At 41.6% G+C, this 57,671-nt stretch carries 54 protein-coding genes and 1 pseudogene (1 of these 55 only partly in view); 43 read left to right on the top strand and 12 right to left on the bottom strand.

Features of this window, described 5'->3' with window-relative positions; genetic code table 11:
* Positions 1-2 precede the first annotated feature (2 nt).
* The 3 genes from MKY77_RS08870 to MKY77_RS08880 all read left to right on the top strand — a co-directional run bounded on the left by MKY77_RS08870 (position 3) and on the right by MKY77_RS08880 (position 1,016).
* Positions 3-194 (top strand): hypothetical protein, encoded by a 192-nt coding sequence (locus MKY77_RS08870; protein WP_342515700.1) that lies wholly within the window; start codon positions 3-5, stop codon positions 192-194.
* A 304-nt stretch (positions 195-498) separates the two neighbouring features.
* Positions 499-834, top strand: coding sequence for a TIGR04104 family putative zinc finger protein (locus MKY77_RS08875; protein ID WP_339145486.1), 336 nt, complete (start codon positions 499-501; stop codon positions 832-834).
* A 23-nt stretch (positions 835-857) separates the two neighbouring features.
* The gene (locus MKY77_RS08880; RefSeq protein ID WP_237661711.1) at positions 858-1,016 is read left to right on the top strand and encodes a hypothetical protein; all 159 of its coding nucleotides are present in this window, start codon (positions 858-860) and stop codon (positions 1,014-1,016) included.
* Positions 1,017-1,087: 71 nt separating this feature from the next.
* Here MKY77_RS08880 and MKY77_RS08885 read toward each other — a convergent pair whose 3' ends face one another.
* The gene (locus tag MKY77_RS08885) at positions 1,088-1,243 is read right to left on the bottom strand and encodes a hypothetical protein (protein WP_339145487.1); all 156 of its coding nucleotides are present in this window, start codon (positions 1,241-1,243) and stop codon (positions 1,088-1,090) included.
* Between the two features lie 465 nt (positions 1,244-1,708).
* Here MKY77_RS08885 and MKY77_RS08890 point away from each other — a divergent pair, with 465 nt between their 5' ends.
* The 7 genes from MKY77_RS08890 to MKY77_RS08920 all read left to right on the top strand — a co-directional run bounded on the left by MKY77_RS08890 (position 1,709) and on the right by MKY77_RS08920 (position 6,772).
* Complete coding sequence (locus MKY77_RS08890) at positions 1,709-2,503, top strand: hypothetical protein (RefSeq protein WP_339145488.1); 795 nt, start codon at positions 1,709-1,711, stop codon at positions 2,501-2,503.
* A complete protein-coding gene (locus MKY77_RS08895; protein ID WP_339145489.1) occupies positions 2,500-2,880 on the top strand; it encodes a GntR family transcriptional regulator in 381 nt (126 codons plus the stop codon). Before MKY77_RS08890 ends, MKY77_RS08895 begins: the two co-directional genes overlap by 4 nt.
* Positions 2,873-3,565: an ABC transporter ATP-binding protein gene (locus MKY77_RS08900; RefSeq protein WP_339145490.1), complete on the top strand. Its 693-nt coding sequence runs from the start codon at positions 2,873-2,875 to the stop codon at positions 3,563-3,565. Before MKY77_RS08895 ends, MKY77_RS08900 begins: the two co-directional genes overlap by 8 nt.
* A 13-nt stretch (positions 3,566-3,578) precedes the next feature.
* Positions 3,579-4,352 carry a hypothetical protein gene (locus MKY77_RS08905; RefSeq protein ID WP_339145491.1) on the top strand — a complete coding sequence of 258 codons (774 nt, stop codon included), beginning with the start codon at positions 3,579-3,581 and terminating at the stop codon, positions 4,350-4,352.
* 19 nt (positions 4,353-4,371) lie between these two features.
* Positions 4,372-5,289, top strand: a complete 918-nt coding sequence (locus MKY77_RS08910; RefSeq protein ID WP_339145492.1) for an ABC transporter ATP-binding protein — start codon at positions 4,372-4,374, stop codon at positions 5,287-5,289.
* A 2-nt stretch (positions 5,290-5,291) separates the two neighbouring features.
* On the top strand, positions 5,292-6,248 hold the full coding sequence (locus MKY77_RS08915) for an ABC transporter permease subunit (RefSeq protein ID WP_339145493.1): 957 nt from the start codon (positions 5,292-5,294) through the stop codon (positions 6,246-6,248).
* Between the two features lie 269 nt (positions 6,249-6,517).
* Positions 6,518-6,772, top strand: coding sequence for a hypothetical protein (locus MKY77_RS08920; RefSeq protein ID WP_339145494.1), 255 nt, complete (start codon positions 6,518-6,520; stop codon positions 6,770-6,772).
* Positions 6,773-6,842: 70 nt separating this feature from the next.
* On the opposite strand, the gene MKY77_RS08925 is transcribed toward MKY77_RS08920, so the two are convergent.
* The 3 genes from MKY77_RS08925 to MKY77_RS08935 all read right to left on the bottom strand — a co-directional run bounded on the left by MKY77_RS08925 (position 6,843) and on the right by MKY77_RS08935 (position 10,109).
* Entirely contained in the window at positions 6,843-7,298 is a 456-nt protein-coding gene (locus tag MKY77_RS08925) for a DUF2269 family protein (RefSeq protein WP_339145495.1), read from the bottom strand.
* Positions 7,299-7,374: 76 nt separating this feature from the next.
* The gene (argS, locus tag MKY77_RS08930; protein ID WP_339149768.1) at positions 7,375-9,048 is read right to left on the bottom strand and encodes an arginine--tRNA ligase; all 1,674 of its coding nucleotides are present in this window, start codon (positions 9,046-9,048) and stop codon (positions 7,375-7,377) included.
* 872 nt (positions 9,049-9,920) lie between these two features.
* Entirely contained in the window at positions 9,921-10,109 is a 189-nt protein-coding gene (locus tag MKY77_RS08935; protein WP_339145496.1) for an aspartyl-phosphate phosphatase Spo0E family protein, read from the bottom strand.
* Positions 10,110-10,470: 361 nt separating this feature from the next.
* Between MKY77_RS08935 and MKY77_RS08940 the strand changes: the two genes are divergently transcribed.
* Positions 10,471-10,734, top strand: coding sequence for a hypothetical protein (locus tag MKY77_RS08940; RefSeq protein WP_339145497.1), 264 nt, complete (start codon positions 10,471-10,473; stop codon positions 10,732-10,734).
* Between the two features lie 297 nt (positions 10,735-11,031).
* On the opposite strand, the gene MKY77_RS08945 is transcribed toward MKY77_RS08940, so the two are convergent.
* The 3 genes from MKY77_RS08945 to MKY77_RS08955 all read right to left on the bottom strand — a co-directional run bounded on the left by MKY77_RS08945 (position 11,032) and on the right by MKY77_RS08955 (position 12,567).
* Complete coding sequence (locus MKY77_RS08945) at positions 11,032-11,805, bottom strand: alpha/beta hydrolase (protein ID WP_339145498.1); 774 nt, start codon at positions 11,803-11,805, stop codon at positions 11,032-11,034.
* Between the two features lie 6 nt (positions 11,806-11,811).
* Entirely contained in the window at positions 11,812-12,285 is a 474-nt protein-coding gene (locus MKY77_RS08950) for a hypothetical protein (RefSeq protein ID WP_339145499.1), read from the bottom strand.
* Positions 12,286-12,474: 189 nt separating this feature from the next.
* A complete protein-coding gene (locus MKY77_RS08955) occupies positions 12,475-12,567 on the bottom strand; it encodes a YjcZ family sporulation protein (RefSeq protein ID WP_339145500.1) in 93 nt (30 codons plus the stop codon).
* Between the two features lie 141 nt (positions 12,568-12,708).
* On the opposite strand from MKY77_RS08955, the pseudogene MKY77_RS08960 reads away from it, so the two are divergent.
* From MKY77_RS08960 to hutG, 12 genes and pseudogenes are all read left to right on the top strand, one after another.
* Positions 12,709-13,175, top strand: a pseudogene (locus tag MKY77_RS08960) (manganese catalase family protein); the annotation flags it as partial.
* Between the two features lie 152 nt (positions 13,176-13,327).
* On the top strand, positions 13,328-14,368 hold the full coding sequence (locus MKY77_RS08965; protein WP_339145501.1) for a LysM peptidoglycan-binding domain-containing protein: 1,041 nt from the start codon (positions 13,328-13,330) through the stop codon (positions 14,366-14,368).
* A gap of 666 nt (positions 14,369-15,034) precedes the next feature.
* Positions 15,035-17,182, top strand: a complete 2,148-nt coding sequence (locus tag MKY77_RS08970) for a sigma factor (RefSeq protein ID WP_339145502.1) — start codon at positions 15,035-15,037, stop codon at positions 17,180-17,182.
* Entirely contained in the window at positions 17,179-19,248 is a 2,070-nt protein-coding gene (locus MKY77_RS08975) for a hypothetical protein (RefSeq protein ID WP_339145503.1), read from the top strand. The genes MKY77_RS08970 and MKY77_RS08975 overlap by 4 nt, the downstream gene beginning before the upstream one ends.
* Before the next feature lie 94 nt (positions 19,249-19,342).
* Positions 19,343-19,645 carry a metalloregulator ArsR/SmtB family transcription factor gene (locus tag MKY77_RS08980; protein WP_339145504.1) on the top strand — a complete coding sequence of 101 codons (303 nt, stop codon included), beginning with the start codon at positions 19,343-19,345 and terminating at the stop codon, positions 19,643-19,645.
* A gap of 126 nt (positions 19,646-19,771) precedes the next feature.
* Positions 19,772-20,557, top strand: a complete 786-nt coding sequence (locus tag MKY77_RS08985; RefSeq protein ID WP_339145505.1) for an SDR family oxidoreductase — start codon at positions 19,772-19,774, stop codon at positions 20,555-20,557.
* Positions 20,558-20,607: 50 nt separating this feature from the next.
* Positions 20,608-21,222, top strand: a complete 615-nt coding sequence (locus MKY77_RS08990) for a hypothetical protein (RefSeq protein WP_339145506.1) — start codon at positions 20,608-20,610, stop codon at positions 21,220-21,222.
* A gap of 92 nt (positions 21,223-21,314) precedes the next feature.
* The gene (gene hutP / locus MKY77_RS08995; protein ID WP_339145507.1) at positions 21,315-21,755 is read left to right on the top strand and encodes a hut operon transcriptional regulator HutP; all 441 of its coding nucleotides are present in this window, start codon (positions 21,315-21,317) and stop codon (positions 21,753-21,755) included.
* A gap of 135 nt (positions 21,756-21,890) precedes the next feature.
* A complete protein-coding gene (gene hutH, locus MKY77_RS09000; protein WP_339149769.1) occupies positions 21,891-23,390 on the top strand; it encodes a histidine ammonia-lyase in 1,500 nt (499 codons plus the stop codon).
* A 132-nt stretch (positions 23,391-23,522) separates the two neighbouring features.
* Positions 23,523-25,193, top strand: a complete 1,671-nt coding sequence (gene hutU, locus MKY77_RS09005) for a urocanate hydratase (RefSeq protein ID WP_339145508.1) — start codon at positions 23,523-23,525, stop codon at positions 25,191-25,193.
* 3 nt (positions 25,194-25,196) lie between these two features.
* Positions 25,197-26,456, top strand: a complete 1,260-nt coding sequence (gene hutI / locus MKY77_RS09010; protein WP_339149770.1) for an imidazolonepropionase — start codon at positions 25,197-25,199, stop codon at positions 26,454-26,456.
* The gene (hutG, locus tag MKY77_RS09015) at positions 26,449-27,414 is read left to right on the top strand and encodes a formimidoylglutamase (RefSeq protein WP_339145509.1); all 966 of its coding nucleotides are present in this window, start codon (positions 26,449-26,451) and stop codon (positions 27,412-27,414) included. The genes hutI and hutG overlap by 8 nt, the downstream gene beginning before the upstream one ends.
* Positions 27,415-27,460: 46 nt before the next feature.
* Here the strand turns inward: hutG and MKY77_RS09020 are convergent, their stop codons facing one another.
* The gene (locus MKY77_RS09020) at positions 27,461-28,348 is read right to left on the bottom strand and encodes an NAD(P)-dependent oxidoreductase (RefSeq protein ID WP_339145510.1); all 888 of its coding nucleotides are present in this window, start codon (positions 28,346-28,348) and stop codon (positions 27,461-27,463) included.
* A 278-nt stretch (positions 28,349-28,626) separates the two neighbouring features.
* Between MKY77_RS09020 and MKY77_RS09025 the strand changes: the two genes are divergently transcribed.
* From MKY77_RS09025 to MKY77_RS09075, 11 genes are all read left to right on the top strand, one after another.
* On the top strand, positions 28,627-30,492 hold the full coding sequence (locus MKY77_RS09025) for a PAS domain S-box protein (protein WP_339145511.1): 1,866 nt from the start codon (positions 28,627-28,629) through the stop codon (positions 30,490-30,492).
* 222 nt (positions 30,493-30,714) lie between these two features.
* Positions 30,715-32,556: a GAF domain-containing sensor histidine kinase gene (locus MKY77_RS09030; RefSeq protein WP_339145512.1), complete on the top strand. Its 1,842-nt coding sequence runs from the start codon at positions 30,715-30,717 to the stop codon at positions 32,554-32,556.
* Positions 32,549-33,187 (top strand): response regulator transcription factor, encoded by a 639-nt coding sequence (locus MKY77_RS09035; protein ID WP_339145513.1) that lies wholly within the window; start codon positions 32,549-32,551, stop codon positions 33,185-33,187. The genes MKY77_RS09030 and MKY77_RS09035 overlap by 8 nt, the downstream gene beginning before the upstream one ends.
* A gap of 103 nt (positions 33,188-33,290) precedes the next feature.
* Positions 33,291-34,634 (top strand): sodium-dependent transporter, encoded by a 1,344-nt coding sequence (locus MKY77_RS09040; RefSeq protein ID WP_339145514.1) that lies wholly within the window; start codon positions 33,291-33,293, stop codon positions 34,632-34,634.
* Between the two features lie 246 nt (positions 34,635-34,880).
* Positions 34,881-36,272 (top strand): S8 family serine peptidase, encoded by a 1,392-nt coding sequence (locus MKY77_RS09045; protein WP_339145515.1) that lies wholly within the window; start codon positions 34,881-34,883, stop codon positions 36,270-36,272.
* A 27-nt stretch (positions 36,273-36,299) separates the two neighbouring features.
* Positions 36,300-38,756 carry a S8 family serine peptidase gene (locus tag MKY77_RS09050; protein WP_339145516.1) on the top strand — a complete coding sequence of 819 codons (2,457 nt, stop codon included), beginning with the start codon at positions 36,300-36,302 and terminating at the stop codon, positions 38,754-38,756.
* 300 nt (positions 38,757-39,056) lie between these two features.
* Positions 39,057-40,190, top strand: a complete 1,134-nt coding sequence (locus MKY77_RS09055) for a S8 family peptidase (RefSeq protein WP_339149771.1) — start codon at positions 39,057-39,059, stop codon at positions 40,188-40,190.
* Between the two features lie 314 nt (positions 40,191-40,504).
* Complete coding sequence (locus tag MKY77_RS09060) at positions 40,505-41,596, top strand: S8 family peptidase (RefSeq protein ID WP_339149772.1); 1,092 nt, start codon at positions 40,505-40,507, stop codon at positions 41,594-41,596.
* A 208-nt stretch (positions 41,597-41,804) separates the two neighbouring features.
* Positions 41,805-42,374 (top strand): sigma-70 family RNA polymerase sigma factor, encoded by a 570-nt coding sequence (locus MKY77_RS09065; protein WP_339145517.1) that lies wholly within the window; start codon positions 41,805-41,807, stop codon positions 42,372-42,374.
* Positions 42,346-42,684 carry a hypothetical protein gene (locus MKY77_RS09070; RefSeq protein WP_339145518.1) on the top strand — a complete coding sequence of 113 codons (339 nt, stop codon included), beginning with the start codon at positions 42,346-42,348 and terminating at the stop codon, positions 42,682-42,684. Before MKY77_RS09065 ends, MKY77_RS09070 begins: the two co-directional genes overlap by 29 nt.
* The gene (locus MKY77_RS09075) at positions 42,674-44,881 is read left to right on the top strand and encodes a hypothetical protein (protein WP_342515701.1); all 2,208 of its coding nucleotides are present in this window, start codon (positions 42,674-42,676) and stop codon (positions 44,879-44,881) included. Before MKY77_RS09070 ends, MKY77_RS09075 begins: the two co-directional genes overlap by 11 nt.
* Positions 44,882-44,937: 56 nt before the next feature.
* Here MKY77_RS09075 and MKY77_RS09080 read toward each other — a convergent pair whose 3' ends face one another.
* Positions 44,938-46,092, bottom strand: coding sequence for an aminotransferase A (locus tag MKY77_RS09080; protein ID WP_339145520.1), 1,155 nt, complete (start codon positions 46,090-46,092; stop codon positions 44,938-44,940).
* Between the two features lie 337 nt (positions 46,093-46,429).
* On the opposite strand from MKY77_RS09080, the gene MKY77_RS09085 reads away from it, so the two are divergent.
* Both MKY77_RS09085 and MKY77_RS09090 read left to right on the top strand, forming a co-directional pair.
* Positions 46,430-46,882: a DMT family transporter gene (locus MKY77_RS09085; RefSeq protein ID WP_339145521.1), complete on the top strand. Its 453-nt coding sequence runs from the start codon at positions 46,430-46,432 to the stop codon at positions 46,880-46,882.
* A gap of 301 nt (positions 46,883-47,183) precedes the next feature.
* On the top strand, positions 47,184-47,405 hold the full coding sequence (locus MKY77_RS09090) for a hypothetical protein (RefSeq protein WP_339145522.1): 222 nt from the start codon (positions 47,184-47,186) through the stop codon (positions 47,403-47,405).
* Between the two features lie 15 nt (positions 47,406-47,420).
* On the opposite strand, the gene MKY77_RS09095 is transcribed toward MKY77_RS09090, so the two are convergent.
* Positions 47,421-47,657, bottom strand: coding sequence for an IDEAL domain-containing protein (locus tag MKY77_RS09095; RefSeq protein ID WP_339145523.1), 237 nt, complete (start codon positions 47,655-47,657; stop codon positions 47,421-47,423).
* Between the two features lie 410 nt (positions 47,658-48,067).
* On the opposite strand from MKY77_RS09095, the gene MKY77_RS09100 reads away from it, so the two are divergent.
* A complete protein-coding gene (locus tag MKY77_RS09100) occupies positions 48,068-49,366 on the top strand; it encodes an NCS2 family permease (RefSeq protein ID WP_339145524.1) in 1,299 nt (432 codons plus the stop codon).
* 113 nt (positions 49,367-49,479) lie between these two features.
* Here the strand turns inward: MKY77_RS09100 and MKY77_RS09105 are convergent, their stop codons facing one another.
* Positions 49,480-50,055, bottom strand: a complete 576-nt coding sequence (locus MKY77_RS09105; RefSeq protein WP_339145525.1) for a PadR family transcriptional regulator — start codon at positions 50,053-50,055, stop codon at positions 49,480-49,482.
* 206 nt (positions 50,056-50,261) lie between these two features.
* On the opposite strand from MKY77_RS09105, the gene MKY77_RS09110 reads away from it, so the two are divergent.
* Together MKY77_RS09110 and MKY77_RS09115 are read left to right on the top strand one after the other, a co-directional pair.
* Positions 50,262-51,527, top strand: coding sequence for a sialidase (locus MKY77_RS09110; RefSeq protein WP_339145526.1), 1,266 nt, complete (start codon positions 50,262-50,264; stop codon positions 51,525-51,527).
* Positions 51,528-51,715: 188 nt separating this feature from the next.
* Positions 51,716-52,978, top strand: a complete 1,263-nt coding sequence (locus MKY77_RS09115) for an ATP-binding protein (RefSeq protein ID WP_339145527.1) — start codon at positions 51,716-51,718, stop codon at positions 52,976-52,978.
* Positions 52,979-53,072: 94 nt separating this feature from the next.
* On the opposite strand, the gene MKY77_RS09120 is transcribed toward MKY77_RS09115, so the two are convergent.
* Positions 53,073-53,486, bottom strand: coding sequence for a hypothetical protein (locus MKY77_RS09120; RefSeq protein ID WP_339145528.1), 414 nt, complete (start codon positions 53,484-53,486; stop codon positions 53,073-53,075).
* Between the two features lie 216 nt (positions 53,487-53,702).
* On the opposite strand from MKY77_RS09120, the gene MKY77_RS09125 reads away from it, so the two are divergent.
* From MKY77_RS09125 to MKY77_RS09140, 4 genes are all read left to right on the top strand, one after another.
* Positions 53,703-55,031 carry an MFS transporter gene (locus MKY77_RS09125; RefSeq protein WP_339145529.1) on the top strand — a complete coding sequence of 443 codons (1,329 nt, stop codon included), beginning with the start codon at positions 53,703-53,705 and terminating at the stop codon, positions 55,029-55,031.
* Between the two features lie 250 nt (positions 55,032-55,281).
* The gene (locus MKY77_RS09130; protein WP_339145530.1) at positions 55,282-55,728 is read left to right on the top strand and encodes a redoxin domain-containing protein; all 447 of its coding nucleotides are present in this window, start codon (positions 55,282-55,284) and stop codon (positions 55,726-55,728) included.
* Between the two features lie 467 nt (positions 55,729-56,195).
* Positions 56,196-57,401 (top strand): M20 family metallopeptidase, encoded by a 1,206-nt coding sequence (locus MKY77_RS09135; RefSeq protein ID WP_339145531.1) that lies wholly within the window; start codon positions 56,196-56,198, stop codon positions 57,399-57,401.
* 13 nt (positions 57,402-57,414) lie between these two features.
* Positions 57,415-57,671, top strand: the 5' end (the start) of a protein-coding gene (locus MKY77_RS09140; protein WP_339145532.1) for an amidohydrolase. Its footprint extends 1,084 nt past the window's final position; only the first 257 of its 1,341 coding nucleotides appear in the window; its start codon is at positions 57,415-57,417; the stop codon falls past the right edge of the window.

Raw genomic sequence — 57,671 nt, forward strand, 5'->3', positions numbered from 1 at the left:
TCATGATGGTACGTACTATGAAAGTGTATTCTCATGAAGAACCATTGATGATGGCAGGATTGGCTCTGGGGGTGTATGGTAATGATACGTTATTGGTACTCACCATAGTGGGAGCTAATCTAACCACACTGGGTGTTGTGCTTTTTGTTATCAATGTTTGGAAAAATGTAAAGGAGACACCACAAAGCGAATAGACCTGTTGGGACAAATGAATAAGCAATTCTACCCTGTTGACAGAAGTGCAAGGTGAGTGACTCCGGAGGGAGGTAGCGGTAGATTGACCCCTGAAACGTTGTGAGGAGGCTCAAGCATCGCCCTCTGGATAAGAGGACAACTGGAACGAAAGGAAAAGGTGAGTTTAAATGAATAATTCAGGCGCTCAATAAGAGCGGCCTGGATTTTTTTCTATTCCTTTAAGCTTCTATTTGATAGAATTAAATTATAGGAAAATTTGAAACAAAAAGTTTACTGTGGGAAGAGAAAAAAGGGGAATAGCACATGTCATTTCAGCAATGTCCAAACTGCAAAGAGGAAGTAAGATATAAAACAAGGTTGACCTCCGTATTTTTCGGCTATCGTCCCATCAAGTGTGAAGGGTGCAATACGATTTATGAAGTGGATGAAAAATTCCGCTTCATTCTGTCCCTTTACACAGTGCTGATACCAATACTTATCGCTTATATGCTAAGCGCCTTGTTAGGTATCCTCTATACAAGATGGAGCCAAGTACTCATTGTATTGATTTTCGGATCTATAGGAGTGTTCTATGCTGCAACAAAGGTCCGCTATAAAAAGGCAAAACAGCAACCGGTAGAAGAAGAGAAGAAAAAATGAGTTTATTAAAGTGAGGGATTAACATGACATCTTTCTTTTCGGCGGTAGGCTTTATCATCCTTATTTATATTCCAATTTTTTACCGTCTTCATGCAACCAACAGGAAATTGGAAGATCGTATCATAGAGTTGGAAGCAAAATGGGAAACTAGAAATGTGGTCCCCCTTCATAAAAAGAAATAAGTCTTACCACGATATGAAAAAACGAGAAGATCAGCTATGGATCTTCTCTTTTTTTTTGTTTCGGTTTATTTTTAGACTTGATTCAATACCCAGATTAAAAATGCACCAACTATTACTAGTGAAATTGCATGAAGAACAAAAGAACTGATGAAGTCCTTTAACACAATCAAAAAATGAAATTGACTTTTTTTGTTATTACGTACAATTCTTCTCGCTCTCGTATCCATCACTTCACTCCTACACACATGAAGAAATTTGTAAGTATATTATACAAAATATTCTAACAAATTTTAAGTAATTAAGTAGAAATTTGTAAAAAAAACTAAATTTATGTACAACAGTGTCATTTTTCTTTTTATAAGGCTGATTTCGTAAACTTTGTTGCTATTACGTATTTTTATACCATCCGTAATATTACTTACTGTCGTGCTCTTTTCGTTGGAACACTATTTATATTTCATGCATATCGAGAGTATCCAAGCAGTAAAAAGTCCAATTGCCGACTTTTTACTAGTGAATAGCAACAATCTTTGAGAAAAGAGCTTTTTTAAAAAGGCTTATTTGTTTTATCGGAATAATATTTGGAATGTTTAGCACTACCGACTATAAAATAATTGAATTTCCGTATTGACGCATTTGGTTGTCTTAGTGTACTATCTAACTAGAACACTAAGACGGAATGAGGAGTTATTATGGAAAAAAATGCTCTGAATGGTTTGATGAGAAAGGATTGGCTTTTATTAAAAAACAGTTTTATTTTTCTTCTATGTACTATGCTTTTTGTCTGGTTTGTAGGATTGGGTTGGACTGTATTCACCGGTAATGCCACAATACTCTTACTTATTACCATTATGATCATTGCCGCGCATATTCTTTATGTGACATGGATAGTGGGGGCAGGCCTGTACATGGAGGAGAAGTCGCAACTTTGGTTGCATAATCCCCATTCAACTTCCAAACTTTTAGGTAGCAAGCTAGTGACAGCGGTATACCTTCAAGCTGTGAGCATCGTATTTGCCCTTCTATTACTAACACTAACAGTGAATTTTGCGGCAGCAGAAATGATTGGAAAATTTGAATTGGAGTTTATAACCATCAGCTCGGTTGTGTCGATGGTGGTACAAGTAACGGTTAGCGGCTTGGAACTCGGAATGTACTACATGTTTTTTTGGACTATCTACCATGTTATGGGTCAATACCATTACGTATTGAAATTCAGAATGGTTCTGTTTATTTTATTGATTATGTTTTTCTTTATGGCTGCAAATTTTTTAGAAAGTCATGTATTGACGGTATTTGAAACAGTATTACCTGTACCGTTTGAAATGGCGAAATTCATGAATGTTTATATGGAAGAAGATGGGATAGGGTTCAGGTCGAGCGCAGAAACCATGACTCTGGCAGGGGTAATTATTACTTTGTTAAAAATAGTATGGCTGTTCTCGCTATCTAGCTGGCTCTTGAATAAGGTGGTGGAAGTAAGATGACGGCAAAATATGAATCAGATAAACCTATCTATCTGCAAATAATGGACCGAATCAGTAAAGAGATCGTGCGTGGAATCGTGAAACCGGGAAGTAAACTTCCATCGGTACGGGAGATGGCAATCCAATCAGGTGTAAATCCTAACACCATTCAAAGAACGTATAGTGAGATGGAGAGGATGGAAATCGTGGAATCAAGGAGAGGGCAGGGGACATTTGTTACGGAGAATGAGGGGATGCTTATGGATCTGAAAAGAGATCTCGAGAACAAAGTGGTGGAAGGGTTTGTACAGAGTATGAAGGAGATAGGGGCATCAGAGAAAGAAATAGTGGAGAGTGTAGAGAAATTTTTGGCAGGGGGGGGGAAAGAGCATGATTAAGTTTGAGCAGGTCAGTAAAAAATACGGCAGTGATATTGCGGTGAAAGATGCAAATTTAACTTTGGCCAAGGGGAAAATCATTGGACTCCTTGGACCAAATGGGAGCGGTAAATCGACTACGCTAAAAATGATAGCTGGGTTGGTCAGACCCAATCAAGGGAAAGTGACCCTGGACGGGGAATTGGCAACCAGGAAGATTGCGAATAAAGTCGCTTATTTAACGGAGCTTGATTTATTTTATGATACGTTATCCGTTGGAGACATGGTGAAGTTCTATGACTCCCAATTTAAAGATTTCAGCATGCAAAAGGCGGAAGAGCTTTTGCTGTTCATGAAACTCGAAAAGAAAAAAAAGATTAAAGCACTATCCAAAGGAAATCGAGGCAGGCTCAAGCTGGTAATGGCATTATCCAGGGAAGCAGATTATATCCTCTTGGATGAACCTTTTTCCGGACTGGATCCAATGGTGAGAGATTCCATTGTAAAGGGACTGCTGACTTTTCTCGATTTCGGAAAACAGACGTTGATCATTGCCACTCATGAAATTGATGAGATCGAATCTCTCCTGGATGAAGTGATTCTATTGAAAAATGGAAACTTTATCGCGCATCAGGACGTAGAACATCTTAGGGAGTCGGATGGTCTGTCCGTCAAAGACTGGATGATTGCGAATTTACAAGAATAGGAGGGATGAAGAAATGGGCTATTACACGGGGCTTATGGCCAAAGATTGGAAAGTTTCGATGAAGGGGCAACTGCAGAGTTATCTGTTTCTCCTGATTGTCTGGATGTTCGGCGTTGCTGTCTCCTTTCGGTTGAGTGAGCCGTTGGTTGCTACGTCTATCTCCTTAACACTTATAGTCCTTCACATTGCATACATTGCAACAGATATATTTATAAACTTTGGGAGAGAACAAAAACTAAAGCTGTGGTTGCATAACCCGAATCCTTCTTATGGCCTCCTATCTAGTAAACTGGTTATCTCCATTCTCAATTGTCTACTATCACTATCTTTTGCGATAGGCTTATATGCGATTGCCTGTATCCTCTTCGGGGAGTCTTTTTTACAAGGAAAGTCGTTATCGGAAGCACTAGCGTTGGTTTGGTCCGTATTAGGGGTCGGTTTGTATTTGGGAGTCTGGGCTATCTTTATTTGGTCCCAATATGCTGCAGCAAAGGGCAAGAGATTTGGATTATTGCGATTCGCCCCTATTGGATTTATCGCTTATTTTATCGTGGAGTTTCATAAAGGATTCATGATGAGCACATTGTATGAACGAATGAAAACAATCGGCAGTTTCCCAGCAGTATCTATAGGAACAAAAATAAAATACGAAACAGAGGAATACCAGGAATTTTCAATGGGGGTCTCCATAACTGAGTTTTCATTTGCATTGGTAATATTGTTTTTACTAGTTTCGCTACTTGTGTTTTTCCTATCTGCCCGTAATGTGAAAAAAATGGAGATCTAAAAAGGAGGAGTATGACAGAATGAATGAAGTTGCAGTACAGCTATCGAATGTTTGTAAGGACATTGGAAGTAAAGAAATTATCAAAAATGTGTCTTTTGAAGTGTATAAGGGGGAGGTATTCGGTTTCCTTGGCCCAAACGGAGCCGGGAAAACGACCACCATCCGAATGATGGTCGGCCTAATGAATATTACATCTGGAGATATCCATATTGACGGAGTAAGTATCAAGACTGACTTTGAAAAAGCGGTCCGTCAAGTTGGGGCAATTGTCGAGAATCCGGAAATGTATAAGTTCCTTACAGGCTATCAAAACCTGAAGCAGTATGCACGGATGGTGCCTGGGGTTACGGAAGAGCGCCTTGATGAAGTAATTGAGCTGGTCGGATTGACCGGACGTATCCGTGAAAAAGTGAAGACTTATTCCTTAGGAATGAGACAGCGCTTAGGCATTGCCCAGGCCTTGCTACATAAACCGAAAGTGCTTATTCTCGACGAACCAACAAACGGATTGGACCCAGCAGGTATCCGTGAAATACGTGACTATTTGCGAAGCCTGGCAAGGGAAGAAGAGATGGCGATTGTGGTCTCTAGTCATCTATTATCCGAAATGGAACTGATGTGTGATCGAGTGGGAATCATACAGAAGGGGGAACTGATAGATATCCAGAGTATCAGGGACTTTATACAGGATGGCGGGAAAACACTTTACCAATTGGATTGCGAGTCAGCGGAAGAAGCGATGAAATTGATGCGTGAAATGGAGATACCTCATACTAAGAATGGTGGCGTGTTGCAAGTAGAGATAGAACGGGAAAGTGTACCTCTTATTATTAAGAAATTGGTAGAACGAGATATTGGTGTTTTTGAAATAAAAGAAGTAATTAAGACGCTGGAAGATAAATTCCTGGAAAAAACATCACAGGAAAGAGGTGCCTGACAATGAAAAATCTGATTCAAAATGAACTGATTAAATGGTTTAGAAGGCCGAGTTTCTATGTGATGAGTGCGATTTTGGTGTTATTGTCCATAGTTGGAATTGTATTTACCATCATGATGGGTTCTATGCTTGATGAGGCAAGAAATCAAGGGGGAGCGCAACAATTGGGCTGGCGTGAAAGCCTGGAACAGGAGAACGAGTACCTTCAAATGACCATTCAGGAAGGATCCGGAGCAACAGAACATCTCGAGCGGCAGCTAGCTATTAATGAGCATCGCTTGGAAAATGATTTAGAGCCCTCAACAGGCAATTCAGTTTGGACATATATGGATGAAAATCTTGGTTTGACAAGTCTTATTACCCTTTTTGTTGTTATTATTGCTGGAGGGATGATTGCCAGCGAATTTACATGGGGAACCATCAAGCTTTTGATGATCCGCCCAATCAGCAGAAGTAAGATCCTAGTGGCAAAATACTTGAGTGTATTGGTGTTTATGGCTATTTTCATGGCGATTCTGTTTGTTACATCGTTTGTGACAGGTGCGATTGCGTTTGGGTTTGATTCCGATCCTTCTTTGCTGTATTTGGGAGGAAAGGTCTATGAGGTTCATCCGATACTTTATGTGTTTCTGAAGCTTTGTCTCCATGGATTGGGAATCATCATGTTTGCTACCATTGCTTTCATGATTTCAAGTGTCTTCCGGAATAACTCCTTGGCAATAGGAATTTCTTTGTTCTTGCTATTTACAGGAACACAAATCACAACGCTTGTGGGTATGAAATTCGAAGCTGCGAAATTTTCTCCGTTTGCCAATATCCACTTCCAGACGTTCCTTGATGGCATGCCTGTCGTCAGCGGGGTGACCTTTTGGTTTTCCGTTGGGATGTTCCTGGTGTATTTTGTATTGCTTCATGTGGTAAGCTTTTTGACGTTTGTGAAGCGTGATATAGCTGCTTAAGTATAGTAAGTGTTTTAAGATGCAGTCGGCTGCTCCAGTATGGGGTGGTCGTTTTTTTTTGCTTGAGTTATAGGACAGACATAAAGAGTGTGTGTCAAAGCCCGTAGCCTCATCGGAAAAGCATGAAAGGTAACAGAGAGGGAGTCTCAAAGCTAACGGCTATAACACCATTAAGAAATAGTGTAAGGAATAAGCATAGGTGGTATAAAAACTATAAGACACGCTTGTCCATAATTTTGACCTAGAATTAAATAAAGTAGGTGATCAGGATGGAGTTAGTGAATATCTCTTATAGAAAAAAAGGGCAGATACTCGGTTTTTTTGATAAGTTTCCTCATTCGAAGGTACTTTTTTCGCCAATAAAGAAGTACTACTTCATTTCCTATGTATATTGGGATGACCGGGATTCAGTCGTGTCACAAGAAGATTTAGAAAAGATGGAATTGCTTTTTAACAGTTATATGGGAAGAGAAGCGTTCTACCGGAAAAGAAGAAGTTCAGGGGGGATGGGTAACACGTCTTAATCAATATAGGCCAACACCTCCGCTTGCTTTTCGCTTCTTTCTTGATGGTGCAAAGGGGATGACCTATAGATCAAGATGGTTTGATGATCATTAAGATGAAAATGATAAAAGCTAATAGAATAGTCAGCCAATAAAGGTTGCTTACTTTGTGGAGTGCGCTTGTCTGTGTAGCTGGCAACTGGGTGGATGCTCGGTTGTCAGGATGTAAAAGCCAACGTTGAAGATCACAAAGGGCGGGTGAAATAAAGCCAATTACAATGACTTGGATACTAAGGTAAAGGACAAGGGAGCCGAATAGCCATAATTGGAGAATGGAGCCATAGTTGCCAAAGAGGACGAGAAGAATCCCGGTAATAACTGCAAGTGTTCCGCCAATTTTCGGGAAGTAGTCCAGCTTGTGTTGAAGGAGGACATTGTGACGGAGATCTGATATGGTTTGATGTTTCCTGAGCAGGATCGTTCCGAAAAAAGTGGGAGCAATCCCAATGATTGCAACCAAAACATGAATAAGCACAAGCCATTTCATAGGCATCCCCCCAATCATATTGTTACTTCAATATATGAGGGGGATGGAGGTTTCATGTTTTTATAGCAAATTTACTTTACATTTCTTGTGGAGCTTGAATACCAAGTAAACGAAGTGATTCCTTAATTGTGATGACTGTTGCGGCCACAAGTGCGAGTCTTGTGGTTTTTTCATCATCCTCTGTCAAGAACTTAACGTGCCCGTACCAGCTGTTGAAGCTTTGGCAGATATCCACGATATGCTTGGCAAGTACAGATGGATCAAAATTTGTGTTCGCCTTTTCAATCATAGCTGGGAATTCATGCAAAAGCTTGGTTAATTCCCATGAATAAGAGTCCTTTAATCCACTATTGACAGCCACTGGCGTCCAATTTCCTTTCTTAAGAATGGAATTGGCACGGGCATAGGTGTACTGGACGTATGGGCCGGTTTCTCCTTCGAACTTCAACATATCTTCCAGGGAAAACTCAACTGAATTCAAACGGTAATTTTTCAAATCATGAAATATAATTGCTCCCACTCCGACTAGTTTGGCAACTTCGCCTTTATTAGGAAGGTTTGGATTTTTGCTCTCAATGTTATCCAGAGCGAGCTGGATGGCTTCTGTGATGACTTCTTCGAGCAATACGACTTTACCTTTTCTTGTGGACATCTTTTTGCCCTCTTTCAATAGTAACCCAAAAGGTACATGGTGCATTTCTTCCGCCCAAGCAAAATCTGCTTTCTTCAATACAGCTTTCACTTGCTGAAAATGAACGGATTGCTCCTGCCCTACGATATATAGCGCTTTTGAGAAGTTATATACCTGCTTTCTATAAAGTGCTGCTGCAAGATCCCTTGTTGCGTATAGTGTGGCACCATCCGACTTTTTAATAAGACAAGGTGGGAGGGGAGTACTCTCCTCCAGCTCGACAACCTCTGCGCCTTCTGATTCTACGAGCAACCCTTTTTGCTCCAATAGTCTGACTACAGCTTCCATCTTATCGTTAAAAAAAGCCTCGCCATTATAAGAATTAAACGTCACGCCAAGAAGTTGATAGATTTTATTAAATTCCTTTAAAGATTCCTCTCTAAACCATCTCCATAGACTTAGTGCCTGTTCATTGCCATCCTCAAGCTGCTTGAACCAATAGCGTCCTTCGTCATTTAAAGTCGTGTTGTTCGAAGCCTCCTCATGAAATTTCACGTATAACTTTAATAATTCGGGAATGGGATTAGACTTTACCTTTACTTCCTCTCCCCATTTCAAATATGCCGCAATCAGTTTGCCAAATTGTGTCCCCCAATCTCCGAGATAATTGATTCGCACTGTCTGATAACCGCACTTTTCCAAAATGTTAGCAATGGAATTCCCTATTACAGTCGAGCGAAGATGTCCCATGGAGAAAGGTTTAGCGATGTTAGGAGACGAGAGGTCCAATACAATGTTTTCCCCATTGCCGATATCAAGTTTTCCATATTGATCTTTTAGCTCTAATATTGTTTGAACGACTTTTTGCTGAAAAATATCCTTTTTGAAAAAGAAGTTAATATAGGGTCCGACAGCCTCGGTTTTATCCAACCAAGGACTTTTCAATGTGTCAGTGAGTTCCAATGCAATGTGGGCTGGTGCTTTTCTTTTTTGTTTAGCAAGCTCAAAGCATGGAAAGGCAAGGTCTCCATGATGAGTATGTTTTGGTTTTTCCAATAAGCTTGTAATATGTGTTATTGTAAGTTCCGGAATCGCTTGATGAAGGGTTTCCGCTGCAATGCTGATCAGTTTCAAATGGAACATCTCCTTTTTTTTGAGGTGCTATTAATAACCGCTGTTGATTTCAGGACCGGGCTTGACTTATCCAAGTGGCGCATGCGGATCCTCCCGTAGGACCAGGAAAGCTGCGAAGCGATACGGAGCATTTTCGAGGAGTCTAGGTCCTTTGCTTCAATCAACAGCTAGAAGACACTATAAACTATGACGACTGACTTCTGCTTATTTCGGTTCCTGGTGGTTCCATAGGGCCTCTATGACGACTGACATACGCTTTTTTCTGGTACTGGTGGTTCCATAGGGCCTCTATGACGACTGACATACGCTTTTTTCTGGTACTGGTGGTTCCATAGGGCCTCTATGACGACTGACATACGCTTATTTCGGTTCCTGGTGGTTCCATAGGGCCTCTATGACGACTGACATACGCTTATTTCGGGTACAGGTGGTTCCATAGGGCCTCTATGACGACTGACATACGCTTTTTTCTGGTACTGGTGGTTCCATAGGGCCTCTATGACGACTGACTTACGCTTATTTCGGGTACAGGTGGTTCCATACAATACTTAATCTTCTTTAACAGGACGTATTTTTAAGAATATAAAAAAGCCCGTCTCTTCAATTGGATTGAAGAGACGAGCTTGCTTCTTGTGCCCGCGGTACCACTCTAATTGCCTTCTTATCAGGAAAGCCACTTTTCGTCCGTATGGGGGACTTACCCATTCATCTCTAAAGTGCGCTTCGTTTCATAGACTTTTCAGCAGGCTTTCACCATCCCTGCTTCGCTTCATTTGCCATCTATGAACTACTCTCTTTATCATTGATGATTTTATATATGTTTGAAAATATTATACATAAGATTTTGGGAGATGCAACTATTCTTTTTTCCTGGCTTTTGCCTGGTTTATTTTTTGTTCTTCTGGAGTTGGAGGAATAAAGATATTCAACATCTCATCGAGTTCTTGACTTAGCCTTACCGTTTCAACAGAGGTTAATCCGGTTTTAATTGCTGTCTTTACCATTTGATCACGCTTCTTTTCTACGGCAAGTTCTACGAGTTTCATCTTCATCACTCCCTCAGCACGATTTCCTATATTCACGATTTCCTATATTATAGATGATATAAACCTGTAAGAAAATAGGCTATGTGTAAAAAGAAGGCATTTTAGTAAAAAACATAGCATAGGAAAAATGAGTATTTTTAATACTGCTTTAAAGTATGTTTATATTGGCGTTTTATCCTGTTGCAGTTTGTTCTTTTTAGTCAAAAAATAGATGCGGACCTCTTGTTTTGTCGAAGGGGAGGAATCAGGCATTTATCATAGAATACTTTATACATAGTTAAAAAAGAAGGGCAATGAGTGGCATGTAGAGCTGGTGATGTTCATAAATTGAAGGAAAGGTATTATAGGAGGGGGTTATACGATGAAAGCTAAAGTGGAAACTGTGGAGAAAATGAATGTCTATGCAAATGAGCTAGTCAAGATGATCGTCAAGGATGGTCAATCCCTCCAGGAGGAGAAGCTAAGAATTGCTTTTGAAAATGTAGTACGGGCCATGGTAGATATGACCAATATTCAATTAGACCGTGAGAAAGACACAAACGACACACTTAAAACAACCCTAAGCAGGATGAAAATCGCCCACAACTGCATAAACCAAAACGCCTCATCCAGTAAACAACCATAAGATACCCCTTTTATTTTCAAGTAATTCCAACGGAAAGAGCCCTTGTCGATTCCAGGGCTCTCAGACTGTACACAACACCACTTATTTTTATATTTGTATGTAATTGGTTCCAGGCGCTTTGCTTATCCACAGGGCGGTCCGTAAGCCTCCTCACTCCGTTGTGGGGTCTTACCTGTCCCGAGGGAGTCTGGGCGCCTTCTTCCACTACGATCAACATGGGTAGTGCATATTCCTTTGAGATTATACTTTGTTTACACACTGAAACCCTGGCAGAGATCAGGGCTCTTTTCATATATACTACTTAAGAGTTCGTATGAATTCTCTGGTGATTGCATTCAGTTCGTTTGGGAATTTTGTAGGAATTTGGTGTTTGGCTCCCGAAACATAAACGACTTTGGTATCTGGGAGAGATGCAATGAACTCTTTTTGATAATGATGTACATAGTAGTCCATTTCTCCATATATGAGGAGTAGTGGAGCGGTGATATCCCGCAGTTTTGCTGAACAATCGTAGGTTAAACCTTCTTTGTAGTATTGATAAAGGGTGTTTGCATCTGTCTTTTTAAAATAAGTTGCCATTTCCTCAGCGAATTTTTTTGAATACGAATGTGCTGAAGCAATTGTCTTTGAAATAATACCCATCCCATTACATTGTGCGACCAGGATTCCAAGAAGGAACTCACTATAAAGGAGCATGCTATCAACTTTTGGAAAGGCACCAATCAATAAAAGGCCTTCAACAAGATTTGGATAGTTCAGACTGGTTTCAAGTGCGATGGAAGCACCATTAGAATACCCGCAAATGATTACTTTAGAAATTTTTAGCTGTTCACACACATCTGAAATATCTCTGGCCAGTAAGGAAAAGCGGATGGGATATTCACCATTTTCGCTTTTTCCATTACCGCGCAAGTCAATGTATAAAAGTCGAAAATGATTTGATAATGGTAATTGTTGCTTAAAGGTGATATGCCCCATTCCAGGGGGGTGAATAAAAAGAATGGTCTTTGGCCCTCTCCCTATTAAACGATAGAATATCTTCACATTGTCCCTTGTATGGACATACCCCATAAACAATCAATCCTCCTGTATCTTCCTATTCTCCACAAATAAGATAATTCCTCTAACTGTAAAGCCGATCAACAATCCAGGGATGACAAAAAGCATTGGCATGAATACGGGACCGAACAAAATACCAAAGAGTTTTATTTTTCCTGAGAGCATCAGTCCGACCGTCACCATGTAAGCGCAGCTGACAAATGGAAGATAGGAATATGGTGCTTTTCCTCCACCAGCATCTTTGAAGGCATCCCACATGGAAAAAAAGTATAAACATGGGTAAAACATCAGCCAAAGGTAATTTGCCTCAAGGAATGAACGTTCAATCTCCCCATTAAAACTGTACATGATAATTGAATTGAAATTTGCTAGAACATTAATAAGGAATTCCAAAAATATGAACACAAGCCCCTTGATATACTTCCTGTTGAGTAATTGGCCAAAGCCAGGTAAGGCGATACTCCATAATAGACGTTCAAGAGATTTATTCATAGGACGGCCCTGTATATGTATATAATCCGGTTATATTAATCCACTTATGCCACATGTAAACTCCTCCAGCCATTACTCTAACAATAGCTTGGCCTATTGCTCCTAAATTATGTTAATTTATTCTGAGAAAAGCATGAAAAAACGCAGGGTGCTCATGCTAGCCCTGCGATATCCTTTAAGCAAACTTTTTTAACACAAGTATGCGGCTCCAATTATGATAAGTAGAATGAATAAGATGACAAAGAGGGTAAAACCTGATCCACAGTCAGTACCTTTGCTCATTTACCTCTCCCCTTTCCAAAGTTGTTACTTTACTTTATGTAACAATCACCAAATGTGTATGGGCGGATGCCCGGTATGGAGATGAAAAGCCATATACCTGTCATAGGACAATTTCCTTTCCACATACAAGTTAATAGAGCTGTGCTTCAAAACTTTTTCCTGGAATGCGGGGCTAGAACCCATAAAATGAGGGTGTATCAAATGACCGACAACCCTGTGGCAAGGGAGATGATCGGATATCTTTTAGTACGGGGCGGCGTTCATGTCGTGGCGTATGCCAAGGCGCTGGAAATAGCGACAGGAGTTGACATTACCAAGCTTGTCCCAATACCTAGTTTGGAGAATAAAGCTTTTGAAACGACTCGGAAGTTTGAGGCAGAAGGAGTGCATAGGAAGCTGTACACCTTCAGTGCTACTGACTACAAGGATGTGGCCATGATCTGGAAAGGCAATCATCCAGGAGATGGGGGCAAACTAGAGGTGATTCAAGGAACACCACCTGGAGGTCCGATGCCAGATTTGGAAAATGTCCCAGAGGAATTCGCACCATCTCTCATGAGGATTTTATGGAAATTGCAAAGAGGCTGCAGCGTTCAGCAGGAATATAGACAATGGATAGCTTGTAGAACCTTTTTCTCTGCAAGCTTTTTGTCGTTTTAAAAGAGTCTATGAAGAAATTTATATTTTCTTGTTGGTAAATATATGCTAACATCAGTTTATACATAGAAAAAAGTAAAATTATGAGGAGAATGGAACAATCATGAAAAAGAAAGTAATTGCTGGTGCCCTTGTAACTTCCTTTATGTTTTCTGGACATGCTTATGCGTCTGATTATACAGTTAAATCAGGTGACTCCCTTTGGAAGATTGCCACCAACAATCAGGTGACAGTAAGCAATATCAAGACGTGGAACAACCTGAAAAGTGACCTTATTTTCCCCGGGCAAACATTATCATTGAAGGCGAATGGATCAGGCAACACGCAACCTGCCCCAACCCAACCTGCCCCTGCCCCAAGCCAACCGACGTCATCTACCTATACAATAAAAGCTGGAGACTCCCTGTCCGTGATTGCTAGAAATCATCAAACGACCCTAGCTAATCTGTTGAAATTAAATCCGTCCATCACAGACGTAAATAGAATTTTCATCGGGCAAAGAATTAATGTGGCTGCTGGTGCCCCATCCGCCCCAAGTCAGCCATCCCAACCAGCACCAAGCCCTAGCAAACCAGCGCAAGCTTCAGGGACCTACACCATTAAAAGCGGGGACAACCTCTCTTCTGTTGCAAGCAGACACGGTGTAACTTTGAGCGCATTATTAGCTGTTAATCCTGCTATCAAGGATGCCAATCGTATTTCAATTGGACAAGTAATAACAATTCCGGGGAATGCAACAAGCGCACCTGTGGGTGATCAGTCTTCCTGGCAAGCAAAGGCGGATGCCATCATCGAAACAGGTAAAAAGTACATGGGTGCCAAGTATCTGTATGGAGCATCCACAAACAGAACAGATGCGTTTGATTGTTCTTCCTATACAGTGAGAGTATTCGCTGAAAATGGTATCAGCCTTCCAAGAACCTCAGCACAGCAAGGAAATGTAGGAAAAGAAATTCCGCTAAGCGAAATCCGCAAAGGAGATCTTGTATTTTTCGATACAGAAGGGGATGGGGTAATCAATCATGTCTCCATCGTAATGGATTCCAACACACTTCTGCATGCTGCAACAAACACGGGTGTCGCATTCGCTTCTTATAATACATATTGGAAACCGAGAGCGGTCAAGGCGGTAAGGGTTTTATAGATTTACAAAACATTAATATTGGCCTCAAACAAGATTAATAAACGAGAACTAAAATCAATGTTGTAAGGTTGATACACATATCTTGGTCGTAACAAAGATGTTGCCGAGTCTAACATGTCATGAAATACTCCCCTTTTTCATAATGAATAGATGCAACCTCAAACCTTACCTGTTAAAATGGCTACTTCCTAAACTTAATGCCAGGAAAAAAAGAGATGAATCGGATGCATCTCTTTTTTTCGTGGGCTTTTTCATCTCCTCCTCAAGTCTTAGTATCTTTCGGTATAAAGCTGGAAATGACTGTAGGTAAAAGAATGAAAGAAAACCATTCTACAGGTTGTTATCCAAAACAACGTAAAAATCTATACTGATAGTGAGAACAAAACAAAGGAATGATGGAGGATGAAAAAAATGTTGACACTTTTATTAGGAAGTAAAAAGGACGCATTACAAAAAAAGTCTGGTGCATCGATTGATGAAAAGAGAATGGAAGTATTCTTGAAAAGTGACTTTGCAAGACGTTTCTAGAAGGAGCTACTGAAAATGGGTGGCTTCTTTTTTTTGTTTACAAAGGTCTTTTCTGGATTAATCATCCTATTCGAAAAATATAAACAATTATAAATTCAACTTCTATAAAATGGTATACTAAGGGCAAAGAGAGAAAAGATGTATAAAAAGGGTGAAAAGAATTTGAATGAAGAGAGTCTTATTATCAAAGAGATAGTAGCTGGTAAAAAGGAAAAATATGACCAAATCATAGAACACTATAAAGATCATATATATGCCATAGCCCTCTGGGTCACTGGCAATAAGGAAGATGCAGAAGGTCTGGTAAAAGAGGGGTTTTTGGAGGCATATAAAAAGTTAGATACATATGAAGAATCTTCTTTGTTCACAGAGTGGCTATATGAACACTTTTTACCACTTTTCAAAAAAATAGGGAAATCAAACAGCACCACTCCTGTTCAACTACCATTGCATAATCCCCATTATATTAAATTGGAAGAAGCGTTTCACACTCTTTCACATCAAGCCAAGTTGGAATTTCTGCTCAATCGAATACTCCATTTTTCCACAGCGAATCTTTCAAATCTAATGGAAGCGAGCAAAGAAGAAATCGAAGGCAGATATAAGAGCTCATTGATACATATCCGTGACTACACATTATTAGAAAGCTATCAAGAAAAAAGGGAATGCCATAGTCTCGAAGAATTGATTGCTTTCTATGACGATGAAGTCGAGGGGAAGGTGGAGGAGGAAATAAAAGACCATCTGGAATTTTGTCCAGATTGCCGGGAAGTGTTAGAAGGACTGAAAAAAGAAGAAGCCTCCCTGGATTTCGTCCTGGAGTTCCCTAAGTTAGAAGAATCTTTTAACAGGAAAGTACTCGATGAGCTTGTCCCTTATACCCCTAAAAAACCAAAGCATCGAACTTGGAAATATCAGCTGAGTGTCCTGGGCATCCTTGGTGCGATCTTTCTATTCAGTATATTTATCATACCCAACCTGAAGCCAGTGGCGGGGATGGTCACGACCTACATCAAGCATGGAACTATATATAATGTTTGGGTGGAAGGGACCTATGTGGCAACAGATAAAGATATTTCTTTTGAAGTAACGGAAGTGGAGATGGACTCCTTATATATGTACATCTATTATGATGTCAAAAAAGAAGGAGAAAAAGAATCAAGTACTCTAACCCATGAAGATATTGATTTTTATTCCTATAAACCCATAAGAATAGTGGATGAAACAGGTAAGGAGCACCCGGTACAAGTGACTGCACCGGAGTACCTTCGTAACGGTCGAAAGGTGTTAGAGAAAGAAGGGGAGTACCGGCCTTTCTTTTTAGTATATATGAAGGATAAGGAAAAACTGCCAGATGAGTTTGACATAAAAATAAACATAACTAATCTGCAATCTAAGTATGGAAGTTGGAAATTGGATATCCCAATCAGGTATGACAAGGTAGTGGATACTTCCGTGACTGTTGCCTTGAATGAAGAAATGAACATTGAAGATAAAATGATTTTGGAGTTTATGGATGTTACCTACAGTAAACACGGAAGCAGGTTTAGGTATAACATTAGACGTACGGATGAAGAACGGGATAAATTACTTGCAGAGCTTAAAAAGTATGATCAAGAATACAGATTGCAGGAATTTGAATTATGGCATCAGATCGGGTTGAATGGAATAACAAAAGAAGGAAACTATTTAGTTCCGATATATTTTCATGACATGTATATGTATGATTCAAATGAACCGATCGAAATGCACTTTTCCCATTATTATATGGATAACCAATATTATGAAGTGTCTGGAAAGCTTGAAGATCCCATGCAGGAGCTTTATGCACAAATAATGGGGGTTTATTACCAAGAACCTGCATTCTTTTCCTTGGAAATTCCACTTGAAGAAACAGAAAGAACACCGTTGGAAGGCGAAATCAACGGGTATGAGCTGTTAGATTACACTATTGTGGCAACAAAAGACCGGTTGGGTGATGTCAGCAAGTATGAACTAATTATCAATGGGAAAAGTGACAATCTTAGCGGAGAGATAGGGTGGACCCTCATGGATGGGGAAGGGGAATATGTCCAATCCGAGGGGTGGTACCATTACGATGAACGGGAGAAGAAAGGAACAAAGAAGCTGCTTCATGTGGACATTACCACAAGGTATGAACAAGCTGCCTTTCCTGAAAAATTGGTCATTAAAGCGGATAACATATTTACGCAGTTAAAGAGCTTCGAGGGAGAGAAGTTCCCATTATTTAAAGAAGAGGAAAAAGCAGAAGGCGGAACTGAATGATGGACGAGAAATATATAAGTTCTATTCTTGAAGGGAACACACTGGCTTTTGAACCGATCATCGATAAATATAAAAACAGGGTCTATTGCTTTGCCTTTTGGTTGCTAGGCGATTTTGTAGAAGCGGAGAAAGTGACGAAAGAATGCTTTATTGATATTTATGGGAAGTTAGAAACCTATCAGGATACCGAGTTTTTTTATGTATGGTTTTATCGGGAGATCTTAAAGCAATTAAAAGGAAATTCAGTTAAAGCTGATGAACATGCCTTCAGGGAGGAGGAACTGTTTAATCATCATCCACGTCACGAGAAGGTGAAGGAATCGCTTCTTTCTTTGCCTCTGAATACTATATTGCCACTGCTTATCAACTATTTATTTTTAGAGTTGGATGACAGACAGGCTGCAGATATTTTGGAAATGGGCATAGAAGATTATGAGGAATCCTTACTTTCTGCGAAAAAGACAGTGCGTTTGGGGGTTCTGGAGACCCCAGATTACAAACGGAAGCCAGATTGCCTGGAAGAAGAGATGCTGATTCACTATTATAACGGTGAATGGTATCAGCAAAGGGAAATAGTGGAGGACCACTTGGAATTCTGCCCGGCATGCAGGGCAGTCGTCGAAATTTTGGAGCGGGAAGAAAAAGTGTTAGAGCACGTCTTGCAAGTTCCAAAGCTTGATAGCGGGTTTAACGAACAAGTCGTGAAGCAATTATCTCCATATGCCAAACCAGCATCAAATCGACGTTCTTGGAAATATCAACTCGGAGTTGTCGGTGGTATGGTGGCTCTGCTCATGGCTGGATTTGTGGTCATTCCTACCATTGCTCCATGGACCAAGATGGTTTCCAATTATTTAAATCATGGCAGCTTTTATAATGTTTGGGCAGATGGTACTTATACGGCAACCAGCAAAGATATCAACGTAGAAATAACCTCTGTGGATGTTGACCCATTGCACATGTTGGTCCATTACGAAGTTTTCAGTGACGTGAAAGATATAGATTATCTAGGTGAGAATGATCTTTTTTCCGTTCATGCCATGGATGAGGAGGGAAATACGTATCCGATGGAATCCGGCAAGCCTGTCTTGATCGGTGAGATGTTGTCAAGTAGTAAAATCCCGGAGAGTTCAAATGATCGTTCTATATACGTAAAGGCTATAAATGAAGAAAGCCTACCAGATAAATTCAACTTGCATTTCCATTTCCAACGTATAAAAGGCTGGGGTGGAGACTGGAAAATAGTCGTACCAATCCATTATGAAAAAGTTGTGCAAGATGTAGAAGTGGTGGAGTTGAATGAGGTAACAGTCATTGATGAAAAAATAGAAGTGGAGATTTTACGTCTGGAAAAAGGGAAGTATGGTAGCAGGTTGATATATGATGTCAGATTGAAAGAAGAAGAAATCGAGCGTATTGAAACCAACTTTAAAAAGACGGATCCGAAAAATGACCGACAATTTCTCATGGGTCATCATGATGTATTTGCAGCAATCTTACTGGTAAATAATGAGGAAGAATACTTGGTTCCGATTGAATATCCTTCCATGAATAACAACATGCAAAAAGCGCCGTTTCAAATCGATTTTTCCAAGCTGTACGCAGATGAGAACTTTATGGATGTGAAAGGAAAAGAAACAGAAGGTGGTAAGTATTCGGCTGAAATAAGGACAGCTCATTATCTTGAACCCGGAGTCTATTCCATGACAGTGCCGATAGAAAAAACGACAGAAGAACCTTTAGACATCGACCTAGGTGGTTATACGATGAATAAGCTGTCGGTGACCAGGAAAGAAGGACTGCCCACGAAGGTCCTTCTCATAGGTGATAAAACACAAAACCACAAAGTGCGCACCTTTTATTGGGAGTTTGCAGATGGAAATGGGCAACGATTGGATATTCACAATGGTAGCGGATATGATTGGTATAACCAAGAAGAAGGCCGTGAGATAGAATTGATTAACGTAAATGTCACTTCTAATGTCACACATTTAAAGATACAGGCTACTCAAATCTCCAATGATTATTTTTTTAGGGAAAAAGAATTTAGGATTCCTCTAAATTAGAGATTTAGCCATAGAAGTTTATCTGTCCCCATTCAAATGATATCCTGCTATAATAGAAAAATAGTAGAAATGGACGATGAAGGAGTACTGGCACATGAATGAAGAAGCGATTCAAACCTTCCGGGACTGCATCCCACTATTCCAAGTGCTTGCGGATGAAGCAAGACAGGATATCATTCTCCTGCTGGCAGAAAAAGAAGCATTGACTGTTACAGAGATTGCAGATGCATCACGGCTTTCACGCCCTGCTATTTCCCATCATTTGAAGATACTTCGCGACAATAAATTGGTGAAGATAGAACAAAAAGGGACACAACGCATCTATTCCTTGAGTCTTGACACCTCTGTTGCCATGCTGAAGAACTTAATTGGGATTGTGGAAAAGGAATGTTTATAGTTTAGGAAGAAACAGCCATTGCATATGGCTGTTTTTTAATTCTTCTAGAAACCATCCTTCTTCCGTTACAAGTTAATTAGTAAGCGTTATAATAAAGGTATCAAGATGGAAAGGGCGTGTCTTTAAATGGATTTAAAATTAAGAGGAAAAACAGCACTTGTTCTAGCCTCAAGTCAAGGACTTGGAAAAGCTATTGCTGCATCTTTTGTACAAGAGGGAGTTAATGTTGTTCTTGCAAGCAGGAATGAAAAAAAACTACTGGAAGTGGAAAGTGAACTCAAGGATCTTGATTGCGGCCATGTTTCCTATATTCCAACAGACATAACAGATCCGAGCCAGATCAAGCAGGCCGTTCAACATGCTCTCGATACATATGGACAGCTGGATATTCTGGTGAATAACGCTGGTGGACCACCTGCTGGTTCATTTGAACAGATTACTGACGATCAGTGGCAGCAAGCATTTGAATTGAATCTATTAAGCTATATCAGAACCATCCGCGAGGCATTGCCACATCTGAAAAAAAACGGTGGAAAGATTATCAATATCGCCTCCTCCTCCATAAAGGAACCCATTCCGGGTCTTTTATTATCCAATACGTTCCGGACTGGAATAGTGGGGCTGACAAAGACACTTGCAAGCGAGCTTGCAAAGGATAATATTTTGATCAATACTGTGGCACCTGGAAGGATTGCAACAGATCGTGTTGCTTTCCTGGATGAAGTGAATGCGGAAAAGCAAGGCATCACCAAGACAGAAATGGAAGAAAAGGTAAAGGCGGGAATTCCGCTTGGACGTTATGGCGAACCGGAGGAGTTTGCGAAAGTGGTGACATTTTTAGTGTCGGATGCCAACAGTTATATGACGGGAAGCTCATTCCTTGTCGATGGAGGCATGGTCAAATCCATCTGATCTAAATTCGCTGGCAATCTGTTAGATAGATAGAAGGGAAGCTAGGCATTATGAAGAATTTGCTTTTATTAATAGTTGGGGGCTTTGCTATAGGTATCATCCTGGGAGTGTTGAATGTACAATTTGACTTCTGGGTCTTTGTCGTCCTCCTGATTTTAGCGTTCATTGCTTTATCCTATCGGGATGTGCGTTATATGTTTTTATCCAAAGACGTAGAAAAAATAGAGAAGTACCTGGAGAAAAAGCGCCATGAACCGTATTATGGATTCATCTTGGAGCTTGCAAATGGGAATCTTCTTGCTGCTAAAAAAGAGCTGGAGGAGCTTGAACGGAAATGGAAAGGCAAGAAGACAGCGGTCTTCTGGGCGCAATATTACCTTAGAGTCGGCAATTATACCCAAGCGAAAGAGAAAGTGGCGGGGATTGATCAGGCTGACATCAAGACCTATGTTCTTGCAGGAATTGCTGCTGGCGAAAAGGACTACAAAAAAGTCGAGGATTTAAAAGTCCAATTGAAAAAAAATTGGATGAAATATGCCATTGAAACGGAAGTGGCCTTGAATCAAAAAAATGATACAGTTGCGTACGAAAAGAAAGAACTGGCCCTTCAATCAACAAAAGGCATCCAGTATTTCATGATCTACAAGGAGTTTGAGGGGAAGTAGTGAAGAATCCCCTTGACAGGAATGCTCCAACAAATTTACACTAGATGTAGACATTAGTTATTAGAAAATTTTCAGTATTGAGGAAAATGCATATGGTACTAGCAATAGATCGACGAATTGGAAAATATGCGATACTTCTTGCGATGAACGGGGACCAGGAGGAACTACCTGTTGAAACTCCGCCACATTGGAAAAGTTGCATGGGGAAAGTGGGTTCCATGGATTCACAAAAAGTGGTGGCAGCGATAGAAACAGCCGCCAAAAGGGAAGGTATCATCAAAGCAGATGGATACCGGGAAACACATGCACTATATCATGCCATCATGGACGCTCTTAGCGGTGTAACGCGTGGCCAGGTCCAGCTAGGCTCTGTCATGCGGACGGTAGGATTACGCTTTGCGGTGGTGAGGGGAAATCCATATGAAGATGTAGAGGAAGGCGACTGGATTGCAGTTGCACTTTATGGGACCATCGGGGCTCCTGTCAGGGGATCGGAGCATGAAACGATCGGCCTGGGAATCAATCACATATAAATAGCACGCCCATAGTTGCTGATTAATAGGGGGCTGTACTTTGACACATGTTACATGGTTGAAGTATGGCCTCCTTTTGTGTGTAAAAAGGGGGATATGAAGTTGGAGAAACAGCGGGAGAAAGGGAGAGTTGCGATGATTACGTTGAACGGGGAATCGTTGACGCTTGAAAAATTGAACAGGATTCTTTTTGAAGGAGATCGGGTGGAAGCTTGCAAGGACGCGATGGTAAAAGTGGTCGCAAGTCGAGCAGCGGTAGAGAATATTGTGCTGGAGGGCAAGGTCGTTTACGGAATTACAACGGGATTCGGCAAGTTCAGTGATGTGTTGATTCCGTTTGAAGAAACAGCAGCGCTGCAACGGAATCTGATTCACTCTCATGCTTGCGGGGTAGGGGAGCCGTTTGCAGAGGTAATCGGGCGTGCGATGTTGGTACTGAGGGCAAATGCACTTCTAAAAGGCTTCTCAGGCGTCAGGCCAATTGTCATCGAAAGGCTTTTGGAATATGTGAATGAGGGAATTCACCCGGTAGTTCCGCAGCAAGGGTCACTTGGCGCAAGTGGAGACCTTGCACCACTGTCCCATTTAGTGCTGACTTTGCTTGGGGAAGGGGAGGTCTTTTATAAAGGTGAACGACGGGACACTGCCGGAGTACTAGCTGAAAAGGGAATCTCACCGATTGAGTTGAAAGCCAAAGAAGGGCTGGCATTGATCAACGGGACACAGGCGATGACGGCGGTTGGAGTGGTTGCTTATTTGGAGGCTGAGAAAATGGCGTATCAGGCGGAATCCATTGCGGCGATGACCTTTGAAGGACTCGAAGGAATTGTGGAAGCGTTGGACCATGATGTCCACCGGGTCCGGGGTTATCAGGAGCAAATGGATGTGGCAGAACGTTTCCGAACGCTTCTGGACGGAAGCAAGCTTGTGACAAGGCAAGGGGAGAAGCGTGTACAGGATGCTTACTCCTTGCGGTGCATTCCCCAGGTGCATGGCGCATCCTGGCAGGTGCTTGGTTATGTAAAGGAAAAGCTGGAGATCGAAATCAATGCGGCAACGGATAATCCACTAATCTTTGATGACGGTGGGAAGGTAATTTCAGGGGGAAATTTCCACGGTCAGCCGATTGCGTTTGCCATGGATTTTCTAAAGCTTGGTATGGCAGAGCTTGCTAATATTTCGGAGCGCAGGATTGAAAGGTTGGTAAATCCGCAATTGAATGACCTGCCACCTTTCCTGAGTCCGAAACCAGGGCTTCAATCAGGAGCAATGATTATGCAATATTGCGCTGCCTCGCTTGTGTCGGAGAATAAGACGTTGGCTCATCCCGCAAGTGTGGACTCGATACCTTCTTCTGCTAACCAAGAGGATCATGTCAGCATGGGGACCATCGGGGCGAGGCATGCCTATCAGATAGTCGCCAATGTGAGGAGAGTCCTTGCCATCGAGTGGATGTGTGCCATGCAAGCCCTGGAATTTAGAGGTGTCTTCCTCTCCGCCCCACTCATGCAAAAATGGTACCAAGAAGGGCGTGCCATCGTCCCAAGCATCACCGAAGACCGCATCTTCTCCAAAGACATCGAAGCACTGGCGGCGTGGATGAAGGATGAGGGAAGCGTACTGTGTAGAGCGTGAAATTCCTAGGGGGGTCTGACCCCCCTCAGAAATTTAATATCACTGCAACACTTCTGTAACAATGTAGAATTTGTAGTTGTTTCAAGTTTTAAATCTTATTACTATAAATCGATCAAAGGGGATGAATGAGGTATGAAAAAGGAAACGGTGAAGGTTATTCGTGCGCCAAGAGGTACCGAGTTAAATACGAAGGGATGGGTGCAGGAGGCTGCACTGCGTATGTTGATGAACAATCTTGATCCAGAAGTGGCGGAGATCCCGGAAGAACTTGTGGTGTATGGAGGGATCGGGAAAGCGGCGCGTAACTGGGAGAGCTTTGATGCCATTGTGGAATCCCTTAAAAACTTGGAGGAGGACGAAACACTTTTAGTCCAATCAGGGAAGCCAGTAGCTGTCTTCCGCAGCCATGCGGATGCACCGCGAGTACTCTTGGCCAATTCAAACCTTGTGCCAAAATGGGCAAATTGGGACCATTTCCATGAGCTCGATCAAAAGGGGCTTATGATGTATGGCCAAATGACAGCGGGTTCTTGGATTTATATCGGTACACAAGGAATTTTGCAAGGGACCTATGAAACGTTTGCGGAAGCTGCCAAGCAATCTTTTAATAATACGTTAAAAGGCACTATTACTGTAACAGCCGGACTTGGGGGCATGGGTGGGGCACAGCCGCTTGCCGTCACGATGAATGGTGGGGTGTGTATCGCCATCGAAGTGGATGAGCATCGAATCGACCGCCGCATAGAAACAAGATATTGCGATGTGAAAGTCAAAACAGTGGATGAAGCAATTCAGAAAGCCGAGGAATATAAGAAACTAGGAAAACCTTTATCTATCGGACTTCTTGGAAATGCAGCGGAAATCCTACCGCAGTTAGTAGAAAGAGGCTTCACACCAGAACTACTAACAGACCAAACCTCTGCCCATGATCCGTTAAACGGATATATTCCTATTGGTATGACACTCGAGGAAGCAGCAAGGTTAAGAAAGGCAGAACCGGCCCAATATGTGCAACTTGCAAAAGAAAGTATGGCTGAGCATGTGAAATCGATGCTTGATCTGCAACAAAAGGGTGCCATCACGTTTGACTATGGAAATAATATTCGCCAGGTCGCGTTCGATGAAGGTGTAAAGAACGCGTTTGACTTCCCGGGATTCGTGCCGGCATTTATACGTCCACAGTTCTGTGAAGGAAAAGGGCCGTTCCGTTGGGTAGCGCTATCCGGAGATCCGGAAGATATCTATAAAACAGATGAGGTCATTTTAAAAGAATTCTCCTACAATGAGCATTTATGCAATTGGATCAAGATGGCTCGTGAAAAAGTGGCATTTCAAGGTCTTCCGTCTAGAATCTGCTGGCTTGGATATGGGGAACGTGCTCGATTCGGAAAAATAATTAATGAGATGGTTGCAAACGGTGAACTTTCCGCCCCGATCGTCATTGGCCGAGACCATCTGGATTGTGGATCTGTGGCATCCCCGAACCGGGAAACAGAAGCGATGCTTGACGGCAGTGACGCAGTGGCAGATTGGCCGATATTGAATGCTCTCATCAATGGTGTCAATGGTGCAAGCTGGGTTTCCGTTCACCATGGTGGGGGAGTCGGAATGGGGTATTCCCTCCACGCAGGAATGGTGATTGTGGCCGATGGTACGGAAGCTGCAGGAAAAAGACTTGAACGTGTACTGACATCCGACCCTGGGATGGGTGTGATAAGGCATGCTGACGCAGGCTATGGCCTCGCTAAAAAAGTGGCAAAAGAAAAAGGCGTGCACATCCCTTTACTGAAGGAGAGTGAGTAATTGATGCAACTAGATACACTACTAATCAACTGTGGGCAACTCCTAACAATGGATCATGAAGTAGATTTTGTCAAAGGTGAACAGATGAATGTTCTCCCCCACATTGAAAACGGAGCTATCGGCTGGAAAGATGGCATGATCCAGTTTATCGGGACAACCGAAGAAGCTAGAGAATGGCAAAGTGATAGTGTCATAGATTGTCAAGGGAAGCTTGTAACTCCAGGTCTTGTGGATCCACATACCCATTTGGTGTTCGGAGGATCGAGGGAGCATGAGATTGCGCTTAAACAACAGGGCGTACCTTACTTAGAGATTTTAAAACAAGGCGGGGGAATCCATTCAACGGTCAAAGCGACTCAGGAGGCAAGTTTTGAAGAATTGGTGGAAAAGGCAGATTTCCACCTAAAACGTCTACTTAGCTATGGGATCACGACAGTTGAAGCGAAAAGCGGTTATGGCCTAGACAGAGAAACAGAACTGAAGCAACTAAAAGTAGTAAAAGAGCTTCAGCGGAAACATCCTATGACGATCGCTTCAACGTTTCTAGGAGCACATGCAATTCCTAAAACATTTAAAGATGACCCGGAAAGCTTTCTTGATGAAATGGCAAATTTATTTTCTATCATAAAAGAAGAGCAGCTAGCAGAGTTTGTGGACATCTTTTGCGAAGAGGGTGTTTTCACGATCGAACAATCAAAGCAGTACTTAACAAAAGCGAAAGAGGCTGGTTTCTCCGTCAAGATCCATGCCGATGAAATTGTTTCTTTAGGCGGAACAGAACTTGCGATCGAATTGGAGGCGGCTTCAGCAGATCATTTGATTGCAGCGTCGGACGAAGCGGTGGAGATGTTCGGTTCTTCGGATACGGTGGCGGTACTATTACCTGGAACGACTTTCTATCTTAATAAAGATTCGTTTGCCAAAGCACGGGGAATGATCAATGCGGGAGGAGCGGTTGCCCTTGCGACCGATTTTAATCCTGGAAGCTCGCCGACAGAGAATATCCAATTCATCATGAACCTTGCGATGCTGAAATTAAAGATGACATGTGAGGAAATATGGAATGCCGTAACGGTCAATGCTGCAAAAGCAATCCATAAGGATGATATTGCCGGGCGCCTTCAAGTTGGCCGTCGTGCCGATATTGTGATCTGGAATGCACCAAACTATCAGTATGTCCCTTACCATTATGGTGTGAACCATGTGCATAGCGTGTTTTTAAACGGAAAGGAAGTTGCTAAAGGGGGAGCGATCCTTGAGTAGACCGGCTTTTTTACAGGCGGCAGGAGCTCCGCCATTCGTCGATCGTCATTATCCGAAAGCGGCAGAACTACTACAAGCATGGGACGGAGAGGAGGAGGTCACAGGGACGACCCTTATAGGAGTCCCTCTCTCCAAGCCTTCCATCAGTCATTCGGGTGCAAGTTTTACACCAGTCGTGGTGAGAAAACTGCTTCAGTCCTATTCCACCTATGCAGTGGAGGGGGAGGTGGACCTTCGGGAATCATCGATGCTGACCGATGCAGGAGACATCCATATGCATGCTACAGACATAAAGGAATCCTATCGAAGAATTGAAGAGGCGGTGTCCTCCCTACTAGGGAAAAATAAAGATTGTATCCCATTATTCATTGGTGGCGATCATTCCATCACTTTTTCAACCATATCTGGAATGAGTGAAGTGAAAACAGGGAAAATCGGAGTCATTCAATTTGATGCCCATCACGATCTTAGAAACACGGAAGATGGTGGGCCGACAAACGGTACTCCATTCCGAAGACTGCTCGAAGCGGAGGTGTTGGAAGGCGACCATCTGGTACAGATTGGAATCAGGAATTATTCCAACAGCTCCTATTATCATCACTATGCGAAAGAAAATGGGATTAAGGTTTTCACGATGGGTGATGTGAAAAGGAAAGGGATTCCTGATGTAATAAGGGAATCAGTGGAGCACCTAAAGGGAAAAGTGGAGCATATCTACCTATCCATTGATATCGATGTGCTCGATCAGGCGTATGCGCCAGGCTGTCCTGCCATCGGTCCAGGTGGGATGACAAGTGATCAGCTTCTCGAAGCAATCTATTTATTGGGAACGGAAGAAACGGTGTGTGGACTTGACATTGTGGAAATCGATCCTACCATTGATTTTCGTGACATGACCAGCAGAGTGGCCGTTCATTGCCTGTTGGAATTTTTACGGGGGAGAGCTTCGAAAAGATAGAAATATAGAATGGGGACTGCTGGATGCTAGCAGTCCCCATATCTATTTAGTGTATCGTTGTATTTTTGAAAAGTTTGTAAAGCGCCTGTGTGCCGCTCTCCGCCTCGCCCTGGGAGGAAAGTTTTACATACATTTCCCGTGCAAGAGAAAGCCCGGGAACATCAAGTCCCATTCGGTCCGCTTCATCCAGTGCAATTTCCATGTCTTTAATGAAATGTTTGACGAAAAAGCCAGGTTCATAGTTTCCGGCTATAATACGAGGGGCAAGGTTTGATAAGGACCAGCTTCCTGCAGCCCCGCTAGAAATACTTTTAAGTACATTCTCGGGATCAAGTCCTGCACTATCAGCATAAGCCAATGCCTCACAAACGCCAATCATATTAGTGGCAATGGCAATCTGGTTGCACATTTTCGTATGCTGGCCTGCTCCTGCCTCTCCTTGGTGGATAATGTTCGCCCCGAAAGTTTGGAAGATCGGCAAACAGGCATTAAAAGCCATCTCGTCTCCTCCGACCATTATGGTAAGGCGGCCTTCCCGTGCGCCGATATCTCCCCCGGAAACGGGGGCATCCAGACTATGAAGCCCTCGGTCCTTAGCTTTCAGATAAATTTGCTTGGCTAATGTAGGAGTGGATGTGGTCATGTCAATCAGGTAGGCGCCATCTCGTGCATGAGCCAAGATGCCGTTCTCTCCCAAATAAACTTCCTCCACATCCTTTGGATAACCGACCATCGTAATCACCACATCGGCACCAGCTGCAGCCTCCCCCGCACTAGCCTTCCAAACCGCACCACGCTCAACCAACCCAAGAGCCTTCTCCCTCGAACGAGTAAACACACTCACCTCATACCCACGCTCAAGCAAATGTCCCGCCATACTACTTCCCATCACACCCGTACCAATAAATGCAACTTTATGTAATTCGTTATTCATATGCAAATACCTCCTGGGGTCTGACCCCTTTTTTTCTTTTTTTATCTTTTTTTTCATTTTTTCATTCTCCCATTATACATCGTTCGCTGGCAGTCGGGTAGATTGCTTGAAAAGATGCAGGAGAGAAATATTTGTTTAGTTGTGGTAAGAGTTATGTTGATTAGTTATAATATTTAGAAAAATAAAGAAATTTGTAGTATAATAGGGAATATTGGAAGTGAAGTTGGAGCGGATAAATGAAATGAATCGACGATAGATTAGGAAGGGAGGAAAGTATATTGAGTACCCCCGACTCTTTATTGAAAAAAGAGAAGAAGCAATCTGTTGAATCTATTACAAAAGTACAAATGATCATTGTGGTATCGGAAAACGGAAACGTTCAATATGTATCCTCCACTTGTGAAGCTTTATTAGGCTATACAAGGAAAGAGTTGATAGATACTGGACTAGAGAAATGGATCAATTCGGAAGACCTATATTTAATAGAAAGCTTGATCTATCAACCTTCCCATCAGACCCACTGCTATTTCCGGATGAAAAAGAAAGATGGTTCACTCTTATGGATGGAGGCGGTCCTATCAGAAGTGAACTCACCGATGGGAGAGGAAAAGGAAATAGTTTTGCAGCTCTCACGTACATCAGACCATGAGAATCTTACAAAACAAGAGATAGGAAGCTCTATCGCGATGCCGACTTCCCGAAGAAAGCTTGAACAACAGCAGACAGAAATAGAAACAGATATAGATGATGAAGATTATTCTGCCTACGACTTAATTGAACACCTGCCAAACGGGGTCTTTATCTTTGTGGATGGAATAATCAAGTATGTCAATGAAGCTGGCACATCAATGCTTGGAGCTTATAAGAAGGAACAAATATTGGATACCTCCGTGTATGAATACATAGAAGAAAATTATCATGAAATCGTGGAAAAACGGATTAAATCTGTTCAACAAGGCTTTCGGGTTGGCCAGATGGAACAAAGGTGGAAGCGATTTGATGGAAGGGCGATTGATGTTGAAATCACCTCAAACCACACTACGTTTAAGGGGGAGCCTGCATCTTTTGTCATGCTCGTTGATATTTCACATAGAAAGAATTTTCATAAAATCCTTCAAAATAGTAGAGAGCGTTTTCGGAAATTGGTACAAAACTCCATCGACACGATTGCAGTGATTTGTGATGAAAAATGGACGTTTATCAATGAATCCGGCTTAAAGATGTTTGAAGTGGACAACTATGGAGAGATTTTTGGTCAGAGTATCTATGAAAATATCTCAAAGGAAGATTTTCAAAGAATATGGAAGGAGGTACACCTGCAGCACAATGGAACAAAGCTTCCGACATTTGTACAAGAGTGGACGACATTGAAAGGCAACGGAATTTTTACGGAGTTTGTCGGTATACCTACTACTTACCTTGGAAAAGATGCACTTCAGGTCATCATCCGGGATATAACAGAGAGGAAACAGGCGGAAGCATTGATGTTGCAATCGGAGAAACTATCGGTTGCGGGGCAATTGGCTGCTGGTATTGCCCATGAAATCCGAAATCCGTTAACCGCCATCAAAGGATTTTTTAAACTGCTTGAGAGGGAGATGGAGGAGAAAAAGGAGTACTTCCATATCATTGAATCGGAGCTCAGCAGAATAGAGCTAATCTTAAGTGAACTTCTATTGCTCGCAAAGCCACATCAAGTGTACATTCACGAGGTATCTGTTCACACCCTACTAAAAGATGTCGCAACGTTGCTCGAAACACAGGCAATCATGAATAATGTATGGTTTGATTTAAAGTTGAATGCAGATTATCCAATGTTTAAATGTGATGAAAATCAGATGAAACAAGTTTTTATCAATCTGATCAAAAACGGTATCGAGGCGATGCCGAACGGCGGAACCATTTTCATTGATACAAAAGAAGAGGAAGAGGAAGTAGTCATCAGGCTAAGAGATGAGGGCACTGGAATTCCGGAAGACATCATAGCCAGATTGGGTGAACCGTTTTTTACCACCAAATCGACGGGCACGGGACTGGGTTTGATGATTACATTCAATATTATTAAAAATCACGATGGTAAGATTCATGTTACAAGTGAAGTGAATAAGGGGACCATAATAGAAGTGCGATTTCAGAAAGCATAAGTTACGAGAATAATACTTTAGTATTAGGCATTTATTTCTTTTATCCAATAGTAAGAAAGCAAAGTTTTGCCTATGATGGAGTTGTACTCCATAACGAGTACGAGGAACTCCAGTTGGGAAGTGTTATACATTATGCCAGCTGGAGTTTTTCTTGCTTTGTCTCTGTAAGTCAGGAAAAGCTTTCTTTTCCAACTTTAAATTTTATCAGGATGGTTGATGTCAATGGAATTGCAATGGAGGAATTATCACATCTCCCAATTATATATGGGCTTTATTTCTTTGGTAGGACTTATGATGTTTGCCTATCATCTAGTTATATTTGAAGCATTTAGTTGGTCTCTAACTTTGTTGCTTTTGGTAATATTCCTTTTAATCTGTGAGTATTACCCAATGCCTATGCCAAGAGGACAGACCACACTGACCTTCCCGATTATTTATATAATGTATGTCGTTTTTGGTATTGATTTCGTCGTAATCGTTTATGGGTTGACGGTATTAGTAATCAATTTGATTCACCGTAGACCTTTACGGATACTGTTTTTTAATCCAGCACAATTGGTTATCAGCTTTTATCTTGCACATCTCATTCACAGATTGACGATGGAAAAACTAGCAGTGTCGGAATTCTCCCCATTAGCGATAGAGATTTTCGGCTTTTTTGTTATCATTACCTTTTTTTATTTAATCAATAATTTCATCGTCGACATCGTCTTATGGTTACGCCCCGAGAAATACCCTTTCCGGTTCTGGCTAGGGAAAACCAATGGGGAGGCAATCAGCTATGCGATCGCCTTTATTTACGGATGTCTCATTCACTATTTGGGAAGTCAAAACCGAGGGGAAGTAGACAGTTTTTCATATTTTTTCTTTTTTTCCCCTTTAGTAGGACTGTCATTGCTCAGTTCCATCATTGCAAGGTTGAAGGTGGAAAAGAACCGTATTAAAGCATTGTTTGATTTTTCTTCAGAATTGAATAAATCACTCCCGTCCCAAAGCTGGAAGGAACTTATTAAAAAGCTGATGAGTGATATCATGATATATGAAGATTGTCTCCTTTTTTTGCGAAACGATCATGCGAAGTGGGAATTGACTGTCTTGAAGGGGAAGCTGAAATCCGATTCCATTGAAAATGAAGTATTCTTCCGTATGGAAGCTATGGGAAATATGATGGTGTTCGATAAACGCGATTTGAATAAAGGACCGCTGACATCTTACTTCCGTCCGCAATCTCGATCTGCGCTATATGCACCTTTGCTATTTGAAAATGAAGTGATTGGATGTTTTGTCGTGACCAAAGCCCGTACAAAAAGTTTCACATTGGAGGACATAAGGGCGGTGGCAACCATTTCTAATCAGTTGGCAGGCTTTTTCAAAACAAAGCAACTTGTAAAAGAACAGGAACGGAGGGTAATCCTCGAAGAACGTAATCGAATTGCACATGATATCCATGATGGGATCGCACAGTCACTTGCCGGGGCTGTCATGAAGCTGGATACGTCCTTAAAAAAGATGGACTCCAATCCTGTGGAAGCCAAACAACTGATAGCCGCTAGCAATAATAGGTTGAGGGAAAGTCTTAAGGATGTACGGGATTCCATCTATGCTTTGAAACCCTACCCGACCGAGCAACTAGGTTTTCATACTGCTCTTGAAAAGAAGATAGCCGAACTGAAAAAAGATAAAACCTTAGGGCTGAATATCGATTTAGAAATCAGAGGGGAAAAAGGACCAATCAGCCCCATGACGGAAAAAGTAATGTTCGATGTTTTCCAAGAAAGTGTGCAGAACAGCATCAAGCATTCGAAGGCGACTGATTTGCATGTTTTAATGAGCTATAAGCGGGATCATATTTTATTGAAAATGACGGATAATGGTGTTGGCTTTTCGTTGTATCACGCGATGATCAAAGCGATGAATGAACCTCATTATGGAATACTCCAAATGAATGAAGCAGCTGAAAAAATCGGAGCGGCATTACAGATTGAAAGTAAGCCAAATGAGGGGACAGAGATAATACTTACAGTACCAAAACTCGGATTGGAAGGGACGAATAAAGATGATTAATGTCATGCTAGTGGATGATCATGCTATCTTACGGGACGGCCTGAAAACCATCATTTCTTTGGAACGCGATATGAAAGTAATTGGAGAGGCAACAGGTGGGAAAGAAATGGTTGCCTTGCTGAAAAAAGAACGTCCTCATGTAATTGTCATGGATATCAATATGCCTGAGCAGGATGGTATTGAACTTACAAAAATAGTAAAAAGGGAATATCCGCAGGTAAAAGTGCTAATCCTTACAATGTATAAGCATGACGAATATTTCATGTCTGCTATAAAAGAGGGGGCTGATGGCTACCTTCTGAAAGATTCACCTTCCGATCAGGTGATTGATGCGATTCGTACTGTATTCAAGGGGGAATCGATTATTCACCCGGCGATGACCAAAAAGCTAATCAACTACCATCAACAGGGAATTCAGCAAGCGGAAGACACTACCCTCACAGAAAGAGAAAAGGAAGTGCTCTTGTGCCTTGTGGAAGGGTTGTCCAATAAAGAAATTGCTCAACGCCTATTCATCAGTGATAAGACAGTGAAAATTCATGTAAGTAAAATATTTAAAAAGTTAGAAGTGAAAAGCCGTTCTCAAGTTGTCATTTATGCGGTACAGCATAAGATGGTTCCACTTCCTTAGTGTATTTGGCAATACCTTCTGGGATTTTACAGAAAATTCCCTATACATTTTTTATAAAGGATAGTATCATAGTAGACTAATCTGTGAAATAGGAGTTTAGAACATGAAACAGCATGAACAATGGACATCAAAAATTGGTTTTATCTTGGCAGCAGCTGGGTCCGCAATCGGGCTCGGGGCCATATGGAAGTTTCCTTATATGGCTGGTACCAATGGCGGAGGGATATTCTTTCTATTATTTATCCTCTTTACACTCCTGATTGGAGCGCCAATGATTTTGGCAGAGTTTATTATTGGAAGGTCTACACAAAAGGATGCCATAACAGCATATAAGGTGTTGGCTCCGAAAAAGAAATGGTATTTTATCGGTGTTCTGGGAGTGGCGGCATCGTTTATCCTCTTGTCCTTTTATAGTGTGGTAGGTGGATGGATTGTCACCTATCTAGGAAAGAGTATCTCGGGTGGTTTATCTCAATTCTCATTGGAGCAATACGGAGCGCTATTCGAACAGACAATAGCCAATCCCATCCAGGTCTTGATTGCACAATTCATTTTCCTGGGGATTACTATTTGGGTCGTCCAAGCTGGGGTCCAAAGTGGAATTGAAAAGGCCAGCAAAATTTTAATGCCATTATTATTCATTATTTTTATTGTATTGCTGGTTAGATCCCTCACTTTGGAAGGTGCAATGGAAGGTGTTCGCTTCTTTTTACAACCAGATGCTTCCTTGATTACGGCAAATACATTCTTAATGGCCTTAGGAATGGCTTTATTTTCTTTAAGTGTAGGTATTTCTATTATGGTCACTTACAGTTCCTATCTGGAAAAAGGCGAGAACTTGGTACGTTCGGCAGGATCGGTTGTCGGACTCAACATTATCATTTCGTTATTATCGGGTCTAGTCATCTTCCCTGCGGTATTCGCATTGGGATTGAGGCCGGATGAAGGGCCAGGTTTGGTCTTTGTTGTACTACCGGCAGTGTTCGATCAACTGCCGCTTGGCGGACTGTTCTTGACCATGTTCCTGATTCTTCTTTTGTTCGCAACCCTGACTTCCGCTTTTTCCATATTGGAGATTATTGTTGCGGTTATTGTAAAAGACAATCAGGAAAAGAGAAGAAAAATTGCAGTCATTGCCGGTTTAATCATTTTCGTATTGGGAATTCCTTCTGCTTTATCATTTGGCTTACTATCTGATATAATAATTGGAGGTCTACTTGTTTTTGATGCAGCAGACTTTCTGGTAAGTAACATCGGACTTCCTCTTGGTGCATTTTTGATCTCATACTTTGTCGGACACAGAGTCCCTAAGAACATTTTAGAGGATGAATTCTTCCAAGGATCATCAGTTAAAAAAGGCTTGTTCCAAGTGTGGTATTCATTGATTAGATATGTCATACCATTTGCGATCATCCTTGTGTTTCTACAATCATTAGGTGTTTTTTAATATAATCACGAAAAAACGTCGGGCATTTTTGCTTGGCGTTTTTTTTTGTGCGGAAAATATTGATGGTACTACCAAAGTAGTAAACAAGATAGTACAGATACTCTGTTTTTTTACAACGTATGCCTAATAGCTGGGATTGGTAGGGTATGAGAAAATACAACTAATTAATCTTACTATTTTAAAAATTCGAAAAGGGGTTATAGGATGAAAAGAAGGGTTTCTTTTTTATCTACAGGGGTTCTATTATTGAGTCTTTTAGTACAATCCGTTTGGATGCAAGGTCTCCAACAGGTGAACGCCAATAATGTCCAAAGTGAAATAGGCATTCTGGATGAGTCACTGGAGAAAATTTTTAAAACAAATGATGGGCCGGTTGAAGTAATCATTTCTTTTGATGGCGATGGTGGAGTTATGTCGCATCATAAAGAGCTTCTGGAAGAGATAGGAATACAGGGGGCCATCGGATATCAAAGTTTACCTATTGTAGGGGCTCTGGCGACAAAGGAGCAAGTAGATCAAATTCTGGAGTGGGATAATGTGATCTCCGTTTATTACAACCAGAAACTTCAATATGAAAATGATGGTGCCACTGCCTATACTGGTGTGGACCGGGTTCGTGAAGATGAAGCATTCCGTAAATGGAATGACGGGATGCCTGTTAGTGGTGATGGAATTGGAATTGTCATCAATGATAGTGGAGTAGATGGAACACACAATGATATAAAGTTCGGCAATAATCTTGTTCAAAATGTCCTTGGCAGCACCAATCTGCAGGGAGTTACCGGCATTCTCCCGATAACATATGTCGAAAATGTTCCTAATACCGATTCAAGCTCCGGACATGGAACGCATGTCGCAGGTACTGTAGGTGGTACGGGAGCGATGTCAGGGGGTAAATACGAAGGGGTGGCACCCGGAGCGAATTTAATAGGTTACGGTTCCGGAGCAGTTGTTGCGATGCTTGATACACTTGGTGGATTTGATTATGCATTGACTCATCAGCAGGAGTACAACATCCGCATCATCACAAACTCATGGGGAACAACCAGTGATGCTGGTAAGGACTTTGATCCCTATGACCCAATCAATATAGCAACAAAAAAGCTGTACGACCGTGGCATTGTTACTGTTTTTTCTGCAGGAAATTCGGGACCTGGAGAAGCGACCATTTCCGGAAATTATAAAAAGGCGCCTTGGGTCATAACAGTGGCAGCGGGCTCCATAGAAGGGGAGTTAGCAGGCTTTTCATCAAGAGGCTTGGAGGGGAATGGGGGATCTGTGTTAGTGGATGGGGAGGAATATTTTTGGGTGGATCGTCCAACCATCACTGCACCGGGTGTAGACATTGTCTCTACTAGGGTATTCACTCCGTTATCCGCGCTAAGCGCACAAAAAGATTTGGAATATATCTCACCTGCACATCTGCCGTATTACACCACATTCAGTGGGACTTCGATGGCTGCCCCGCATGTCGCAGGAATCATCGCGTTGTTGTTGGAAGTGAATCCAACATTGGATGTTTTGGAAATAAAGGAGATTCTTGAAAGTACGGCCACGCCAATGGAAGGATATGCAAAATGGGAAACGGGTGCTGGATATGTTGATGCCTACAAAGCTGTCTCAAAAGCAATTCAATAAACTATTCATTGGAAAAGAGGGGAAGTAATGAAAAGATGGTTTGCTGTTGTATGTACGTTATTGTTGATGCTGACTCCATTTTATAGTGTAAATGCCCAAGGGGGAGGAACCGTGTCCTCTGTAGTACATGAAAAAGTATGGTCCGTTTTGGAGGATGCTACAAGTACCGCTCAAATTATTATTACCTTTTATGGAGAACAGAAACCAACTGCCACTCAAATCGGGTTGTTAGAAGAGCTTGGAATTAATACAGCAATAACCATGAAAGAATTACCGATTGCTGGGGCCCTGGCAACGAAGGCACAGATTGAAAAGTTAGCTCAATCGCCGGAAGTAAGGTCCATCTATCTAAATGAGGAAGTGACTTACTATAACGCGGAATCAACGGACATTACTGGAGTGAACAAAGTCAGAACCGATAAGGAAATGACGAAGGGGAATGGCGGAATGCCTATTTCCGGTGATGGAGTAGGCGTGGTAGTGAATGATAGTGGTGTAGATGGCACGCATAAAGATCATGAGTTTGGGCGTAATCTGGTCCAAAACGTACTTGGTACCACCAACCTTCAAGGCGTGACTGGAATCCTGCCAATCACATATACGGAGAACGTACCGAACACAGATACAAACTCTGGGCATGGTACACATGTTGCAGGGACTGTTGGAGGTACTGGGGCAATGTCAGGGGGTAAATATGAGGGAGTTGCACCAGGAGCAGACCTGATAGGATACGGATCTGGTGGCGCATTATTTATTCTTGACGGAATAGGGGGCTTTGACTATGCCATCAGCCATCAGCGCGAATATGGCATCCGGGTGATCACAAATTCTTGGGGATCCAGTGGGGACTTTGATCCAAACCATCCAATTAATGTAGCGAGTAAAAAAGCGTATGAGCGTGGTATTGTTGTATTGTTTGCTGCTGGTAATGAAGGACCGGCGGAAAACACACATAATCCTTATGCGAAAGCCCCTTGGGTTATTTCAGTCTCGGCTGGAGTGAAGGATGGTACATTGGCTGATTTCTCCTCACGTGGAACAAAAGGCGCTGGAGGGACATTCAGCATGGATGGGAAGGAATGGACATGGGAAGATAGGCCGACCATTACAGCACCAGGGGTGGATATCATTTCTACACGTGTACTTGCCCCGCTTTCCGCACTGGCAGCAGGAAAAGATGTGGAACTGATTGAACCTCAACATATCCCTTACTATACATCCATGAGCGGCACGTCGATGGCAACCCCTCATGTAGCCGGAATAGTGGCCTTGATGCTAGAGGCGGATCCAAGATTATCACCGGACGAGGTAAAAGAAATCATTCAACTTACAGCCACCAATATGCCGGGCTATGAAGCATGGGAAGTCGGGGCAGGATATGTGAACGCCTTTGCTGCCGTGGATAAATCACTTCACAAGGAAAAGGTTTATGGTTCGACTCTGAATATGAACCAAACCTTCCACTCTAATGTGGAAACGTCGACACAAAGGGAAGAGTTCCAAATAGAATACAACACACTTACCGGGGGTACCTATGAATTTTCCGTAGAACAAGGCCTGACTAGTCTACTTGCACGAGTGGACGGAAAAGGTGTGATGGAAGCTACCGGAAATCCTGTTAATCTTGTTCTGACAGCTCCGGATGGAACAGAATATAGTTCAGGTGTCAGCTTGTTATTTCCTTTATATTCCGATCGGGTTGTAATGGTGGACACTCCACAGCAAGGTACATGGAAAGCGGAAATCCGCGGACTTCGTGGAGCTGACCTAAATCCAATTGGAATAGCTCTACCTGAAACGGTACAAGGTACTTTTGCCTTTACAAAAATCGATGGTTTTTCCGGTCTGAATGATATAAGTGGTCATCCGGCAGAAACAGCCATTCAGCAAGGTGTAAATGAAAGGTTGTTTGATGGCTATAAAAATGGGTCTTTTAAACCGGATGCTAAGCTGACCAGATTGGAGCTTGCCAAGTCTTTGGTGATGGGTGCGGAAATCCGTCAAAGCCTGCCAGAGCAATCAAACTTTGGAGATGTTACAGGTCCTGAATTGGCTTTTGCAGAAGCTGTCGCGGCTAAAGGAGCAGCATTCAGAGATCAGCTACATCAAAATAATGGAGTCATGATAGCAGGTCAGGATGGAAAGTTTTCACCTAAAGGAACGGTCACTAAAGCGGAACTGGCATATTCCTTGGTTCAGGGTCTTGGATTGGAAAAAGAGGCGTTAGCGCATACAGGTGATATAAAAGTGACGTATAAGGACGAACGAGTGGTATTAAAGGATCAGGGGGATATTCCCGAGAACTTACGAGGATATGTTCAATTGGCATTGGATTTGAATTTGTTGAATGTGAGTTTCTCGGTCACACAAGGGAGATATGAATTGAAACCAAAGATTGAGGCTACTTTCCATGCTAACGAGGAAGTCACCAGGGGGGATTTTGCTGTAGCATTTACAAGGTATTACAGTGTATTTTTTAACTGAGAAGCTTTTTTAGAATGGTAGAGAACCACCTGATTTTAAATAGTAAATGTTAAGAGAGAAGCTGGGGAGTTACAGCTTCTCTTTTTGTAGTCCAAATCCATTCTATAGGATAAACAAGGAATTTATTACATATTTACCTATTGGGAAACTTGGGGGTTAAACTTTTAAATTACTCCCCTTTTTCCGCTTCATTTTCCCAATATGAATTTTCCGTGACTGGTGGTAAACTTTTGTTAATAGTTCTTAATAGTAAGAATTATTAAAAATCTTATTCAAGGAGTGAATCTATTGAAGAAGTGGATGAAAGGTTTTTCGGTCATACTTATTGCAATATTGGCTTTCTCGTTAGCCTTCGGTACTGCTCAGGCAGAATCGTCCAGTCCGAATGCTAGTGCAAAGAAAGAATACTTAGTTGGATTTACAAAAGGTAATAAGGCAAGCGCCCAGTCTTCTAGAAACTTGATAAACGCAGTTGGTGGAGAAGTACAACACACGTTCCAATACATGGATGTTGTGGAAGTCTCTTTACCTGAAAAAGCTGCAGAAGCTTTGAAGAAAAATCCTAATATTGCTTTCGTAGAGGAAAACGCGGAAGTTCAAGCTACTGCACAAACAGTTCCATGGGGTGTCCCGCATATCAAGGCTGACAAAGCTCACGCTGCTGGTGTGACAGGAAGTGGTGTCAAAGTTGCGATCCTAGATACTGGAATTGACGCTAATCATGTTGATCTTAATGTAAAGGGTGGAGCGAGCTTTGTTTCAGGTGAGCCGAATGCCCTTCAAGATGGAAACGGCCACGGAACACATGTAGCAGGAACAGTTGCTGCATTGAATAATACAACTGGTGTACTTGGTGTAGCATACAACGCTGACCTGTATGCAGTGAAAGTTCTTAGTGCTTCAGGTAGTGGTACATTAAGTGGAATCGCACAAGGAATTGAGTGGTCCATTGCAAATGGGATGAATGTCATTAATATGAGTCTTGGTGGAAGCTCTGGATCTTCTGCATTGCAACAAGCTTGTGATAATGCTTATGCTAGAGGCATTGTCGTCATTGCGGCAGCTGGTAACTCTGGTTCTAAAGGAAAGCAAAATACAATTGGTTACCCAGCTAGATATAGTTCTGTTATCGCAGTTGGAGCGGTGGACTCCAACAACAACCGTGCTTCTTTCTCCAGTGTTGGGAACGAGTTGGAAGTAATGGCACCGGGTGTCAGCGTTTTGAGCACAACTCCTGGTAACAACTATGCAGCCTTCAATGGAACGTCCATGGCGTCTCCACACGTTGCTGGAGCTGCTGCATTAATCAAGGCGAAATATCCTAGCATGACAAATGTCCAAATCCGTGAACGTCTGAAAAATACGGCTACAAACTTAGGTGATCCTTTCTTCTACGGAAAAGGTGTCATCAATGTGGAAAGTGCTTTACAATAATTAGTTGATCCCCCCTCTTATATAAGCACCAGAATTGGCTCTACAGTAGGAGCAATTCTGGTGCTTTTTTTTTGTACTTTCTGAAGTTTACTTATTTTTGTATTTATTTCCATGATGCACCATTGGGAAATGTGCTGGTAAATGGGGCAGATAAAGCTGGTTTAACCTACCTATTTTCCCAATTACAATCATGCCATTATTATGCTAGCATCATAGTTAACTAAATAATTTGATTATTTAGAAAAACAAAAGGAGCGTGATTACATATGAATAAGTCATTAAGAAAAATGTTTACCGTCTTCTTGGCGGTGGCGATGGTTCTGTCTTTTTCTTTTATGCCATCGGATGCAAGTGCAAATGGAAAACCGGTAATGAAGGAGTATCTGATTGGTTTAAAAACAGGGCCTTCCATAGCTAAGGCAGACACACTAGTGTCAACACTAGGTGGATCGGTGGAACATCAATTCAAGCATATGAATGTGTTACATATCACTTTGCCAGAAGTTGCTGCAGCAGCGCTTGAAAAAAATCCTTTAGTGGAGTATGTGGAAGAAAACGTGGAAATGCACACAACCGCTCAGACGGTTCCTTATGGGGTTCCTCATATTAAAGCAGATGTGGCACATTCTCAAAATGTGACAGGCACTGGTGTGAAAGTGGCTGTATTGGATACAGGTATAGATGCTAGCCACGAAGATCTTCGAGTGGTAGGGGGAGCAAGTTTCGTTTCCGGTGAGCCTGATGCATTGACAGATGGCAACGGACATGGAACACATGTGGCTGGCACAATCGCCGCACTGAATAACAATGTGGGAGTACTTGGTGTTTCCTATGATGTAGATTTATACGCAGTGAAAGTGCTGAGTGCGGGTGGTAGTGGAACGCTTGCGGGTATTGCACAAGGAATTGAATGGGCAATCGACAACGACATGGATGTCATCAATATGAGCTTGGGTGGAAGCACTGGATCCACAACATTGAAGCAGGCAAGTGATAATGCCTATAACAGCGGGATTGTGGTCGTCGCGGCTGCGGGGAACAGCGGTTCTTTCCTTGGCCTAATTAATACCATCGGCTATCCGGCAAGATATGATTCCGTTATTGCAGTAGGTGCAGTTGATGCCAACAATAATCGCGCCTCCTTCTCTAGTGTGGGTAGCCAGTTGGAAGTAATGGCACCAGGTGTGTCGATCAACAGCACTTTACCAGGAAATCAATATGGGGAGCTGAATGGTACGTCCATGGCTTCGCCTCACGTGGCAGGAGCGGCAGCATTGTTACTCGCACAAAATCCAAACCTGACAAACGTGCAGGTTCGAGAAAGATTAAGGGATACGGCTACCAATTTAGGGTCGGCCTTCAATTATGGCCATGGTGTCATCAATCTAGAAGCGGCACTTCAATAGAGCCCCCAAAAACCTATAACCATCAATGCCTGTCCCTTGTACGGGGCGGGCATTTATTTTTCCTCCAATAGAAAAACCCCCACTAAATTCCCATCACTTTATGCTAACTTAAGAGAGAATAATATTATTTTTTTCCTGAAATTGAAACTATTGCAACTTATCTTGCATCTTAAGTATAGACCAAAAGGAAAAAGGGGGTGAGCACGCTTTGCATCTTGTTGATCGGCTGAAAAACAAAGAGGAATCCGCATTACAGGAACTGATGTCCCTATACGGAGACTATCTTTTACGAACAGCGTTTCTATTATTAAAAGATAGATTCATCTGTGAAGAGGTAGTGCAGGATACCTTCATTACTGCATACGAAAAGATTCATCAATTGGATGAACCTGAAAAACTGAAAAGCTGGCTCACCTCCATTACCGTCAATCGTTGTAAAATGCTGATGCGTAAATGGAGCTGGAAAAATATCCTCCTAAACTTTGATTTTGCAGAACGAATTAGGGGAGATGAGCATGTGGAAAGTCCAGAGGCGCAACTGATAGTGGATTTTGACAAAAAATCACTTAGTGAATCCATTCAAGAGCTAGATTATAAATACCGGGAAGTGCTTACTCTTTATTACTTTAATGAAATGAAAATAAGTGAAATTGCAGTGATTTTACATACTGCGGAAAGCACGGTGAAAACAAGGTTGAAACGCGGACGTTTGCATTTAAGGGAGCTCATCGAGAAAGGAGAGGGGGCAAATGAAATTGAAAGAAAAACAAGCGGTTAAAGTAAAGCTAGACTGTGAGTTGAGGGAATTGATTTTTACCGGCTACGATAGTGTGGTGCAGAAGACGCAACCCCGGCCCCTTTCAAAAAAGCTTTCATCCTTTTGGAATAAAGAGTTGGAAATACCTTTGCTGCCCGTCGTGTTTGCGGCAGGATTATTCTTTACGGTTTTAACAATAAAGGATGATTTATATAAACAAGACATCACTGCTCGAAAAGATAATGAAATAATTCAAATAGCTGGATCTATGTATTGGAAAGATGATTATGAGAAAGCGGTGAAATTCCATGAAAATAAGAGTGAAAATTAAACATCTTGTTCTAAGTGGGGTGGCTGTTGTTTTATTCCTCCCATTCTTCCTCTATTTTATCCAGCCGCAATACTCCATTTTCATAGCGGGGCGGCAGATGGCAAAAGGGGAACTGGCAGGTAAAGAGAAGGTTTTGGACCTTCTAGAAAATGGGAATATCTTGTCGGAGCAGAGGTTTGCGCTCATTAGAGACTATATGATAGAGGGTGTGTATTCGCTGGATTATGATGTGTATGTGGGAACTACTTCCACGTATTGGTCTGATGCTAATCAATCCAAGGTCAAATTCACCAAAAAGGAGCGTGTGCCATATCTTCTGGAATATGTAGAACATGGGCCCACAAATGGGTACATGGAGGAGGCTGCTCTAGAGTTGGCCCGCTATTACCATCAGAAGGGGAAATGGGAAAAAGGAGACAAGGTGCTCCAAATGGCTTTGGATCGGGCAACGAGTTATTTCAGGTCTCAATTAGCTACCGAGCAAATCGATTTGGCGGTACAAAACAAACAGTTTGAAACTGCACAAGCATATATTGAAGCCTTTTATGAAAAAGTGAACAAAGAAGATTACCAAATGATAACTAAGGTTGCCAAGTCACAAGTAGAAGTTCTGTTACATCTTGGAAAGAAAGAAGATGCACTTGACCTGGCAGAAAAAACAATCTCCGATTCAAATGGCAGGGGTATGGGAGGAAAAGATGAATACGCCGACCTCCCCCTTGCAGAAAAACAGCTACAATCTCTTTTGGATAGGTTAAAAAGTGGAGAAGGTTCTTTTGGAAATGTAAGCGGGAAAATCTATAAATATGACAAGGAAAAAGAACTAATGGAAGGCGTAGGTGTCTTCCTACGTGAAAAAAATAACCTTTATTACAGCATAGGGTCAGAAGAGCAATTCCAGGCTGTGACAGATGAAAATGGAGAATACGTTTTTGAGAATGTGCCATCCGGCAGCTATCAGCTTTTTTATGGATTCACTTATGATCAGATTGACGGGTATACCCTTTCCATGCCGGCAAATCCTTGGATTGAAGTAGAGGGGAGTGATGTAGCGGTATATGAATCTATGATTCAACCGTTAATGGAGATCCATACCCCAGTGAATTCAGAAGAAATTTTCGAAGACGAAATCTTGTTTTCATGGGATCCTGTGGATGGTGCGGCGTACTACAGCATCAGTGTTGGAAGGGAATTGGAAGGTGGTGGGTCCGTTTCTCATCAACTGAAAAGCGGAATAAGAAGCTCCGAAATCAGTATTACTAAGGAAGAACTCCATTATTCACAAGGTATCATTCAATTTACAGAGGAAAGTGACTGGGAGGAGATAAATTACTCTTCGGTACTTGGCTTCGCAGATCCAAGAGGTCACTTCTTTTGGAACGTCCAGGCTTATAATGAAAATGGTGATTTGATTACTCAAAGTCAGGGATATAGATTAGGGGATGATACATTTGGAAATCTGCCTATGTTCTACCTTAAAAATAGAGAACTGACGGAAGCGGATAAAGTGTTGCTCAAAAACAAGCCAAAGAAAGCGCTGGGAATGTATAAGGACAGTTTTGCGAATAATCCAGATGACCTGCACAGCCTACTCATGATTAGCAAAATAATCGGTGTAGAGTCAGATGTACTGAATATATCCTCCAAAGAACAGGCAATCCCTTACCTGGAAGAATTAACACGAAAATCTCCAAGTGAGGTCTTGTTCCTTGATATTCTCGATTACTATTATGACAAGAAAGAATGGCAATCTTATGATAAGTGGTATGCAAGATTTGAAGAAATAAAGGGACCTATCCTTAATGAATATATAGAGGGCCAACACGCTTTGGCGCTGATGAAACAAGGGGAGTATGAAGAGGCTAGAGCCAAGTTTCAATATGTGATGGATCAAGGGTATCAACATGAATTCATTGATGAATGGATCGCTCTCGAATTATATTTGGGGACATCGATGGAAATGGTGGAAGAGCTGGGCCGACAATACCCTGAACAGGGAATCCATGAAGTTAGGATCGATTGGGAAAGATTAATTAAAAATCTCCAACGTGAAAAGGAACAATACGATAGTTATGAGGATGAAATGAAAAAAATAATGGAATGGGTTGTAAAGGAGAAAACAACTGAATTAGAAACTTGGAGGTCCTCTACGGAAAAGATTGAGTTAAAAAGATTTGTAGACGAAATGAGAAAATAATAAGAAAGAAGGAGCGCCCGCTAATGATGAGCTAGCGTTCCTTCTTCCGTTTATCTTTAAAATTTTCGCAAGAATCCTTCTAATCGGTCCATTGCCTTTTCAAGGGTTGACATATCGTATGCGTAGGAAAGTCTTACATAACCTTCACCTAGTTCTGAAAAAGCACTACCAGGAACAACGGCTACGCCAGCTTCCTCCACAAGTTTCATGGCGAAATCAAATGATTTCATATTGTATTTTCGAATGGAAGGGAACAGGTAGAACGCCCCGTCAGGCTTCACGACATCCAACCCCATTTCCAAAAGTCTCCCATACACATATTCCATTCTTTCTTTATATTGGACCTTCATTTCATCCGCATCATCTATCCCGGTGGTCAATGCATCCAATGCGGCATATTGTGAAACAGAACTCGCACAGGATACATTGTATTGATGAACCTTCAACATCTGCTTCATCACATATTCAGGACCGAAAACAAGACCGATCCGCCACCCTGTCATGGAATGGGATTTAGATACCCCATTAATGACGATGGTTTTCTCCCGCATGCCAGGCATAGACGCAATGGAGCGGTGTTTTCCATCAAAAACAAGTTCGCTATAAATTTCATCCGATAATATGAATATATCTTTATCCTGCAACAAAGCAGCTATTTCCTTAAGTTCGCCTTCCGGTAATGCGGCTCCAGTAGGGTTAGAAGGGTATGGGAGAATAATGCAACGAGTTTTTTCTGTTAAGTGTTTTTCTATCAGCTCTGCAGTCAATTGAAAACCTGAATTCCTAGTATCAATATGTACTGGGGTAGCGCCACAGAGCCTGATGATCGGCTCGTACCCAGGATAGACAGGTCCAGGGAGTATCACTTCTGTGCCGGGTTCCAAAATCGTTCGAAAGGCAATATCAATTCCTTGACTTGCTCCAATGGATACTATTATTTCTGATCCTGGATCATAGGACAAGCTGTACTTTTTGCTAACAAAATCAGCTCCAGCTTTTCTAAGTTCTGGAATGCCGGCATTGGGTGTGTAAACCGTTTTATTCGTCTCTATGGAGGTTATGCCTGCCATCTTTACATGGGTTGGTGTCGGAAAATCTGGTTGCCCTATTGTCAATGAAAGGACATCCTCATACTTTGCCACAAGGTTAAAAAATCTACGGATACCTGAAATTTCAATATCTCGTACATTCGAATTAATAAGATGCTCCATATGAATTGCTCCTTTATTAAAGGCCACTGAAAAACAAAAACTAAGCTGTTGATTTTAGCAAAAGGAAAAGCCTCCAGCGGGAGAGTAGCGTCAATGTTGAGACCCCGCCGGCGCAGCCCGAGAAGGCTTAAGGTCGCCCTTGGATAACGTTAGCCGTTTAGGAAATCAACAGCGGCATTAAACCAATCAACAGAATCATCTCCATTTTCAGTGGTCTCTATTTATGTACATACTTTTTAAGTAAGTGTACCCGACTTTTTTATCCTTGTCCAAAGGATTATCGGTACAGGTGTAGTATATGTATGTACAGGACCATGGAGCGGGAGGATGAAAAAGTATGTTGAAAATCTGGTTTGTACTTCTGGCGTTGTTTGGTGGGATACTTGGAGGGATCCAGGCTCCCATCAATAGCCAGTTGGGACGAAAGATAGGAAGCTTGGAGGCGTCTTTTGTTTCTTTCTTTATTGGGACGGTGTTTTTATTATTACTTTCTACGTTTTTCGGTAGGGGAAATCTGCTACAGGTTACCCATGTGCCTAAATGGCAGCTTGTAGGTGGGTTCCTTGGGGCATGTTTTGTAACCTTTGTCATCATAGCAGTTCCAAAAGTGGGGGTTGCCTTGACGATAATCTCAGTTATTGTGGGCCAAATGATAATCAGTTTAGTGATTGATCACTTTGGATTGTTTGGCACAACGAAGATAGTGGTCAATTACCAAAGGGTGATTGGGATTGCCCTTATGCTTGTAGCATTATTTTTTATTTATCGAGGGACGGTAGCGGTAAAATAGAGCAATTTCGCAAATGCGCGAAATTCATCCTGCAATCCCTGAATATAGGTATGAAGAGGGGTTTCAAGATACCTAGAGTGGGGATGGAAACGTTTGTTTGCCTTTAGTCGTACTAGGGAAGTCCTATAAAAATGAGAGGCTAGTAGGATAGGAAAAAACTTACATAACGTTTATAATAATTATAAACACAGAATATTCACATAATATTTCTCTGGTTCCATTGCCTGTTTGATTGCACTCCTTTCACCTTAGGATTACGGATTTGGTGTCTGTTGGATTCCGCCTGAAAGGGGATTGTGTAATGGATATTGTGCTACAAATCTGGTTAAGGCTGTTGGAAAGGTATGCAGAGGAGTTGTTTTTCCAAGATTCATCATCAGGGGTCTTTTCATTTTTGATCGTTGGGGTGCTTGCTTATCTTTACAAGCAGGAAAAAGAGATAAATAGAAAATGTACCTGCTGTCAAACAAATCAAAATACAGAAGAGAGAAAGCTACCCGACAATAAAGAAGAAGCGGAATGAATTTCCGCTTCTTCTTTATTGTAGGTGAGAAAATTGCGTCAATAAGTCATTATAGTCACTGGAAAGAGTTTGGAATTTTTTGCGGTTGCCAGCAGCTAAAGCTCGATCTATTTCGTTCATTAGCCTATTTTTGTGAAATTGGAAGACAGAAGAGTCGACAATGATTTGAGCGACTTTCTCCTCTTTTGTCATTTCAAAACTTTTGAAAGTGGAAACAGATTGTTCTGGTTGAAAAGAAAAATGCTTATTCATAATTTCTACCCCCTGTGCGAAATTTTGGATTGCGTGTTAATTGGGTGAATCATGAAAAGGATAAAATGAAAGAAGCTACTCATCCTTTTTCCTATTATCTGATATTTTGTCCTGTTTGTGAAGTGTTGTTTTTAGAAAATTTAGATATATCAGAAAAAATAGTGGCAATTCTGTAAAAGAGTGACAATGGATTTAGTTGTATTGGTTACTTATTTTAGAATATACCCAAAATATGAATGCTGAAAACAAAGTCAATGAAACTTGGCGGTTAATATCTCTATAAATGTAAATCCTATTCGTGAAACATTTGATTAAAGAATCCTTTTTTACCTTTTATCCTTGAATTATCCTGCAAAAACGAATATTATTAGAAAGGTTTCAATAATACATTCGTTTTTGGGGGATTTTTTGTGTTTGAAAACTATTTTGAATTGAAGAAATATGGTACAAGTGTCAAACAAGAAATTTTAGCAGGAATCACAACGTTCCTGACAATGGTCTATATTATATTTGTTAACCCTGCCATTCTTTCTGCGGCCGGTATTCCATTTGAGCAGGTGTTTATGGCAACCATCATTGCTGCTGTCATTGGTACTTTAACAATGGGGATATTTGCAAAATATCCGATTGCTGTCGCTCCCGGAATGGGACTCAATGCATATTTCACTAGTGTGGTAGCCACTCAGGGGTTAACCTATCAGGCAGTATTGGGAACGGTTTTCCTGGCTGGTCTGATTATCATCATACTAAGTTTAACTAGATTGAGAAAAACATTGATTGAGGCCATTCCTGCACCGTTAAAGTATGGGATCACAGCTGGTATCGGCCTGTTCATCGCTTTTATTGGATTGAAGATGGCAGGCATCGTTGTCCCGAACGAAGAGACAATGATTACTTTAGGTGATCTCACAAGCCCTGTAACTGCACTTGCGCTCGGAGGACTTTTCATAACGCTAATTCTTATGGCAAGGCGTGTATCGGGTGCATTGTTTTATGGGATGTTAATTACCGCGGTTCTTGGTTACTTTCTTGATATGTTGAATTTCAATGGAATTGTGGACATGCCGCCAGCTCCTCAGTTCATTCATCTTGGCGAAGCTCTAAGTGGTGTGGTAGCAAACGGTCTATATACGGTCGTATTTGCATTCATCCTGGTTACTATTTTTGATTCTACAGGAACATTAGTAGGAGTATCGGAACAGGGCGGATTCATGAAAAATGGGAAACTAGCAAGAACGAAGCCCGCTACACTTTCCGATGCATTTGCAACAACAGCAGGTGCTGCCCTTGGTACAAGTCCATCTTGTGCCTATATCGAATCATCTGCGGGAGTTGCAGCAGGTGGAAGAACCGGATTGACATCGGTGGTGGTAGCAGGATTATTTTTACTTTCGATGTTTTTCTCACCTGTCATCTCTGTCATTTCCGGTTTGCCTGCCATCACGGCGCCGATCTTGATCATTGTCGGCTGCTTTATGATGGAAGGTCTGGCGAAGATAGAATGGAAGAACTTCGATGAGGCTTTCCCGGCGTTTGCCATCATTTTGACTATGCCTTTGACTTCAAGCATTGCAACGGGTATTGCGGTAGGATTCATTACGTATCCGGTGATGAAAGCTGTAACCGGGAAGGGGAAGGAAGTTCATCCGTTGATTTATTTGTTTGCGGTGATCTTTTTGATCCAAATGGTATTCTTTCCAGCCCACTAAATTATATCTAAATTTAACATAAGCGCGCCCCATTCTGTCTATGGGGCGCGTTTTTTGGTTTTTACTATTGACCTCCGTTCCAGTAAGTTTTTGCCTTTCATAGATCGTACTGTTCAATCTATGGGACGCGTTTTTTCTGTTGAGGGATTTTCTTCGTAAAATATGCCTTTTTCTGCTTCTTCCTGCAGTTTTGTCAGCCACTTCAATTCTACCTTGCACAGCTCATGTGCATTTTCCATGATGGCCTGAGAACCTTTAGGGGCATGTATCCCGTAAAGACGGTACACCCTCTCAAGCATCTCGAGTTGCATTTTAGTGTGTGCAATTCGCTCGGTTAGAGCCTTGCGTATGACATCTTCTTCTCCATGATGAATAAAAGCCAGGGCTGTATACATCGGATGAAAGTGAGTGCTTTCGGTTTGAATCTGTTTTTTTAGTAATTGTTGAAAAGCTTCCATACCTTTAGGAGTAATACTATATATCGTCTTATCAGGCCTGGATTGATCAGTGACCACTTTCTTTACCTCGATAAGTTCCTTATTGAGAAGCTGCTCTACTGCATAATATAAAGAACCCTTCGCCATTTTTATATATTGTTCCATATTCCTTTCATGCATCACCTGCTGAATTTCATAGGGGTGCTTGTCCCCCTCCATTAGTAGTCCCAGTATCACAAGTTTCATTGTCATTTTCGTTCACACCTTTGTCAAGAAAGAGTGGTTTGCTTCTTATTATATAGGAAATAAAGGATTCCGGACATTTATGATGGGTTAAAAAATAGTGTCATGATTATTAACAGGTATGACATAGTGTATTATGGGGGGATTTTATCCTGGCATCATTACAGTGATTCATTGATGATATGCACCATTTTTTGTGAAGGGAGGTCAATGTGATGGGTTATTACACGTATCCTCATTATTATGGATATCATCCATATTTTCAAAACCATTATTATCGAACATTTCCTTACCAACAGCAATATCAGCACTTACGGTTTTATCCGTCGAAACATCAAGGGAAAAGACAATTAGATCCTGAGTTCCAGAAGGTATGGGCAGTCATGCAGAAGGAATTGGAGCCTGTTTATGAGAAACTGATGGAATTCAATATGAACAGGGCTACAGCAAGGTTCTTTGTACAGCAGTTTGCTATTTTTGCCATCCAAAACGCAGGTAAAGTAACAGGTTCCAACACACAGAAGGTGAATCAGCTATGGAACATGTTTCTACAGAATAATGTGTGGTTGATGGGTTTGCTTACAGCATACAGGATTCCACGCCAAGAGGTGGAACGGATTGTCAAAAGGGTGTTCACTCTTACGTTGGAAAATATCAACTTCTCGCCGGATAAAGATTGGAATGGATGGGAAAGCCTCGGAGGAAGATTGACATCAGGCCCTGGATCTTCTTCATGGGCAGCCAATCGTCTCGATATCTTCGCCAGAGGAGAAAATCGCAATTTGATTCATAAGTGGTGGGATGGAACCAGATGGAGTCAATGGGAAAATCTTGGTGGTGTGATTGCTTCTTCCCCTGCAGCCGTTTCATGGGGAGAGAATCGAATTGACGTATTTGCAAGAGGGGAGAATCAGGAGCTACTCCATAAGTGGTGGGACGGAACCAGGTGGAGTGAATGGGAAAACCTTGGTGGAGTCTTGAGTTCTTCCCCTGCAGTCAGCTCCTGGGGGACTAATAGGCTGGATGTATTTGTACGTGGAACAGACCGTGCTTTGTATCAAAAATACTGGGATGGCCGTCGATGGAGCGACTGGAACAGACTTGGTGGCAATTTGACTTCCGCACCAGGGGCTGTATCATGGGGACCGAATCGTATAGACATTTTTTCAAGGGGTGAGCAACAGCAACTCATCCATAAATACTGGGATGGCCGAAATTGGAGTGAATGGGAGAGCTTGGGAGGGCGTTTAAGTTCAAGTCCTACCGCTTCCTCATGGGGACCGAATCGATTGGATGTTTTTGCCCGTGGGGAAAACTTTGGGCTGATCCATAAATATTGGGATGGTGCAAGATGGAGTGATTGGGTTGAGATTGGTGACCAATTGACTTCAGAGCCATCCGCTATATCCTGGGGCAAAAATCGCATCGATGTCTTTGCAAGAGGAGAGAACAACGAACTTTTACACCTTTGGAAGGACTAGTGGATGAAAAGCTGACTATTTTGGTCAGCTTTTTCAATTTCACGATGCCATATTTCCTAGACGAAGCTACACAAGACGCCTATAATAAATAGAGTGTAATTTTTGCATATATTTCTAGATGTAACCATTCTAATGTATAACTTGGGTATTATAAGTAATGTTGATATAAATTGGAGGATCAGTTGTGGATGATTTACCTAATAAAACCGTTAATTGTTAATATAACCATAATATTTTCGTTGATGTTCAATGCAAATTTATTTTTCCCTTTCAGTAAAAGAAAACCCTTAAACTTCAAGCAAAAGACCATCTTTGGCCTGTTCAGTGCTTTTTCTGCAAAGCTATGCATGCTATATCCCATCGAGACGTTGGAAGACACTAATTTCGACTTTAGGATGATTCCAATCCTTGTGGTCACATTATATGGAGGCTGGTACCCTGGACTGCTCTGTACGGTGATTGTAGTGATAGTCCGTTATACCATCGGTGGGGAGTATGTCTATGTAGGGATAGCAGTTTCGATTCTTGCTCTGGGGATAGGACTTCTTTTCCGAACCGTTTTCCTGAAAAGCACCAAAAAGGTGCTGTATGGATTAGTGGTTATTTCCTTCTATTATCTCGGCTACATTTTCATCTTGTTCAGTACAGTATCATTCTTAGAGATGAATTTCTATATCGTGTATTTCCTTGCATTCGGCATCACTTTTATGGCGTTGATCTACACAGTGGAGAGGTTGATTATTGCCAACCAGCAGTTTTACGAAACGCTATATATGGACAAGCTTTCCACTATTGGACAAATGGCTGCAGCCTTTGCACATGAAATAAGAAATCCGATAACAACCGTTCGGGGCTTCATACAGTACATCAATAACGATACGAAAGATGAAAACCTAAAGCAATTCGCGCCTCTGATCTTGGACGAATTGGACCGTACCAACAAAATCATCACCAATTATTTGACGGTTGCGAGGCCAACCAATTTTTCCCTGGATTACATTGATGTAAATAAGGTTCTGCAAGACTCGGTGGAATTGATCAGGCCTTTTGGTTCCTACAGGAACGTAACCATGGAACTTGAGCTTGAGGGAGACCACTTCATTTACAGTGATGAACAACATCTGAAGCAAGCATTGATGAACATTATCAAGAATGGGATTGAGGCTGTAGAAGAGGAACAAGGGGGATATATAAAAATCCATAAACAATCAGGTGAAGAAAAAGGGACCATTGTGATTACCTTTGTTGATAATGGAATCGGGATGACGGAGGAACAGTTGGAAAAGATCGGCCTGCCTTACTATACAACCAAGACAAAAGGTACCGGGTTGGGTAGCATGATCACCAATCGTCTGATCCATGAAATGAAAGGGAAGATACAATATGAGAGTAGGGTCCATACGGGAACAAAAGTAACGGTTATATTACCAACGGTAAGGAACAAAGGCTGATCCTTTTGTGATAAAAAGAATCCTTGGATTAATTCTAAGCTGTGATATTAAAAGTGGACTGGTTCTGACAGGTTGTCAAAGCCAGTCCATTTTGTTATTTTTTCCACGAAGAAACTTCGCCTGTACTGCGGTTCACTTTATACCATCCTCGAGATAGCCTCTCGGGGTGATTATTGAAATGAACTAAGTCAGAAGCGTGAAACATGTAGTAATCACCTTGCATTCCTTCAAATGACACAGATGTACTATCATGTTCTGTAAGCTTCAAATGATCCATCACTTTTGCTTTCGCTTCTTCTTTAGATGAAACCCTCTCCGCTTTAGGATTTTCCACTTGTATCATTGCTTCGTTACGTGCGTCCCTTATCCATTCATCATTAGACAATCTACCAGGTTCTTTTCTTGCTTCCATGATGGTCGGACCTTTAGTGTTCTCGACATTGTCTTGGTTATTGCAACCTCCTATGATGACCACTAATAAAAGAGCTACCAAGATTTTTTTTGACATGGAAGTCCACCTCCTATCTTGAAGTATTTATAGTTAGTATGAAATAGCTGTGATGATTTCATGCAACGGTGGACTTTTCCTTACGAAATAGAACATATAAATGTTAGAGGTAAGGTAAAGTGTAAAGTTTGAGTAAATTTGCCAGGAAAAAGCAGGGAGTGGGGAGGTTGTTAGAGAATAGTTTTCTTACAACATAAATAATTGGAGGAAGTATCCATGGCTAATTTGGAAAACAAAGTCATTCATGATCCTGGGAGTGAAAAACCCAAATCCCCGCTGGCCCTCTATTTTTCTTTGCCGATCTTATCGTGGGCCCTTTATGATTTTGCCAATACTATTTTTTCATCCAACATCATTACAATATTTTTCCCTTTTTACTTACAGGAAGTCATTGGAACGAACGAAAGAATGGATCAGATCGCAAGTACGTTCCTGTCCTATGCGAATGCCACTGCCAGTTTCTTTCTCGTTTTGTTTTCACCCTTGTTTGGCGTCCTCATTGACAGGACAGGGAAAAGGAAAGGGTTTATTATCCCATTTACATTGATTGCGGTCATGTCGACTATTTTCATGGGGGTATTTGCTTCTTTTCAGACCTCGCAAACGCTTTTTGGCTTGCCCATAAGTTTCGTTCTTGTCTTGGTGCTGTTTGTGGTAGCAAAGTTCTTTTTCCATTCTTCCTTGATTTTTTACGACACGATGCTTCCAGACCTTGGTACCAAAAAAGAGTTACCTTTGATTTCCGGATTCGGTATCGCAGTGGGGTATATGGGAACATTACTAGGATTGACTGTCTACCTATATGTAGGAGATAGCGGTTTCCATAAAGCGTTTATTCCGAGTGGTGTATTGTTCTTACTCTTCTCCCTGCCGTTATTCTTCTTTTTCAAGGAGAAACCAAAAGAAGTCAAGGAGAAAAAATCCTTCTTCAGTGGCTATAAAGAGATCTATCAGACATTTAAAGAAATGCGTTTGTATCGACCAGTCTTTCTATTCATGATTGCCTATTTCTTCATCAATGACGCGATTGCGACAGCCATTGCCATGATGGCGATCTATGCAAGGGCCATTGGGGGATTCAGTGCTTCGGAGTTTATCCTGCTTTATCTTGTTTCAACCGTCTCAAGCATCATAGGTTCCTTTATTTATGGATACATTGCACGAAGTATCGGTTCTAAGCACGCAGTCGCATCCGTAGCCGGACTTCTGATTGTTGCGTTATGTTTCGCGGTATTTGCGATTGCTCCTTGGATGCTCTGGGTTGCAGGTAGTTTGTTCGGTGTGGCGCTCGGTGCTACATGGGTAACCTCCCGTACATTCATCGTTGAATTGACACCAGAAGGAAAGAGGGGCCAATTCTTCGGACTATTTGCTTTCTCGGGAAAAGTGTCCTCGATCGTCGGTCCTTTATTATATGGAACAATTACTTTAGTGTTGGCGGGATATGGAAACCTAGCAAGCAGAACCGCCCTGGGATCTTTGATCATCCTTGCTTTCATAGGACTACTCATCACCCTTAGAGTCCCATACAAAAAAGAAGCATAAAACAAATAATCCACCAAACAAAGGTGAAATCAAGAAGCTGCCAAAGGCAGCTTCTATTTTGTTTGTCGGAAAATGACGAACGAAAAGGGGTCAGACCCCTAAAGGAGCATTTTATTTTAATTATTTATTTATAATTAGTATAATCTATATTGACATTCAAAAGTATTATTAATATAATATAAAAAGTATCATATGATAATTATTATAAATAGATAACTAATATAATTATTTGAAAAGGGAGAGAGATTTAATGAAATTAAGAGAGCAAATGCCTGATTTAACTGGTGCAACGGAATGGATTAATGAGGAAGTAACAAAGGATGAGCTTGTGGGTAAAGCGACGCTTATCCATTTCTGGTCAGTAAGTTGCCACTTATGTAAAGAAGCAATGCCGGAAATTAATGAATTACGGGATGAGTATGATGATGAGTTAAATGTTATAGCTGTACACATGCCACGATCTGAGGACGACCTAGACATCGGTGTTATCCGTTCCATGGCAATGGGTCATGATATTACCCAGCCAATATTTGTGGACAGTGAACACAAACTGACGGAAGCGTTTGAAAATAAATACGTACCGGCATACTACGTATTCGATGAAGAAGGGAATCTTCGACACTTCCAAGCAGGTGGCAGCGGTATGAAGATGTTGAAAAAGCGAATCAATCGCGTACTGGGCGTAGAAGAGAAATAATATAGGCAAATCAAAAAGAAACGGGAAACCCGTTTCTTTTTTTACTATTTACTTTAGTGTTTATGATTTTATTTCCTTTAATTTTAAGTACTCTCCTATAAAAACCAATATTGCACCTAAAACAAGTAATCCTGCACCAAGGGCGATTATACTTTGAGAAAAATAACTCTCCATTTCATCACCTCCGAGCCCTTGTACTTCCTAAAAGTTACTGCCTATAACGTATGAAAATAAATAATAAATAATAATTACTAATTGACCCAATAACATTGTTATGTAGCGTATTCAATTATGAAAGAGAACGTGAGAGTAAGTTCAATTAACAGAAAATAAAAAAAGTTCATTGAAATACAAATTTAATATGTTAACATGTAATTAATTACGGTATTAAAAAGGAACATTTCCTTTAATGGTAAGAAGGTAAAGACAGGTCTTGTCTATAATATGAAAGGGAGTGCTACATACTAATGACCTCATCATTACCAATTATAGATGAAAGATTACTGAAGCAACTTATTGATTTTAGACGGAATTTACATGAATATCCCGAAGTAAGTGGAGAGGAATATGAGACTTCAAAAAAGATTCAGGATCTGTTAACCAAACAAGGGATCCCATTCCAGTCCGGCTATGCCAATACGGGAGTACTTGGAATTATAAAAGGTGGTAAACCAGGACCGACCGTAGCCCTTAGAGCCGACATTGATGCCCTTCCTATAACAGAAAAAACGAATCTGACGTTCTCATCTAAAAAGGAAAGGAAAATGCATGCTTGCGGGCATGATGCACATACGACGATGCTTCTTGGGGCAGGAATCTTATTAAACGAAAGAAAAGATGAGCTTTCTGGAACAGTGCTTTTGGTATTCCAGCCTGCTGAAGAAGCTTCTCCAAAAGGCGGGGCACAACCGATGATGGACGAAGGGGTTTTTGCTGAATATGAACCGAATGTCATTTTTGGGCAACATGTATGGCCAGACCTTCCTGTTGGTCAGATCGGTATCCGGGACAAGGAAATGATGGGAGCAACCGACCGTTTCAAAGTGGTTATCAACGGAGCCGGTGGACATGCCAGCATGCCGCATCAAACGAATGATGCCATCATTGCCGCTAACCACGTGGTCACCATGTTGCAGACGATCGTAAGCAGAAATATCAATCCCATTGAAGCGGCAGTAGTAACCATCGGAAGAATCGAGGGAGGATACCGCTATAATGTCATCGCCGACAGTGTAACACTGGAGGGCTCCATCAGAACCTATAAAAAACAAGTAAAAGAAGTGGTCAAAAAAAGGTTTCATGAAGTGGTCGATAATGCAGCAAAAGCATTGGGAGCAACTGCTGAAATTGACTATATAGATGGATATGAAGCAACCATAAATACACCAGAATGGGCGGAGGTTGTAAGAAGTTGTGCTCAACAGGCACTTGATTCTGAAGCCGCGACACCAAATGTCGATCCTTCATTAGGTGGAGAAGATTTTTCGAGATTCCTCCATAAATATCCTGGTGCGTTCTTCTGGCTTGGTTCAGCTATTGAAGGTAGGGAAAGTCAAAAGCCACTACATGATCCCAAATTTGAATTCAATGAAAAGGCTCTGCCCATAGGAGTGAAAATGCTTGTAGACATAACAAAAAAAGCTTTGGAAAAACTCCAGAATGAAAAAAAATGAAGGAGTGGCCTTTATGAATGTTTCAGAATTTGTGAACAATCTTGCTGACTCTCTTGTTTCTTGGCGAAGGAAGCTTCATCAATACCCTGAGCTAGGGTGGACCGAATACCAAACAACTTATCTGATTGGTTCTGAGCTGGTGAAGCTGGGATATGAGATTTTCGTTGGAAAAGAAGCGCTGGTGACGGAAGAACGGATGGGTGTCCCTGTGAGCGAAACCCTACTTGCAGCTGAAGAGAAAGCAAGAAATCAGGGGGTCCCAGAAGCTTG

The organism is Sutcliffiella sp. FSL R7-0096 (genome assembly GCF_038595065.1).
Classification (GTDB): domain Bacteria; phylum Bacillota; class Bacilli; order Bacillales; family Bacillaceae_I; genus Sutcliffiella_A.

Bases quoted from the DNA above. Each gene is read 5' to 3' on its own strand.
- MKY77_RS08890 (WP_339145488.1), top strand. From the start codon at position 1,709: ATGGAAAAAAATGCTCTGAATGGTTTGATGAGAAAGGATTGGCTTTTA.
- MKY77_RS09090 (WP_339145522.1), top strand. From the start codon at position 47,184: ATGGATATTGTGCTACAAATCTGGTTAAGGCTGTTGGAAAGGTATGCA.
- MKY77_RS09125 (WP_339145529.1), top strand. From the start codon at position 53,703: ATGGCTAATTTGGAAAACAAAGTCATTCATGATCCTGGGAGTGAAAAA.
- MKY77_RS09035 (WP_339145513.1), top strand. From the start codon at position 32,549: ATGATTAATGTCATGCTAGTGGATGATCATGCTATCTTACGGGACGGC.
- MKY77_RS08980 (WP_339145504.1), top strand. From the start codon at position 19,343: ATGAATGAAGAAGCGATTCAAACCTTCCGGGACTGCATCCCACTATTC.
- MKY77_RS08920 (WP_339145494.1), top strand. From the start codon at position 6,518: ATGGAGTTAGTGAATATCTCTTATAGAAAAAAAGGGCAGATACTCGGT.
- MKY77_RS09120 (WP_339145528.1), bottom strand. From the start codon at position 53,486: ATGTCAAAAAAAATCTTGGTAGCTCTTTTATTAGTGGTCATCATAGGA.
- MKY77_RS09085 (WP_339145521.1), top strand. From the start codon at position 46,430: ATGTTGAAAATCTGGTTTGTACTTCTGGCGTTGTTTGGTGGGATACTT.
- MKY77_RS09060 (WP_339149772.1), top strand. From the start codon at position 40,505: ATGGTTCTGTCTTTTTCTTTTATGCCATCGGATGCAAGTGCAAATGGA.
- MKY77_RS08925 (WP_339145495.1), bottom strand. From the start codon at position 7,298: ATGAAATGGCTTGTGCTTATTCATGTTTTGGTTGCAATCATTGGGATT.
- MKY77_RS08975 (WP_339145503.1), top strand. From the start codon at position 17,179: ATGATGGACGAGAAATATATAAGTTCTATTCTTGAAGGGAACACACTG.
- MKY77_RS08910 (WP_339145492.1), top strand. From the start codon at position 4,372: ATGAATGAAGTTGCAGTACAGCTATCGAATGTTTGTAAGGACATTGGA.
- MKY77_RS09040 (WP_339145514.1), top strand. From the start codon at position 33,291: ATGAAACAGCATGAACAATGGACATCAAAAATTGGTTTTATCTTGGCA.
- MKY77_RS08905 (WP_339145491.1), top strand. From the start codon at position 3,579: ATGGGCTATTACACGGGGCTTATGGCCAAAGATTGGAAAGTTTCGATG.
- MKY77_RS08950 (WP_339145499.1), bottom strand. From the start codon at position 12,285: ATGAATAAATCTCTTGAACGTCTATTATGGAGTATCGCCTTACCTGGC.
- MKY77_RS08900 (WP_339145490.1), top strand. From the start codon at position 2,873: ATGATTAAGTTTGAGCAGGTCAGTAAAAAATACGGCAGTGATATTGCG.
- MKY77_RS08915 (WP_339145493.1), top strand. From the start codon at position 5,292: ATGAAAAATCTGATTCAAAATGAACTGATTAAATGGTTTAGAAGGCCG.
- MKY77_RS09105 (WP_339145525.1), bottom strand. From the start codon at position 50,055: ATGACAATGAAACTTGTGATACTGGGACTACTAATGGAGGGGGACAAG.
- MKY77_RS08870 (WP_342515700.1), top strand. From the start codon at position 3: ATGATGGTACGTACTATGAAAGTGTATTCTCATGAAGAACCATTGATG.
- MKY77_RS08935 (WP_339145496.1), bottom strand. From the start codon at position 10,109: ATGAAACTCGTAGAACTTGCCGTAGAAAAGAAGCGTGATCAAATGGTA.
- MKY77_RS08970 (WP_339145502.1), top strand. From the start codon at position 15,035: ATGTATAAAAAGGGTGAAAAGAATTTGAATGAAGAGAGTCTTATTATC.
- MKY77_RS08965 (WP_339145501.1), top strand. From the start codon at position 13,328: ATGAAAAAGAAAGTAATTGCTGGTGCCCTTGTAACTTCCTTTATGTTT.
- MKY77_RS09135 (WP_339145531.1), top strand. From the start codon at position 56,196: ATGACCTCATCATTACCAATTATAGATGAAAGATTACTGAAGCAACTT.
- MKY77_RS08895 (WP_339145489.1), top strand. From the start codon at position 2,500: ATGACGGCAAAATATGAATCAGATAAACCTATCTATCTGCAAATAATG.
- MKY77_RS09055 (WP_339149771.1), top strand. From the start codon at position 39,057: ATGAAAGGTTTTTCGGTCATACTTATTGCAATATTGGCTTTCTCGTTA.
- MKY77_RS09130 (WP_339145530.1), top strand. From the start codon at position 55,282: ATGAAATTAAGAGAGCAAATGCCTGATTTAACTGGTGCAACGGAATGG.
- MKY77_RS09030 (WP_339145512.1), top strand. From the start codon at position 30,715: ATGGAATTGCAATGGAGGAATTATCACATCTCCCAATTATATATGGGC.
- MKY77_RS08940 (WP_339145497.1), top strand. From the start codon at position 10,471: ATGAAAGCTAAAGTGGAAACTGTGGAGAAAATGAATGTCTATGCAAAT.
- MKY77_RS08945 (WP_339145498.1), bottom strand. From the start codon at position 11,805: ATGGGGTATGTCCATACAAGGGACAATGTGAAGATATTCTATCGTTTA.
- hutU (WP_339145508.1), top strand. From the start codon at position 23,523: ATGAAAAAGGAAACGGTGAAGGTTATTCGTGCGCCAAGAGGTACCGAG.
- MKY77_RS09110 (WP_339145526.1), top strand. From the start codon at position 50,262: ATGGGTTATTACACGTATCCTCATTATTATGGATATCATCCATATTTT.
- hutH (WP_339149769.1), top strand. From the start codon at position 21,891: ATGATTACGTTGAACGGGGAATCGTTGACGCTTGAAAAATTGAACAGG.
- hutP (WP_339145507.1), top strand. From the start codon at position 21,315: ATGGTACTAGCAATAGATCGACGAATTGGAAAATATGCGATACTTCTT.
- MKY77_RS08985 (WP_339145505.1), top strand. From the start codon at position 19,772: ATGGATTTAAAATTAAGAGGAAAAACAGCACTTGTTCTAGCCTCAAGT.
- MKY77_RS09115 (WP_339145527.1), top strand. From the start codon at position 51,716: ATGATTTACCTAATAAAACCGTTAATTGTTAATATAACCATAATATTT.
- MKY77_RS08880 (WP_237661711.1), top strand. From the start codon at position 858: ATGACATCTTTCTTTTCGGCGGTAGGCTTTATCATCCTTATTTATATT.
- hutI (WP_339149770.1), top strand. From the start codon at position 25,197: ATGCAACTAGATACACTACTAATCAACTGTGGGCAACTCCTAACAATG.
- MKY77_RS08885 (WP_339145487.1), bottom strand. From the start codon at position 1,243: ATGGATACGAGAGCGAGAAGAATTGTACGTAATAACAAAAAAAGTCAA.
- MKY77_RS08955 (WP_339145500.1), bottom strand. From the start codon at position 12,567: ATGAGCAAAGGTACTGACTGTGGATCAGGTTTTACCCTCTTTGTCATC.
- MKY77_RS09070 (WP_339145518.1), top strand. From the start codon at position 42,346: ATGAAATTGAAAGAAAAACAAGCGGTTAAAGTAAAGCTAGACTGTGAG.
- MKY77_RS08875 (WP_339145486.1), top strand. From the start codon at position 499: ATGTCATTTCAGCAATGTCCAAACTGCAAAGAGGAAGTAAGATATAAA.
- MKY77_RS09080 (WP_339145520.1), bottom strand. From the start codon at position 46,092: ATGGAGCATCTTATTAATTCGAATGTACGAGATATTGAAATTTCAGGT.
- MKY77_RS09020 (WP_339145510.1), bottom strand. From the start codon at position 28,348: ATGAATAACGAATTACATAAAGTTGCATTTATTGGTACGGGTGTGATG.
- MKY77_RS09050 (WP_339145516.1), top strand. From the start codon at position 36,300: ATGAAAAGATGGTTTGCTGTTGTATGTACGTTATTGTTGATGCTGACT.
- MKY77_RS08990 (WP_339145506.1), top strand. From the start codon at position 20,608: ATGAAGAATTTGCTTTTATTAATAGTTGGGGGCTTTGCTATAGGTATC.
- MKY77_RS09095 (WP_339145523.1), bottom strand. From the start codon at position 47,657: ATGAATAAGCATTTTTCTTTTCAACCAGAACAATCTGTTTCCACTTTC.